Below are 55,733 nucleotides of genomic sequence, written 5' to 3'. Positions count from 1 at the left end.
GAGATCGTCCGTGACGCCGAGGATGCGAAATTCCAGGACGCCATGAACCGCATCACCGGACGGCAGCTGCGCAGCGTGGACGTGCTCTACAGTTCCGAGGATCAGGCAGAGGGCGCCCGCGCCTTCGCCGAAAAGCGGGACCCGGTCTGGAAAGGCCGCTAGGCCGCGCGGCAGGTGACGAGGAGCCCGAGATCAGCGGCGTGATCATGCGCGGCGTCCTCGGCATAGATGCGTATGCTATGCGTCGCGAGCCCGGTGATCCGCGGCCCCAGAGCCGCAAGCGCCGCCGCGAAGCCCGCCGCCTCGTAATGCACCGCGTTGACTGCGATGGCGAGGACACCGCCGGGCCGGGTGATGCGCACAAGCTCCGCGAGCGGCCCGGGCCCGAGATGGCCCAGCGTGAACGTCCCCGCGCTCACTACGCCGCCATAGGTGCCGTCCGCGCAGGCGAGCGGCTGTGTGATATCAGCCTCAAACAGCTCGGCGTAGCAGCCCTTGGCCTCGGCCTCCGCCAGCATGGGCGCGGAAATGTCGGTGGCATGGAGCGGGCCCACGCCGCGCCGCGCCAAGGCCGCGCCCACGAGCCCTGTGCCCGCGCCCACGTCGAGAACCGGGTCCGCGCCGCCCGCCGCGACGAAGCCAGCTGCCACCACCTCGTGGAGTACGTAGCCACGCTCGGCCACGAAGCCCGCATCATAGGTCCCCGCCCAGTCGCCGTAGAGCGCCTTCACGTCCTCCGGCCCGTGGAGCCCATAGGCCGCGTCGAGCCCCGGTGGCCCCGGTGTGTTGCCCATGACAGTCCTCCCGTGGCGAGCAGCCTAGCGGGCCTTTGACAATTCCCCAACCGCGGCGCAGGAGGGCGCATGGCTCCTACGCTCCTCTCCCTCGGTCACGGCTATTCCGCGCAGGCGCTGGCCGTCCGGCTCTTGCCGCAGGGCTGGCGCATCATCGGCACGACGCGGGATGCCGACAAGGCCGCGCGAATGGAGGCCGACGGCATCGAGGCGCTCCTCGATCCTAATGATTTGAGCGCGGAGATCGCCGAAGCCACACATATCCTCGCCTCAGCCGCGCCTGGCGAGGCGGGCGATCCGTTCCTCCGCCGTCACGATCTCTCGCGGTCCGCGGCCTCCTGGGTCGGCTACCTCAGCACCACGGGCGTCTACGGGGATCACGGCGGAGATTGGGTCGATGAGGAGACCGCGCTCGCCCCCACGACGCGGCGCGGCCAGTACCGCGTAGACGCAGAAGCCGCCTGGGCGGCGACGGGCCTCCCCCTACATATCTTTCGCCTCGCGGGCATCTACGGGCCGAGCCGCGGCCCCTTTGCGAAGGTCCGCGCGGGCACGGCGCGGCGCATCGTGAAGCCGGGGCAGGTCTTCTCCCGCATCCACGTGGCCGATATCGCGCAGGTGCTGGAGGCCTCCATCGCGCGGCCCCGCCCGGGCGCGATCTACAATGTCTGCGACGACGATCCGGCCCCGCCGGAGGATGTCATCGCCCATGCTGCGGAGCTTCTGGGCCTGCCTGTCCCGCCAGCCGAGGATTTCGCCACCGCGGAGATGACGCCCATGGCACGGAGCTTCTACGGCGAAAGCAAGCGGGTGCGAAACCGGCTTCTGCACGAGGAGCTCGGCGTCACGCTCCTCTATCCGAGCTATCGGGACGGGCTCGCAGCCCTCCGCGCCACCGATTAGGCTGGGCGATCCCCGTAGGCACGGGTGATAAGCCAGCTCAGCCCGAAAAAGGCCGCCAGCGCGCCCAGCGCAACGCCTGTATTTGTGGCATAGAAGGTCAGCCGCTCCGACGGCAGGAGGTTGTTGAGAAACGGGTAGGGCAGCCCCGTCGTCACCGATCCTGCCGGGAAATCGTTTGCCGGCCCCACCACGAGCTCGGCCCAGGCGAAATAGAAGCAGGCGATGACCACGAGGATGAGCGCGGAGGCGGCATAGCGCCGAAACGGGCGGTTGATCACCAGCGCGTCGATCCACAGCAAGAGCGGCCCCAACCCGTGGAGATAGTATTCCCGCCACCACACGCCGAGCTCGCCATTGCGCGTCACGGCCGTCGGATCGGAAAAGAAGAGCCGCCAGTAGAGAAAGACCACCATCAGATTGATCACCGCCGTCGCGGCGATGAGCGCATCAAAGCGAAGTTCCGTCCGCCCCTCGGTATAGGCCAGCACCCGGCTCGCGCAGAAAAAGCTCAGGAGCAGCGCCCAGATCGTCAGGAAGCGAAACGGCCCGCCGGGCTCCGAATAGGGCGAAGTGGTAAGCATGTAGACCGCGTAGAACCCGGCCAGCAGAAAGACGACCCAGCGGTAAAAGAGGACAGGGCGGGCAAAGGGGTTCATAGGGGCTCTCTCATGTGCCGAGCGCATCTAGCGCAGCCTTGCGCAGCAGGCCAGTGCACGTCTAGCCCGCCGCGAGAGGACGCAGCGTTTCCGCGAGGCCCGAGGCGTCGAGCCGAGCCTCGGCATACATCTCCTCGGGCGTGCCATGGGCTTGGAAGACATCGGGCAGCGTCAGCATGCGGAAGATGAGGCCCCGGTCAAAGACCCCTTCCCCAGAGAGAAAGGCGGCCACCGCGGCGCCAAACCCGCCCGGCGCGCCATCCTCCAGCGTCACGAGGACAGGATGGGCGCAGGCGAGCTCCTTGATCAGGGCGGTGTCGAGCGGCTTGGCAAAGCGCGCATCGGCGAGGGTGACGGAGATCCCGTCCGCCGCGAGCGCTTCGCACGCGGCCTCCGCCGCCTGCAAGCGCGCGCCAAAGCTCAGGATCGCGATGTCCCGGCCCTTGCGCAGAACGCGGCCCTTGCCGATCTCGAGCGGCTGCGGCGCGGCCTCTGGGGCCGCCCCACCCAGCGCGCCGCGCGGATAGCGGAAGGCAATGGGCCCCGCATCGTGGCCCGCCGCTGTCACGACCATCCGCGCGAGCTCTGCCTCGTCGGCGGCGGCCATGACCACGATGCCCGGAAGCGCGGCCAGGAAGCCGATATCGTAGGCCCCGGCATGGGAGGGCCCGTCGGCCCCCACGAGCCCGGCGCGATCGATGGCGAAGCGCACGGGCAGGCCCTGGAGCGCCACGTCATGGACGACTTGGTCGTAGCCGCGCTGGAGAAAGGTGGAATAGAGCGCGCAAAAGGGCTTCATCCCCCCGGCAGCCAGCCCCGCGGCGAAGGTCACGGCGTGCTGTTCAGCGATGCCCACGTCATGCATGCGCTCCGGAAATCGCGCGCCAAAGGCACTGAGCCCCGTGCCCGAGGGCATGGCGGCGGTGACGGCATGGATCGCCCGGTCTTGCTCTGCGGCGGCGATCAGCGTCTCAGCGAAGACATCCGTCGCACTCCGACCACCGCTGCCATCGCGCCGACCCGTGGCGGCGTCGAATTTCGAAACGCCGTGCCACTTGTCCTCGGAGGCCTCGGCAGGGGGGAAGCCGTGCCCCTTTCGCGTCCGCACGTGAAGGAGCAACGGCCCCTCCGCGCCTTTCGCCGCGCGCAGGGCCGTGAGCAGCGCGGGCATGTCATGTCCGTCCAGAGGCCCCCGGTAGGCAAAGCCCAGCGCCTCGAAGAACGATGCTGGCGAGCGGTCCTGCAGGAGCTCGGCCAGCGCGCCGGTGGGCGTGTCGATGCTGCGTCCGTTGTCGTTGAGGATCACGAGAAGCCTATGCCCCGCAGTGCCCGCATGGTTCAACGCCTCCATGGCCATGCCCGCGCTGAGCGATCCGTCCCCGATGACGGCCACCGCCTCCTGCCCCGCCAGCACGAACCCCAGGGCGGCACTCACTGACGTGCCCGCATGGGCCGCGCCGAAGGGATCGAAGGGGCTTTCGTCCCGCCGGGTGAAGCCGCTTAGCCCACCTCTCTGGCGCAGCGTGCGGATGCGGTCGCGGCGCCCGGTTAGGATCTTGTGCGGGTAGGCCTGGTGCGAGACATCCCAGACGAGCTTCACGGCGGGCGTCTCGAAGACGGCATGGAGCGCGACCGTGAGCTCCACAACACCGAGCCCCGCGCCCAGATGCCCGCCCGTCTCGCTCACAGCGCTGATGAGCTCGGCGCGCAGGTCCCCCGCCAGCAACGCCAGCGCGTCATCCGAGAGCGCGCGCAGGTCCTCCGGGGCGGCGATCTTGTCGAGAAGGGGCGTTTCCGGCGGCATCAGGTCGAGCGCGCGACGACGAAGCGCGCCGCGTCCTTGAGGGAAGCCGCCTCTGCGCCGTAAGGCGCCAGCGCATCGCAGGCCGCGTCCACCAGCTCGGCCGCGCGCGCTTTGGCAGCGTCAAGGCCCAGCAATGAGACGAACGTGGCCTTGCCGCGGCCTGCATCCTTGCCCACCGCCTTGCCCATGGCGGCGGCATCGCCCTCCACGTCGAGGATGTCATCGGCGATCTGGAAGGCGAGGCCGAGGTGCTTGGCAAAGAGCCCCAACGCGTCCGGGTCCGCGCCGGCGAGCCGCGGCCCCGCCATGGCGGCCCAGCCGATCAGCGCGCCAGTCTTGAGGTCCTGCAGCTCGGTGATGTCCTCGAGCGAGAGCGGCGTCGCGGCGGCCTCCGCGGCCATGTCCCGCGCTTGGCCGAGCACCATGCCCCGCGCCCCCGCGGCATGGGCCAACGGCCCGACAAGGACGCCGCACTCATTGTCCGCCAGAAGCTCGAAGGCCAACGTTAGGAGCCCGTCTCCCACGAGGACGCCCGTGGCCTCGTTCCAGACCTTGTGCACGGTGGGCCGCCCACGGCGCAGGTCGTCATCGTCCATGGCGGGCAGATCATCGTGAACGAGGGAATAGGCATGAACCGCCTCGATGGCCGCGGCTCCGTGGCGCGCGCGGTCGGCCGCGACACCATGCAGGCGCGCCGATTCGAGCACGAGATACCCCCTGAGCCCCTTGCCGCCCTCGAGGGCATAGCGCATCCCCTCGACCACCGGCAGCGTGCCCCACCCAGCCAGCGCCTCTGTCAGCGTCGCGTGCGAGAGCGCCGCCGCGGCGCGCAAATCATCTTGGAACACTAAAGTCCCTCGACCGGCTTCAGCCCCTTGGGCTGCCCGTCACCGTCGAGCTGGATCGCCGCGACCTTTTCCTCGGCGGCCTTCAGCTTGGCCTCACAATGGGCCTTGAGGGCCGCGCCGCGCTCGTAGAGCGCGATGGATTGCTCGAGGGCCACGTCGCCGCGCTCGAGCTGGCCCACGACGGATTCGAGCTCCGCCATGGCGTCCTCGAAACTCATCTCGCTCACGTTTTCAGCCATCGCCTCTCTCCTTCAGGACACCCACATGAGCCGCGGCCGATGCCGCCAGCGCTTCGAGGTCATAGCCGCCTTCGAGGCAGGACACCACCTTGCCGCCGCAGTGCTCGGCGGCCAGATCGCAGAGCCGCCCGGTCACCCAAGCGAAATCCTCCTCTGTGAGCAGCATCCCCGCCAACGGGTCCCGTGCATGGGCGTCAAAGCCCGCGGAGACAAGGAGAAGCTCGGGCCGGTGCGCCGCCACGGCAGGCAGGACATGGGCCTCCATCACGTCGCGAAACGTGTCCGACCCCGCGCCATCGGCGAGCGGGATGTTGAGCACGTTGTCATCCGCGCCCGTTTCCTCTGGGTACCCCGACCCGGGATAGAGCGGCATCTGATGGGTGGAGGCGAAGAAGATGCGCGGGTTTTCCTCCACGAGGTCCTGCGTGCCGTTCCCGTGATGGACGTCGAAATCAACGATCGCCACGCGGGAGAGCCCGTGATGATCGAGCGCGTGCTTGGCAGCGATCGCCACGTTGCCGAAGAAGCAGAAGCCCATGGCGATCTCTCGCTCCGCATGGTGCCCCGGTGGTCGCGTGGCGACGAAGGCATTCGCCACCTCGCCCGCCATCACCATGTCCACCGCCTTCACTGCTCCGCCTGCCCCGCGGAGTGCCGCCGCGAGCGTGCCGGCCGACATGTGCGTATCGGCATCGAGCGACACCCAGCCCTCCGCCGGTGCGGCCCGCCGGATAGCGGCCAAGTGGGAGGTCGGATGCACCCGGAGAAGATCGTCCTCCGCCGCGTAGGGCGCGGAAACCCGCGTGAGGTCCATCCCTTGGAGCGCGCCGAGCACCGCATCGAGCCGCGCCACCTGCTCGGGGTGGCCGGGCGGCGTCACGTGCCCCAGGCACTCTTCATGGGTAATCAAAGCCGTGGCCACATCGCTCTCCCCTACATGCCCGGGGGACGGTCCCCGGCGAAAGCGACCAAATCAACCTCGCGCGCAAAAGCCCAGCCCAGGATGACCCCCGGAGACACAGGCCTGCCCATCATCTTTCCCTTCATACGCCCGCCGGAGGCAAACAATCATATCAACCTGAGGGGATTTCCCACGGAGAGCTTCATGCTCGGCTAGCGCCCCCGAGCGTAGCAAGGCCACCGATGGTGCAAGCGTCAGCGCAGCGGGGGTGAGCGGCCAAACGCCATCGGTCCGAGTGGGGCCGCGAACGGTGGGCCCGCTCTCGGAAAACGCGGCCTAGTCCGGCTGGAGCATGTACCCCGCCCCGCGCACCGTCTGCAGGTAGCGGGGTTGCTTGGGGTCGGCCTCTACCTTCCGGCGCAGCCGAGTGATCTGGACATCCACCGCCCGTTCCTGACTGTTGCCGGTGGACGACTGGCTGGCACGGCCGAGCTCTTCCACGAGTTCCCCGCGCGAAATCGCCTCGCCCGGGCGCGCGGAAAAGATGCGCATGAGTTGCACCTCGGTTGAAGTGAGCCGGATCCGCGCATCGCCCTGCCACATCTCCGACTTCTCAACGTCGTAGCGCAGCGTCCCGAGATGCAGGACCTTCGGCACCGTGGGCCCGCCCTCCTCCTTGGGCATCCGGCGCAGGATCGCGTTGATCCGCAGCAGGAGCTCCTGGGGCTCGAAGGGCTTCGTGAGGTAGTCATCCGCCCCGGCCTCGAGGCCCTTGATCTTGTCCCCGCTCTCGGATTTCGCGGTGAGCAGCAAGATGGGCGTCTCGCGCTCCTCGCGCAACACGGCGCAGAGCGTCATGCCGTCTTCCCCCGGCATCATCACGTCGAGCACGATGAGATCAAAATCGAGCCCCGAAAGGACACGCCGGGCGTGCGCGGCATCCCGCGCCGCGCTCACGAGGAAGCCGTGCCGCATGAGGTATTTCTGCAGGAGCTTCCGGATGCGCTCGTCGTCATCAACGATCAGGAGATGCGGATCGAGCTCCATCAGTCGCCCGCCTCGTCCGAGAGCCGGCGGAAATGGTGCAGCAGATCGGCATCCATCATCTCCTCCAGCACCGCCTGGAAGCCCGCGACAGCCTCCGGCCCCGCGCTGGCGAAAGCCTGCCGGACCCGCGCCGACTGTACCTCGTTTAGCGCCTGCTGGAGCGCCGCGCCCGCGGGCGTCAGCCAGAGATGCCGCTCGCGCTTGTCCTTCTCGCCCACCCGGCTTTCGACGAGACCCTCATCGATGAGCGCCCGGAGCACGCGGTTGAGCGATTGCTTGGTCACGCCGAGGATGGCGAGCAAATTGTTAACGGTGGTCCCGGGGCTGCGGTCGATGAAATGCAGCGCGCGGTGATGGGCCCGGCCATAGCCGCGCTCATGCAGGATGCGATCGGGGTCCTTGGTGAAACCGCGATACGCAAAGAACATCGCCTCGATCCCGCGGCGCAGTTCGCGAGGATGGGTGTCTTCGGTCATGTCGGGTGTCAGGCCCGCTTGGTCGTCCACGGGTTTGCCTTTCGCCTCATTTCGCCGCAATAATACGTCAGCCTTGTTGACATTCCAAGGCGCGATTGATAGCTCCGACTCGTAATTTTGCGCAAGAATATGTCCGAAACGGGACTATTTGCGAAAGAAATGCAAAAATTGGAGGCTTCGATGGTGGGCGCCTACGACGATCGCGACGGCAAGATCTGGATGAACGGCAAGATGGTGGAGTCGCGCGATGCCAATGTCCACGTGCTCACCCATGCCATGCACTACGCCTCCTCGGTCTTCGAGGGGGAGCGCGCCTATGGCGGAAAGATCTTCGAGAGCCGCCGCCATTCCGAGCGGCTGCATTTCTCCGCCGGCGAGCTCGATTTCCAGATCCCCTACACAGTGGACGAGATCGAGGCGGCCAAGGCGCAGGTGCTCGAGGTCAACGGCCTCTCGGATGCTTATGTTCGCGCCATCGCCTGGCGCGGCGCGGGCGAGGACATGGGTGTCGCCTCCGCGCGCAATCCCGTCTACCTCGCCATCGCGGCCTGGGAATGGGGCAGCTACTACGGCGACGCCAAGATGAAGGGCGCAAAGCTCGACATCGCCAAGTGGAAGCGCCCGAGCCCCGAGACGATCCCGGTCCATGCCAAAGCGGCGGGTCTCTACATGATCTGCACGACATCCAAACACGCCGCCGAGGCGAAGGGCTGCTCGGATGCACTCTTCATGGATTACCGCGGCTACGTGGCCGAGTGCACAGGCGCCAACATATTCTTCGTGAAGGACGGCGAGGTCCACACTCCGGACCCGGACTGCTTCCTCAACGGCATCACCCGCCAGCGCGTCATCGGCATGCTCCGCGACAAGCAGATCAAGGTCCACGAGCGCTACATCATGCCCGAGGAGCTCGAAAGCTTCGAGCAATGCTGGGTCACCGGCACCGCCGCGGAAGTCACTCCCGTGGCCAAGATCGGGGACTACAACTTCGAAGTGGGCGCCCTGACCCGCGACGTGGCCGAAAGCTACGAGACGCTTGTGCGGGCATAGGCCCTAGCTCACTGCAGCCCCTTCGCGCGGACCTTCCTCCGCGCAGTCTCGTCCCGCCCGAGCTGCCGCTCGCGCCACACGATGATCGCGCCCGCTGCGATGACGATGACCGCGCCGAGCAGCATCTGCGCGGTGGGGATTTCCGCGAACCAGAGCCAGCCTACGAGGATCGACCAGACCATCGACGTGTAAGTGAAGGGTGCCAGCGCGCCAGCGTCGGCGAAGCGGTAGCTTGCGGTCAGAAAGATCTGCCCCACGCCGCCGATGAGCCCAGCCGCCACGAGGTAGGCCGCCTGCGCGCCCGTGGGCCAGACCCATCCGAAGGGCAGCGTGAGGAGCCCGAGGATCGCGGCGGTGAGCGAGAAGTAGAACACGATGGCCGATGTGCTCTCCCGCCCGGCCATGCCTTTCACGAAGACCTGTGCGAGGGCCGCCAGCGCCGCGGACCCCAGCGTGAGGAGCGCGCCCAGCGTCGCGGCGTCGCCGAGACCGCCGCCGAGCCGCGGCCAGATGATGATCATCACCCCCACGAGCCCGAGAAGCACCGCCCCCAACCGGAAGAACCGGAACCGCTCACCCAGCATCAGGGCGGCCAGCACCACGAGGATGATCGGCGTGGCAAAGCGGATCGCCGTAACCTCCGGCAGCGGCAGGTAAAGGAGCCCGGCAAAGCCAAGCCCCATGGCGGTGGTCCCCACGACCCCGCGCAGCGCGTGGCTCTGCCAGCGGACCGTGCGGAGGCCGTCGCCCAGATGCCCGCTGTGCCAAAGCCAGACGAAGATCACAGGCATCGCGAAAACAGAGCGGAAAAAGACGGCCTGTCCAGCGGGGACCTCCGCGGCCTTGATGAAGCCCGACATGACCGTGAAGACGAGCATCGCAGCAGAGATGAGCGCTGCACCCCGGGCAGGGCCTGTCAGGACCACCCTCACCCGGGACACCCCGCCGGGACGTTGAAGCGGGGCGCCCCGCCCGGCCTCACAAGAACGCCCGCTCGATGAACCAGTAGAACCCGATGGCCCCGATGATGAGCGAGCCCACGATGGCATTGGCGCGGTACATCTCTGGCAGGTCGCGCACCATGGCCTCCTCCGGGTCATCGAGGCGCCCGATCCGGGCCGCCCAGAGCCCCAGCATGATCACGAGGAACGCGCCGAGGATCACCGCCAGCTGCCCGATCTCCACGCCCACATTGAACGCAATGAGCGAAACCACGAATTGACCCTGTGACAGCCCGAAATCACTCAGGACGCTGGCAAACCCAAGCCCGTGCAGCAGCCCGAAGGCGAAGACCACCGCCGGCCTGAGCCAGCCCATGCGCGGCTGCAGGATGTTCTCCACGGCCACCCAGGTGATCGAAAGCGCGATGAAGGCCTCGACAAGCCACATCCAGTCATCGGGGATCGTGATGATCCCCAACGTCGCCAGCGCCAGCGTCACCGTGTGCGCCACAGTGAAGGCCGTCACCTGCCAAAGGATTGGCGACCATTTCAGCGCGAAAAAGAAGAGCCCGAGCACGAATAGGATGTGATCGATGCCGAGCGGGATGATGTGCTCGAAGCCCGCGACGAGAAAGCGCCAGAAAGCCTCGCCCGCCGTCTCCTCCACCACGCCTGTGGCCGGGAGTGGCGCGGACATGCCCCCGGAATCCACGAGCTCTGCAAAGGTCTGCCCGTCGCGGGATTGCCGCACCACGAGGACCCCGTTCTCCGCGGGCCAGCCGAGGGAGACAGCCTCCCCCTCCATGGGCGCCGATAGCGAAAGCACTGTCTCGCGCGCCACCGCGTCGGAGGCCGGTGCCACGACGGTCACCCCGTCGAGGCTGAGCGCCCCTGCGCCCTCGAGCGCCAGCGACAGCATGCCTGGCCCGGCCGCCTCGATCTCCGCCGCGAGTTCTGCGTCGGACAGCGCGCGCAGCGCGTCGTAGGCGGCCGCCTCGGGCGCGTCATTGGTATCGGTGTAGGTGCCAAGATCGACGCCAGCGAGAAGCGCTTCGGCATTGACCGCGATCTCCATCTCCATGCGCTCCGGCGATACGCTCACATTGGCGATGGCGGGCGCGGTCTCGTGCGCGCGGAGCCCCGCGCCCCACACCAAGGTGATGAGCACGAGCATTGACATCGCGACAAGCCGCGCGGCACGTGGGGCCATCTTTGTAGGAGTGATCATGCGTCTTCTCTCTTCCGCCCTGGCCGCGGGCCTTGCTGCCGCCATCCTTGCAACGGCGGCCTCGGCCCACGAATTCTGGCTCTCGCCCCGCGCCTATGAAGTGAGCGTGGGCCGAGCCCTCGAAGCGGATATCAGGACGGGAGAAAGCTTCAAGGGAAATGCCTCCCCCTATTTCACGCGCAATGTCGAACGCTTCGAAGTGCTCATGGGAGAGCGCCGCATCGACCCCGAGGCGACGCTGGGAGACCGCCCTGTGCTCGATCGCAGCGTGCCCGGCGAGGGGCTCGCTGTCGTCATCTACGAGACCCGTGACAGCCGCCTGACCTACCAGGAATGGCAGAAATTCGTGAACTTCGTCGAGCACAAGGCATTCGACGGCGCGCTCGCTCGGCACGATGCGCGCGGCCTCCCGCGGGAGGGCTTCGTGGAGACCTACCGTCGCTACGCCAAGTCGCTCATCGCCGTGGGCGGGGGCGCGGGCAGCGACCGTCCCGTGGGCCTCGACACCGAGATCGTGGCGCTCGCCAACCCCTATACCGACGCGGTGGACACCATGCCGGTGCAGGTGTTGCTCTACGGCCAGCCGCGCGCCAATGCCCAGGTGGAGACGTATAGCCGTGCGCCGTCAGGCGAGGTCAGTGTCGATATCCGCCGCACCAATGCCAACGGGCGCGCCGCGATCCCGATCCGCCCGGGCCATGAATACATGGTCGATGCCGTGGTGCTCGAGGAGCGGACGGGCGAGGTCGCCTGGCATTCCATGTGGGCCAACCTGACCTTTGCCGTCCCCGCGCGCTGATGCGGTGGGATAGGCCTCAGGCGGCGCGGCTGAGCATCGCGGCCTCGTAGGATCGCAGCACCGGCCGCGCGGCCACCGTCGCGTCCGGCCCGAGCCGCGCCAGTACCGGCGCGAGATCGGCACGCGCGGTCTCGGTCAGCTGCGAAAGCCCGAAGGCGGATGGCAGAAAGCTCTCTGCCGCGAGGCCCGCGCAATCGAGCACCCCGTGACGCGGCAGCAGCAGGTGGTGATAGCGCATGCGCTGCCCCGGCGCGAGGCGGATGCCGGGGCGCCCGACGAGCTGCCGCGCGGCCACGAGCACATCAGCCCGGCCGAAGAAAAGCTCCGCCTCGGGCCCGCTCACCATCACGCGATGCTGCTGGGAAAGACGCACGGGCGCGGTATTACCCAGCGCCCCCGTCGCGATCTCTACCGGCGCGAAGGGCCCGATGCCGAAGACAGCGCGTGCGCCGGTCCAGCAGATGGGCTGCGGGCCGTCATCGAGCGTCTCCACGAGATCTCCGGGTCGGAGGGTCTCCACCGGGCGATAGCCGCCGGGCGTCAGGATCGGGCTGCCCGCACCGAAGCAGATGGGCGTCACGTAATCTTCGGAGGCAAAGCTCGGCCCTTCCGTCCCGCGCGACAGCTGGAGCGGGACGTTGGGCGGCGGAAAGCCTCCGGGGCCGCCCACCACTGCGATCCCTTCGATGGAGCCGTAGGAGTTATTATAAGGGCTGTTGGCCTCGCGGATGTTGAAGGCAATGAGCGTCCAGGTCTCGCCCAAGTACTCCGCCTCGAAGGCGAATTCCGCTTCCACGCGCGACCCGTCGGGGAAGGTGACATTGCCGAGCGCCTGCGCGCCGTCGAGGCGCTGGGAGCTGTCATTATCGGCGAAGTTCGGATCGTCATCGGTGACCTCGATGGGGATCCAGTTCGGCGTGTTGATGGTCAGGGTCTGGCCGTCCATGTGACTCCCATCGCCCTGGGTCTGGCCGTCGAGCCCATTGGGCAGCGACACCGTGAGATCCCCTTCGTCGAGGACATATATCGTATAATCCGGCATGCTCGGCCCCTGTTATCCAGACCGATGTAGAGGCCGATTGGGACGAATGTTAGGCATCTGACGTAGGGGAAGCTAGGCGCGAGACGGCCCAGCGCGCGGCGTCGGCAACGACGGGCGCGGGATCATCCACCAGCGCCTCGGCCGCGACCCGCAGGCGCGGCGACCCACTGTTACCGATGGCATAGAGCACGTTACGCACGAACCGGTCCCGCCCGATCCGTTTGATGGGCGAGCCGGAAAATCGCGCCCGGAAGCCCGCATCATCGAGCGCGGCGAGTTCCGCGAGGTCGGGAAAGAGCATCCCTTCCCGTGCGGCATAACGGATCTCGCGAGCCTCGGCGGCGAACTTGTTCCACGGGCACACCGCCAGGCAATCGTCGCAGCCATAGATGCGGTTGCCCATCTTGGCGCGGAGCTCCTCGGGCACGGGGCCCTTATGCTCGATCGTGAGATAGGAGATGCAGCGCCGCGCATCGAGCGCGTAAGGCGCTGGGAAGGCGTCCGTCGGGCAGGCCTCGAGGCAGCGCGTGCAGCGCCCGCAATGGTCAATTTCAGCTGAATCAGGGTCGAACTGCACCGTCGTGAAGATCGACCCAAGAAAAAACCAGCTGCCGAGCTCGCGACCCACGAGGTTGGTATGCTTGCCCTGCCAGCCGAGCCCCGCGGCCTCCGCCAGCGGCTTCTCGGCCACGGGCGCGGTGTCCACGAAGACCTTCACCTCTGCGCCCGAGGCCGCCACCAGCCAGCGCGCCAGCCGCTTGAGCCGCTTCTTGACCGTGTCATGGTAGTCTTTTCCGCGTGCATAGACACTGATATTGCCTGTTTCCGGCCGCGCCAGCCCCGCGAGCGCGTCTTCATCGGGCGTATAGGCCTCGGCGAGCATGATCACGGAGCGGCATTCCGGCCAGAGCACCCGTGGATCCCCGCGCCAGGCCGCGCGGTCCTCCATCCAGCCCATGGTTCCGTGATGCCCGGCCTCGAGCCAGGCGCCGAGCCGCGCGGGCACGTGGGTTATGGCGCCCGGGTGCGTCACCCGGCAGGCGCTGAAGCCTGCCTCCCGCGCCTCGGCGTCGAGCCTCGTGCGCAGCGTCGCAGTATCAGAAATCAAGGTCCGCATAGTGCCGTGGCGGCGGGAAACCCGGCACCACATCCGCGAGGATCGAGCGGAAGGCCGGGCGCGATTTGATCTTGGCGTACCAATCCTTCACCCCTTCCGACCGGTTCCAATCGACATCACTGATATAGTCCAGCGCGCTCAGATGGGCAGCCGCGGCGAAATCTGCGAGCGTCATCACGTCGCCCGCCAGCCAGCGCCGCTGGTCGAGGAGCCAGGCCATGTAATCGAGGTGATACTTGATCGCCTTCGAGCCTGCCTTGACGTTGGAGCTGTCGGGGTAGCCTTGCCCGGTGATCTTCTTGTTCACCCGCTCGTAGAGCAGATTCGACGTCACCTCCCGGTGGAACTTGTCATCGAACCACGCCACGAGACGCCGCACCTCGAAGCGCGCATCCTTCGATTGCGGCAGGAGTGGCGGCGCGGGATAGGCCTCCTCGATGTATTCGCAGATCGCCGTGCTCTCGCTCATGACCCGCCCCTCGTGGCGCAGCACCGGCACCTTGCCCGCGGGGTTGCGCCGCATGAAATCGCCACTCTGCTCCCAGTAGCGCTCTTCGACGAGGGTGACCTCGATCTTCTTCTCGGCCAACGAGAGCCGCACCTTGCGGCAAAACGGAGAAAGGGGCGCGTGATAAAGCGTGGTCATCGAAAACTACTCTCGGGAAGACACCGCCCGTCCATGCCCCAGCCGCTCATCCGCATCAAGCCCGCCCGTCAGCTCTCGAAACAGGCCGCGCGCCCATCGGCAGCGATCGTGTCGGCCCCGGCGAGGATTTGCCGAGCCCGCCGATCCACGAAGTCGGAGGGCCGCACCGGCGAGCGCCCTTTGGGGTCGGGCAGGATCGCCGCGAGGCGCGCCGCCTGCGCCCGGCTGAGCTCCTGAGGGCCCACGCCGAAATAGTGCCGCGCTGCTGCGTCCACGCCAAAGACACCTTCATCGAATTCCGCGATGTTGAGGTAGACCTCGAGGATTCGTTCCTTCGTCCATGTCAGCTCCACCAGCGGCGTAATCAACGCCTCCAGCGCCTTCCGCGCATAGGAGCGCCCGTGCCAGAGAAAGACGTTCTTCACCACCTGCTGCGAGATCGTGGAGCCCCCGCGCAGCGCGCCCTCATCGAGCGCCTGCCGGATCGCGGTGGTGTCGAGCCCCCAGTGCAGGCAGAAATTCGCGTCTTCCGCGGCCACGGCGGACTGCCCCATAATGGGCGCCACCTCGGCCAGCGGGACCCAAGTGTAATCCACCCCGCCGAGCCGCCGGGCCTCCGAGATCATGTAGGGCGTCTTGGGCGGGTTGATCACGCGTCCGGAGGCGATCACGAGGAGGATGACCGCGAAGAGGATCAGCCCGTAACGGAGAAGCCTGCGCCGGAGTTGCCGGAAAAACGGCTCCCGCGCCCGTACCTTCGCCCGTTTTCCCTTGCGCGCTGCCATGGCTTCCCATGGCACGGCCCCGCCGCGCACTCAATCGCCAGTTGCCACTGGTCGCCCGATCGCACCGGCACCATCGCAGAGAGCCCACAGCGCCAAGCCCCGCGAAGCGCGCATGTCACATCAAAGAGGTGCGGCCCGGAAGGTCGCTCCGGGCCATCGCCCTCGCAGGCCGCAAGCGATCACAGCAAGAGCGCGTCGCAATTGAATGCTGGCTCCCACGCGAGAAAGCCCGCCTCCCCCGGGAAGTGGAACGACACCGGCGCATCGTCGTCTTGGAAGGTCCGCTCCGGGGTCCGCGTCACGGATTGACCGCCGAGGAAGAGCCGCCAATCGAGATGGACGTATTCGTTGCCCCGGCTTTCGTAGACGAGGCTCCCGTCCTCCCGCGTGGCGCGCGCGAAGGTCTCGGTGCGCAGGAGCGGTACGTCGTCGATGATGACGGTCTCCCCGGTGAGGCTGTCGGTCCCGCGGTAGCGGATGACCTCCCCCACATCCGAGCCCGTGGTAAAGTCGAAGTCGTCACGCCCGGTGCGGGTGAGTTCGGTGAAGCTAGCCGGGTCTCTCGCTCCGTCCCGCAGACGGTCGAGAATGCCCGCGCGCAGGTCACGGCTTTCGATCCACTGGGTCTCGGCGTCGATCGTGCTGACGAAGTACGGCCCCTCGTCATCGAGGTCCACGCGATGCTGGTATCCCTCAGGATCGCCCGTGCAGGTGTAGTAGTGCGAGACGGTGCAGAGCTTGTACTGCACTGTCACGAAGGCCTTGCAGCCTTCGGGGAGAGGGAAGCGCTCCGCCGCCTCCTCGGCTGCAAGGGCAGGGGCCGACGCGGCGAGGATCATCAGCGCCTGCACCGGCGCAGTGGGCATCGTCATGTGGTCGGTCTCTCTCCGGTATCTTTGTCGTCTCTTTTGCCCTGCGCCCCAAGGGCGCGGGGCGGGCCCGCAATTGGCCTTCCACCCGCCGCATCATGTGCCCGCGCGTCTGCCCCCTATCTGTACGAGATGAGTACGCTCTGTGCCCGTGCTTTTTGCTTCCCGTGGCGGCATGTCGCCAGTAGGTAACGGGGCGACCGCCGGAGCCCTTCATGCCACTCTTCCACCTCGTTCTCGTGTCCCTGATCCAAGGGGTGACGGAGTTCTTGCCGATCTCCTCCTCGGGCCATCTCGTGCTGCTGCCGCTCCTGACCGGGCTGGAAGATCAGGGTCTGCTGATCGACGTGGCTGCCCATGTGGGCACCCTCTTCGCTGTCGTGATCTTCTTCTGGTCGGAGGTGCGCGCGGCGGCGCTCGGCGCCCTGCGACTGGCGCGCGGCAAGGTCGACAGCCAGGGCGCCTGGCTCGCGCTCTGCCTGCTCATCGCCACCGTTCCCGTCGTCATCGCGGGCCTCGTTTTCAAGGCGACGGGGATCGCAGACGCGCTCCGCTCCGTGGAAGTGATCGCCTGGGCCACGCTCGCCTTCGGCATCGCGCTCTACATCGCCGATCGCGGCGCGAAACAGGTAAAAACCCAGCGAAATCTCAGCCTCAGAGATGCAGGCGCGCTGGGCCTTTGGCAGGCGCTGTCGCTCATTCCGGGCACGTCGCGATCCGGGATCACGATCACCGGCGCCCTGGCGCTAGGCTACACTCGCGAAGACGGGACGCGCATCGCCATGCTCATGTCGATCCCCACGATCCTGGGCTCGGGCGTCCTCGCGGCCACCGACGGCTTTGCTGGCCGCGTGCCCTGGGGCGAGGTGGCGATCGTGGTCAGCCTCAGTTTCCTCGCAGCCCTCGTCGCCCTTTCCCTCATGATGCGCCTCCTGCGTTCGGTGAGCTTCCTGCCCTACGTGATCTACCGCATGATCCTCGGCACCGTGCTCCTCGCCCTTGTCTACGGCGGCGTGATCACCTGAGGTAGGTGGGCAGGATCTCCGCCATGGGCGTGGGGGTGATGCCCAGGTCGTCAAACCCGGGGTAAGCCCCCGACACGACGTTATCATTGGCGAGGTTCTTTACCTGGTCACGGGTGATCTGCGGCGCGATGCGCCCGCCGGAGAGCGCGCTCAGCGTCTCGAAGCCGAGCCCCATCATCTTCCCCAGAGGAACCGGAAGCGGCAGCACGAGGCGGGTGCGTCCCAGCACCTCGAGCATCCGCGTCATGAGCTCCTGGAACGTCTCCACATCGGGCCCGCCCACTTCATAGGTGCCGCCCTTGCCTCCGAGCCCCGCCACCACGGCTCGGGCCACGTCGCCCACGAAGACAGGCTGGAACCGCGTTCCCGCGCCCACGACGGGGACGAAGGGCGAGATCTTCGACATATCCGCGAAGCGATTGAAGAAGCTATCGCCCGGCCCGAAGACAATGGACGGACGCAGGATCATGGCGCCGGGCATCTGCTCGAGCACGCCTGCCTCGCCCGCGGCCTTCGTGCGCGCATAGGCCGAAGCCGAGGCGGCATCCGCCCCGATGGCCGAGACCTGCACCATGTGCTCCACGTCGCCCGCGGCAGCGCAGCGCGCCACCCGCGCGGCGCCCTCGGCCTGCAGCGCCTCGAAAGAGGCGCCACCGCCCTCGGCGAGAATACCCACGCAATTCACCACCGCCGCCGCCCCCACGAGCGCCGCGGCCACGTCGGCGTCCTTCCGGATATCGCAGGCCACGGCCTCGGCCTCCATGTCGGCGGCGTTTTCGGGATGTCTCACCGCCACCCGCACGGCCCAGCCAGCCCCCACAGCAGCACGCGCGATCGCGCGCCCCACGAAGCCCGAGCCACCGATGATTGTCACGAGTTTGGCCATGATCGTCTCCTTTGCGCGGCAGGACGTAGCCCCAATGCGCCCGCGCGCCACAGGAGCCCGCGAAACCCACGTTGACAGCTCCGCGGCTTCTCCGTAGATGCCTGTCGACCAACCCGTGCCCAGATGGCGGAATTGGTAGACGCGCCAGCTTCAGGTGCTGGTGTCCGTATGGACGTGGAGGTTCGAGTCCTCTTCTGGGCACCATTTCCCTTCTCAGATTCACCGATTAAGCGAGAGGGCGCCCGGCATCTTTGTGCCTCGTACCTCCCCCGGAGGGCCGCCGGAGGCAGACGCGCGAGGCGCCGCAAGACCCTGGCCACCGGCAGCGCGCGGAACGAAGGTCAGTACGTCGCGCGTCCGCCCGAGAGGTCGAAGACAGCCCCGGTCGCAAAGCTGTTCTCCGCATTGCAGAGAAACGCCACCATGGCCGCTGCCTCCTCCACGCCCAGAAAGCGCTCCCGCGGGATCTTGGAGAGCATGTACGCGATATGGGCCTCGCTCATCTGGTCAAAGATCCGCGTCTTTGCCGCGGCGGGGGTCACGCAGTTCACCGCGATGTCGTGCTTGGCGCATTCCTTGCCCGCTGATTTCGTGAGCGCGATCACCCCGGCCTTCGACGCGGAGTAGGCGGAAGCCATCGGGTTGCCCTCCTTGCCGGCGACCGAGGCGATGAGCACGACGCGGCCATAATCGCGCTGCTTCATGCCCGGCAGCACGCATTGGAGCAGGTTGAAGGAGCCCGTGAGGTTCACCTCCATGATCTCGGCCCAGGCTTCGGGCGGATAATCCTCCACCGCCGCGTTGGGCCCGGCGATCCCGGCTGAATTCACCACCTGGGTCACCGGTCCGAGCGCGGCCTCCGTCGCCACCAGCGCAGCGTGCAGCGTGGCGGGGTCGGTCACATCGGCCTCCGAAAGATGCGCATCCGGTAGGTCGACAGCGGCGAGCGCCGCGGCGTCGTGATCCCAGAGCGCCACGCGGGAACCCCGTGCCTGCAGAGCCCGCGCGCAGGCGAGGCCGATCCCCTGGGCTCCGCCGGTCACGACGGCGACGTCTTGGTCTCGTGTCATGACCGCACCCTAGAGCGGCCCAGCCTGAAAGAGCCAGACTTTCAATCCGCCATGGGCGATGGGCGGGCCCTCAGGCGCGAAGTCGAGGCCAGTGGCCTGCGCAAGCCTCGCCTCGCTTGTCAGGATCGCCACCCGCCATCCCGCGAAGTCCCGCAGGCGCGCGCCCAGCGTGGCGTAGAGGCCATGGAGCGCCTGCACCTCCCCGATGCGGATGCCATAGGGCGGGTTGCAAATGACGAGCCCGGGCGCATCCGTGGGCGGGCTGAGCGCGCCCACCGGTTGCTCGGCGAAAGTGCAGCTCAGTCCAGCGCGCTTTGCATTGGCCCGCGCGTTGCGCACCGCGCCCGCATCCCGGTCATAGCCGAAGCAGCGGGGCTCTACCGCCTCGCCCACGCGCGGGAGCAACCGGTAGGCGGCGGCGTTGAAGGAGGGTAGACGCTCGAAGGCAAACCCGCGATCCCGACCCGGCGCGCGGCCAGAGGCCAAATCAGCCGCCTCGAGCGGCAGCGTGCCCGAGCCGCAGAACGGGTCCACGACCGGCTCCCCCGGCGCATGGCCCGCGCGACGCAGGATGAGCGCGGCCATGGTTTCGCGCAGCGGCGCCTTTCCAACGGCCGCCTTGTGGCCGCGCTTGTGCAGGCTCTCGCCAGATGAATCGACACTAACATGGCATAAATCTCGCTCGATCCGGATCTTCAGGGTCACCGGGGCCTTCGCGATGACCGGGATCTGCGCCACCCGCAGCGCGCGCTCGAGCTTGGCCGCCGCCGCGCCCGCATGGGCGATCTTCGACTTCCGGCAGGTGACGTCGAGCCGCACGGGCTCGCGCGCCGCGAGGTGCGCGTGCCAAGGGAAGCGCGCGCCCTGATGTTCGAGATCCGCCAGCGTCCGCGCCGGGAAGCTGCCGAGCCGGACAAGGACCCGCGTGGCCCCGCGGAGCCAGAGATTGGCGCGCCAGACATCCTCCAAGCCGCCCTTCAGCGACACCCCGCCATGGACCCGGGACGCCGGCCCAAAGCCAAGCGCGAGGGCCTCGTCGAGCAGCGCGTCCTCGAGGCCCGGCACGCAGACGAGAAAGATATCGAGGGGGTCCGCCATGAAGCCCGCATACCCCGGCGCCCCGGCCAGGGGAATGTCACAAAACGGATATGATCCTGCGATAGGTGGTCGGCGATACTGGAGAAAAGACCGATGACACCCCTCGATCCACTGCGCTTCGTCTTGGGCTGCGTCTGGGGGCGCCGTCCGCGCCGGCGCGCCGCGCCCCGCTGGCTAGAGACCTAGTCGCGCCACCTCGATCTTTGGGCATCTATCCTGCACGACCGTGATTCCGCGCGCCCGCGCCCGGGCCGCCGCCTCTTCGTGAACGACGCCGAGCTGAAGCCAGATCACCTCGAGCCCCACGAGGCCCAGTGCCTCATCTACGACCCCGGGCACGGCATCTGAGCGGCGAAAGACGTCGACCATCTCCACGGGACCGGCCTCCGCCAGGGTGGCCACGGCCGGTACGCCAAAAAGGGATTGGCCCACCAAAGCGGGATTGACGGGCACGACTCGAGCGCCGCGGCGGGCAAGGAACGTGCCCACGCCATGGGAGGCCCGTGCCGGATTGTCCGACGCCCCCACCAGCGCGATGCGCGTCACACCCGTCAGGATGCGGGCAATCTCGGCGTCGGGAGGGTTCGGCGTCATGGCCGGAGCCTACCGGCCCCGCGCCTTGACAGGAAGGGCGGTGGCGTAGATGCAGCGCCGACCCTAGATGAGGCGAACCATGACGATCACCCTCCACAAGCGCGACCTGCCCGACGGGCTCGACCTCGGGCCCATGGTGGCCATCGATTGCGAGACGATGGGGCTCAACCCGCACCGTGACAGGCTCTGCGTTGTGCAGCTGTCGTCGGGGGATGGTACCGCGCACCTCGTGCAGGTGGAAAAGGGTCAGACAGACGCGCCCAACCTCGCCGCGCTTTTGCGAGATCCCACGGTGCTCAAGCTCTTTCACTTCGGGCGCTTCGACATCGCCGCGATGTACAACGCCTTCGGCGCGCTGGCCGCGCCAGTCTACTGCACCAAGATCGCCAGCCGCCTCGTGCGGACCTACACGGACCGCCACGGCCTCAAGAACCTCACGTCCGAGCTCATCGATGTCGACGTCTCGAAACAGCAGCAGATGAGCGATTGGGGCGCGACGGAGCTCACCGACGCGCAGCAGGCCTATGCGGCCTCCGATGTCCTCTACCTCCACCAACTCCGCGAGAAGCTCAACGAGCGGCTGGAGCGCGAGGGGCGGATGCAGGTGGCAGAGGCCTGTTTCGACTTCCTGCCCATGCGTGCGAAGCTCGATCTCATGGGCTGGCCAGACACCGATATCTTCGCCCATTCCTGAGGCCCCGATGACCCGAGAAGAGTTCCTCGAAACCGCCCGTCGCGTGATCCGGATCGAAGGCGCTGCGCTAGGCGCTCTGGCCAACGGGATCGATGAGAGCTTCGGCGCGGCGGTGGAAACGCTGCTGGGCGCCAGGGGCCGCGTCATCGTCTGCGGCATGGGCAAATCGGGCCACATCGCGCGCAAGATCGCGGCGACCTTCGCCTCCACCGGCACGCCCGCGCAGTTCGTGCATCCTGCGGAGGCCTCCCACGGCGACCTCGGCATGATGGCGCAGGGCGACGTGGCGCTTGTGCTGTCCAATAGCGGGGAGACGCCGGAGCTCGTGGATGTCGTCGCCTATACCCGCCGCTTTTCGATCCCGCTCATCGGGGTGGCGTCGAATCCGGCCTCCTCGCTGCTCAGGCAGGCGGATGTGGCTCTAGTGCTGCCCAAAGTGGAGGAAGCCTGCGGGACGGGCCATGTGCCGACCTCGACGACGACCATGACGCTCGCGCTGGGCGACGCGCTCGCCGTCGCGCTCATGGAGCACCGGCAATTCACGCCCGCCAACTTCCGCGAGTTCCACCCCGGCGGCAAACTCGGCGCACGTCTCGCCCGCGTGGGCGACCTCATGCATACAGGGGAGGCCCTGCCCTTGATCGCGGCGGATACGCCCATGGGCGAGGCGCTTCTCACGATCTCGCAGAAGGGCTTCGGCGTCGTGGGCGTAGCCGCCGAGGACGGCGCGCTGGAGGGCATCGTCACCGACGGTGATCTGCGCAGGCATCTCGACGGCCTCCTCGAAAAAACCGCCGGCGAAGTCATGACGCACGCACCGCGAAGCATCCGGGCCGATGCGCTCGCCGAAGAGGCACTCGCACAGATGAACGAGCGCAAGATCACCTGCCTCTTCGTGACCGAAGCAGAGCGCCCGGTGGGCCTCATCCATATCCATGACTGCCTCAGGATCGGGCTCGGCTGATGGCGCGGCGGAACGATGGCTATACCCGTATGGTCAGTGCGCTCCGCGTCCTCCTGCCCCTCGGCGCGCTCGGGCTTCTGTCCACGCTGTTCTTCTTCTCCGGAGAGGTCGATCCCACGCAATCGATCCCCTATGCCGAGCTCGACGTGGAGCGCCTCGCCGAAGAGCAGCGGGTCAGTTCGCCCTATTTCGCGGGCGTCACGGAAGACGGCACGGCGATCACGCTCACCGGGACCTCCGTCATACCGGACCTGACCGGCCGCGACCGCTTCACGCTGGAGACGATGGACGCGCGGCTAGAGACGGCCGACCATGTCGTGCTCACGGCGCGGGCGCTGACGGCCGAAATCGACAACGAGATCGGGCGCGCCCGCCTTGAGGGTGACACCGTGCTCGAGACCTCCGACGGGATGCGCGTGGAAACCGCGGGCCTCGACGTGGACCTTGGCACGGCGGATCTCACCACCCACGGGCCGGTGGAAGCTGACGCGCCCTTCGGCCGGGTGACGGCGGACCGGATGGAGATGACGCGCCCATCCGCCGACGCGCCGCACCGGATCGTTTTCCAAGGCGCGGTGCGGCTGCTATATCAGGCCGAGAATTGAGAGGTGGTGCCATGCGGGCTTGGGTGACGATTGCTGTGATTTGCGTGGCCTCGGGCGCTTTCGCGCAAGGCTTGCAGGTCGCCTTCGCGGGCTTTGACCAGGATGCCGACGAGGCCATCGAGATCGCCGCCGACAGCATGTCGATCGATCAGGAAGACGGCAGGGCCCTCCTCACCGGCGCCGTGACCATCGGCCAGGGCGACCTCCGCCTCTCGGCGCCGCAAGTGACGGTCACCTACACGGAGGCGGGCGGAATCGACACCATTCTCGCCGAAGGAGGTGTCATCGTCGTCACCCCTGAGGAGGAGGTGGAAGCCACGACCGCGCTCTACACGCTGAGCGCGGACGAGATGCTGCTCACCGGCGACGTTCTCCTGAGCCAGGGCCGCAGCGCCGTCTCCGCCGAGCGTATGCGGGTGGACCTTTCCAGCGGCACAGCGCTTCTGGAGGGCCGTGTCCGCACCGTCTTGCAGCCCAATGATGCCGATGAATAAGCCCGAGCTCAGCATCACCGAGGGCCAGTCAGGCCTTGTTGTCCGCAACCTACGCAAGAGCTATCGCAAGAAGCTCGTCATTCGCGATGTGAGCCTTTCCCTCGCGCGGGGCGAAGTTGTGGCGCTGCTCGGGCCCAACGGCTCCGGCAAGACGACCTGCTTTTACGCCATCGCAGGCCTGGTGGACGCGGAAGCCGGGCAGGTCTCCGTCGATGGGCGTGATGTCAGCGCGCTGCCCATGTACCGCCGCGCGGCCCAGGGGATCGGCTACCTGCCGCAGGAAATGTCGATCTTTCGCGGGCTCAACGTGGAAGACAATATCATGGCGATCCTCGAGATCGCAGAACCCAAGCGCAAGACGCGGGACCGCCGTCTGGAAGAGCTTCTCGCCGAATTCTCCATCGAGCATCTTCGCCGCGCGCCGGCCCTCGCGCTTTCGGGCGGTGAACGGCGCCGGGTGGAGATCGCCCGCTGCCTCGCGGCCAATCCCAAGTACCTTCTCCTCGACGAGCCGTTCGCGGGCGTCGATCCCATCGCGGTGGGCGAGATCCGCGGCCTCGTGAACGCGCTCAAGAGTCGGGGCCTCGGCGTCCTCATCACCGACCACAACGTCCAGGAAACGCTCGGCATCGTGGACCGCGCCTACATTCTGCACGACGGCAAGGTGCTCATGTCCGGCACCACCAAGGAGATCGTGGAAGACGAAAATGTCCGCCGCGTCTATCTCGGCCAGAACTTCCGTTTCTGAGCCATTAACACTCTTTGGATTGACAGACCGCCCCCCTGATCCCCACATTAAAGGTATGCAAGGCACCCTAGGACGCCCCACCACATCGCAGCCCACCCGGACTGCGCGTGGCATTGGGCCCGGGACCACGCTCACTCCCCTACGCTAGCTTCCCCCGGCGGTATGTCCCGCCCTGTGGAGACGTGCGACGATGAAAGAGAGGCCCCATGCGCTACCAGATCACCGGCAAACAGATCGATATCGGTTCGGCACTTCAAACCCATGTGGAGAGCGAGCTCAGCGCGACACTGGGCAAGTATGCGGGTCGACCGACGGACGCCACGGTGGTCTTTTCGAAGTCAGCCCATGAACACGCCTGCGAGGCAGTGGTCCATCTTTCCACTGGTCTGACGGTGCAAGCGCGCGGTCAGGCCGTTGATATCTATGCCTCTTTCGAGGCGGCACTTGAGAAAATGGACAAGCAGCTCCGGCGCTACAAACGGCGCCTCAAGGACCATCACAAAGAGCGTGCAACCCCCGTTGAACTCTCTGGCGGAGCCTCGTATATCCTCGCCAGCTCAACCGACGAGGGAGAGGGAGCGGAGCCCGAAAGCCTGCAGCCCATCATCGTCGCGGAGACAGAAACGCAAATACCGGCCCTCTCCGTAGGCGAGGCCGTCATGCAAATGGAACTCGCGGGCTCGCCCGTATTGGTATTCAAGAATGAGACCGCGGGGCGGACAAACGTCGTCTACCGCCGCGACGATGGCAATATCGGCTGGATCGACCCCACGCAGACGGGCTGATATCGCCGAAAGCCGGAGCAGAAGAGCCGCAAGGACATGGATTTGTTGAGCATCCTCAAGCCCGAGGCCGTGAAGGTGTTGGGGCAAGTGACGTCGAAGAAGCGCTTGTTCCACGACGCCGTGGACCTCGCGATCGATGCCTATGGCGTGTCGCTCCCGTCAGCCGTGGAAGCGCTCATGGAGCGCGAGAACCTGGGCCCGACGGGCGTGGGCCACGGCGTCGCGCTCCCCCATGCCCGTGTGAGCGGGATCGACAGCGTGCTCGGCGTCTTCATCCGCCTCGACAAGCCCCTGAGCTTCGAGGCGGTGGACAAGCAACCGGTGGACCTCGTCTTTTGCCTCTTTGCGCCCGAGGAAGCAGGTGCAGAGCATCTGAAGGCCCTCGCACTGGTGGCGCGCACGCTGCGCAATGAGAGCGTCTGTGAAAAGCTGCGCTCCAATCGCAACGCGGCGGCGCTCCACGGCATTCTTGCGCAGGCCCCGGCCATCGCCGCCGCCTAGCACCGGCCACCCGCTGGCCCAGCGCCTTACGGCTGCCAGTCTGCGAAGCCGAAGGTCAGGTAATCCCGCTGATAGACATCCCGCGCGCGCGCCTCGAGGCGGTCGTCGTAGATCTCTGCGAGGGGGATCGTGTGGGTCCCGGCCGTAGCCGGCAGCTCCGGCGGCTCCTCACCCACAAGCTCGCACAGCATCGCGAGCTCCGTGCCGAGGTTGGGCTCCCGCAGGATCATGTCTGGCGCAAGGAACTCGGAAAAGCCCTGGATCGTCTGCGCCTGCGTGGCCCAGCTTGCATCCACCCGCACGGCTGTCTGGCCATCGAGGTTCATCTTCACGAAGCCCAGGTACGCCTCGAACGCCGCACGCTGTGCCTCCGCCGTCCAGTCCTCGTCCGGGCCCTCGGCCAGGATGGGCACCTTGTAGACCCGCATGAGCGTCTCTCTGATCGCAGGGAAGCTGCCCTTGCCGGTCCCGAGGATGTGGTCCTCGAAGGCCTGGTAGGCGCGCGCCAGCGGGTGGCGCACGACCGTGAAGCTGCGATGCCCGGCATGCCCGCGCTTCCATTGCCTGAGCTTCTTTTGGCTGAAATCCTCCACGAGCCCGCCCGCGCCAAACCGCGCAAGCCACGCCTTTATCGCGGGCGCCGGCCCCGAACGGATCGGCATGAAAAGAAGAGGGGCATCCGCCGCCGCCGCCCAACCCGGAATCGCCGGGCCACGGCGCGGCTCGAAATAGGGCGTGCGTGAGAGGTCGAAGCGGTCAAGCCGGGCCAGCGCCGCTTCCATCTCCGAGAAGTTCTCCACCTTGTCGGCGAGCGGCGCAGGGTTTTGCTTCTTGAGCTTCTTAGAAAGGCCGTCGAGCGCCGTGTCAGAGCCGAGATAGGCCGCGAGCCCGTTCATCACATCGATGTCCTGCAAGTCCTCGTAGGCGAGGTAGAAGGCTGTTTGCCCCGTCTTTTGCAGCGCGCCCATGACCTTGAGCTGAAAGGCCTGCAAGGCGTCGAGATGCGTTTCGAACTCGGCCGCATCGAACTGCGCCTTGGCGGCACGCTTGTTGGTGGCGTTGGTGAGCTTCCACTGTCCCGTGGCTTGGGCGATCTTCCAGCTGACGTAGCTATCCACCGGGTTTCGGGTGAGGATGATCTTGGCGCATTGGCGATCTTCGAGAACCGCGTCGAGCACGCCGGGATGGTGGTCATGGAAGTAGCGAAAGCCCTGCACCCCGGGCTCCGCCTTGATCGCGGCAAGGAGCGCGCGCGGGTCCGCGTCGCGCGCGGCCTGGTCAAAGCCCAATAGCTCTTCCGTGCCCGGATAAGCGAGAAAAACCGGATTGAAGACCTCTCCGAGACAGGCGAGATCGGGATAGAGATTGAGATTGGCTTCCAGCAGGTTCGAGCCCGTGCGCATCTCGGCAAAGAGCACGAAGGTATCAAACTGCGCCATGGCTCACTTCTTGACGAGATAGGGCCGCCGCGCGCGCTGCCGCGGACGCTCGGGCATGTCGTTGATCGGGTAATCGCCCATCAGGTATGGATGCATCCCCTCGTTCTTCAGCGTCTGGAGGAATTTCCCGAAGCCCTTGAGATTGTGCATCCGGGGCGCTTCCGTAAGGCGCCGCGCCCCTTCGCCGGCGAGGTCATCGATGATGTTCTGGAGGTGCTCCATGGGACTTTCGATGAATTCGGTCATGGTCAGCACCTTGACCTTGGCGGCGGCCCATTCGCTCTTGAGCGCGTAGAGGTGGTCCGCCTCGATCTTCTGCCGCCAGGCCGCATCGCGCCGGATATCGATGAAATCCGCGTTGGAACGGAAATGCTGCAACGCCCAGGAGCCAGTGATGACGTAGATCCGGGCGTTGGGGTCTTTTGCGAGGTCCCAATGGATGAATTGGCTGTCCCACGGGCCGAACTGGAAGCACTGGTGCTCGCCCCGCGTGTTCCAGATCAGGTTGGTGAGGAAGGAACGCGGGTTGTAATCCCGTGCCTCGGCGCTGTCATAGAGCGCACCGGCAAAGCTCTTTTCACGGCCGGAGAATTGCACCCAGTTCTCGGCGAAGAGGTGCCCGTGCACCCGCGCGCCTGTATTCTTGGAAAGCCACTCCTCCCAATCCTCGAAGATATCGGTGAACCCCTCGAAGACGGTGTAGGGCGCCGCCGTCGTGCAATTGTCCCACTGCTTCCGCGGGAAGCGTGACTGCATGTAGAGCCCTGGCCGACCGCGGACGCGCAGGTCGATGGCGCGGGAAAAGACACGGTCGATCTTGCCACGATCCGGCTCCGCCTTCTTCATCGCGTGAGCTGCATCGGTCAGGAAACTGTCGTAGAGCAGGTTGGCCCGCGGCCAGATCTTGCGCGCCACAAAGCAATCCGAGCGCCGCAGAAGCTGCAGGTGATCGTCGTAGAAGATGTGCGGTTTACCCTGATGGTCGAACTTTGACAGCGTCAGGGAGCGGCTCTGCACATCGGACGAATACAGGCGGCACAGAGTCTGAAAATAGCTCTCATCCGGGATCCAAACGGTGGAGAAATAGGCATCGTGGTAGGCGCGGTCCGGAGAGCTCAGGATCGCGCTCAGCGTACGCCGCGTCAGGCACCACCATTGCGAGCCCATGTGAGGCACGATCCCCGGCGGCACCTTGCGCTTGATGCCGAGCTTGCGCTGGAGCTCCACCGCGCGGTCGAAAAGCTTGCGCTGCTTTTTCCACGAGAATGGGAAATGCAGCGTGAATCGTTCCTCGTCGAGGCCGCCCACCGTCCAGGGAACATCCGCCGTCGTGGCGCTCTCGATGAAATCCGTGCGCGGACGCTCGTCGAGATAGGCGATGAGTTCGTCCACCGGGCGCAGCGGCAGGCACGCGCCCGAGGCGAGAAAGACATGGCGCACGTCCGGAAACCCGGCGAGGAGCTGCTCCGCCGCGGCCTGCGTGCCTGCCACGATGCCCCAGGTGCCCCATTCGCAGCGGTGGCGGGAGGAAAACTGCACGAGTGGCTCGTCGGCCAGCGCCTTCACGAAGGCAGCATTGACGGCATTCTTCACGTTGCGGTCCACGTGGATCACAACCGGGCACCCCGCCGCCGCCCAGTGCCGGGCCACCTGCTCGGCGCGATTGAGCGCGTTGTGCACGAGCATGACGATGCCCAGCGAGGCGGTCATGCCCAGTTGCCCTTGGACATGAGGCCGAGGATCTCGAGCTGGCGCCAGTTGATGTATTTCTCCGACCATTTACACCAGAGGTCCGGATCCTGCGCGATCCCCTCGGCATAGGCCTTGTATTCCGACGAGCGGGCATAGTGCTGGCCGCGCTTCAGCTCCTCGCTTGCCTTCTCGGCGAAGGTATCGAGAAACTTCGTGTGGAGGAGCGCGCCCGAGGCCTTTTCGCCCCCCGTCGGGTCAAACACGCGGTTGAGCTTGCGCGGCAGCAGCATGTGGGTCGAGCTGACATAGACATAGGAGCGCCGCCACTTCACCAGCGGGATCTTGTTGAGCGCCGGCGCACGCCGCGGGTCCATGGGGAAGAATTTCCGCGCCCGGGGGCCGCCCTGAATCCAGAGATTGCGATAGGTGTGGTTCTCGGAGATCGAGTAATTCCCGCTGTCAAACCAGCTCGCGATCTCGAGCGGATTCTGACCCTCGCGGTAGGGCAGCGCGTCCATACGTCCCTTGGGATACATGTCGAGGAGCATGGCGCCCATGGACTGGTGTCCGGAGGCATCGAGCCAGTCCGTCAGCGCGGGGAGGGGCCGCGTATCGCAAAACGGGTAGACGAGGAATTCATCGGGATCCACCGTCAGGCACCAATGCCCGTGGGCGTATTGGCGCATCAGGTAATTGAGCCAGTCCACCCCGTAGCGCGCGCGCTTGTAACTCGCCTCAGTGTGCCACAGCGAGACATCCCTCTGGGCGGCGAGATAGGGCGCGGAGCCGTCCGAGCTGTCATTGTCGACGAAGATGAAATGATCGACGCCCAGATCGCGGTAGTACTTCAGGAAGTAGGGCAGGCGGACCTTCTCGTTCCGCTGCGTACAGAAGAGCAGGATATCGTCCGGCTTGATCTCGGATGTGCGGTTGACGACGGAGCGCAGCTCGCGGCGCTTGCGCAGCCCTCGCACGATGTAACGCTTGCGGCGTAAACGCATGCGGTATGTCTGCAAAACGCCCAAAGGTTACCCCGTTGCCTCCTGCGCGACCGTAGGCCGTTTTGCCCAAGGATTGGTTAACCCTCGCCCGCTGCCCATGCCGCTGGTGCCCTGTTCTCGCAAGGCTTTCTCAAGGTGTAGGTGCTCCGGCTGCACCAGACAAGGAATTGTCCCCCAGTTGGACACGACCCTGCGTCACGAAAGACTCACCTCGGGCCGTTTGGCCACTCCCCCCGGCGCATGAGGCCGAGCGCCTCGAGCTGCGCCGGGCCGTCATAGCGGGTCGAGGGCGCCCCGATGAGGGTCGGGCTTTGCGTGAGGCGGTCGTAATAAGCCCCGTAGCGATCGGGATGGGTGAAATGCTCGGCGCGGAGCTTTTCCTCGGCGGATTTGGTGACGACCTCGGGCAGAAGCTTTGAATGGAGAAGAACGCCCGTGGGCCGTGCATGGCGCGCGTCAAAAGCATCGTTGAGCCGCCGGGGCAGAGCGAGATGTGTCGAGCTCGCATAGGCCAACCCGCGCCGCCATTTCACGAGCGGCACCTTGTGGAGGTGGGGCGCATGATCGGGCGCATCCGCGAAGAAGACCCGCTTGCGCGGCCCACCCCGGATCGAGATGTTCCTGAATTTCGGCTGGTATTCCCACGTATAGCCGTGCGCGTCGAAATGCGTGAGCGTCTCCCAGACCGGGCGCCCGGGCGCGTAGGGAGCCGCGCCCAAGGGGCCATCGGGATAGAGATCGAGCATCAGCGCACCAAAGCTCTCGATGCCGCGCGCGTCGAGCCACTCACAGAGCTCAGGCAAGGGGCGAGAGGCCGCTTCGGGGTATGTTAGACACTCATCCGCATCCAGCGTGAGCGCCCAACGGCCCGGCGCGTAGAGATGCTGGAGACGGTTGAGCCAGTCCACGCCGAAGCGCGCCGCCTTGTAGCTCGCAGCCGTCCGCCACAGGCTGACATCCGGGGCCTGGGCGAGGTAGTCCGTCGTCCCGTCATCGGAGCAATTGTCGACGATGAGGAAGTGTTCCACGCCCAGCGCCCGATGGTGCTCGAGCCAGAACGGCAGTCGCGCGATCTCGTTGCGCATGGTGGAAAAGCACAGGATGCGGTGGCCCGGCGCGTCGTGAAGCCTGAAATTCACCGGCGTCAGCTCATGCCGCTTCCGCCACGCGCGGGCGAGATACTTCCGCCGGCGCCAGCGCAGCTTGTAGGCCAGCCAGAGCTCCGCGGCGGCGCCAGCCATGAGCGCTACTGCGCGGCTTTGCGGGCCGCGCTCAGCTCGTCGAGATAGGAAGAGAACTCGTCACGCAGGTCTTCCCGGGCGAGGCCGAAGGCCACCGTCGCCTGCAGGAACCCGGCCTTTGAGCCACAATCGAAGCGCTGCCCCCGGAAGCGGAGACCGTAGACGCTCTCGCCCTCCTCGAGCTCCTTCGCGATGGCGTCGGTGAGCTGGATCTCTCCACCCGCGCCGCTCTTCATGCGGTTGAGATGGGTCATGACCGACGGCTTGAGGATATACCGGCCGATCACGGCGAGGTTCGACGGCGCAGCGGAGGCTTCCGGCTTTTCCACGAGGCCCTTCGCCGAAACGAGATGACCCATGTCCTCGGCCACGTCGAGCACGCCGTAAGAGGACACTTTCTCCTGAGGCACCTCCATGGCCGCCACGATATTGCCGCCCGTCTCGTTGTAGGCCTCTACCATCTGCTTCAGGCAGCTTTCCTTGCCGGCGATCACATCGTCGGGGAGGATCACGGCGAAGGGCTCGTTATGGACGAGCCGCCGTGCGCACCAGACCGCATGCCCGAGGCCCAACGCGCGATGCTGGCGGATATAGGCGATGGCCCCCGATTCCATGTTGGTCGACTTCAGCGTTTCGAGAAGCGCGGTCTTGCCCTTCTTCTTGAGCGTCCCCTCGAGCTCCGGCGCGTGGTCGAAATAATCCTCCAGCGCGGATTTCCCGCGCGAGGTCACGAAGATGAATTCCTTGATGCCGGCGGCCCGCGCCTCGTCGATGGCGTACTGGATCAACGGGCGATCCACGAGGGTCATGATCTCTTTCGGAACAGACTTCGTCGCCGGGAGAAACCGCGTGCCTTGCCCCGCCACGGGGAAGATCGCCTTCGTCACCTTTTTGGCCATGGGACCCTCTTTTCACTCGTCATACCGTAACGGCGCGCACCGAAAAGCCCGATTTCGAGCCGATGGCGAGAGCCTGCCTGAAACTCGGACCGGATGCGATGTAATTGCGACATGCCGCCGACCCTCAGCGCAGCCCCGCATCCGCGAGGATGCGTTCGATCCGGGCCACGTCCTCGGGATTGTTGAGTTCCCAGAACTCCCGCCCGCGCGCCTCGACCTCGACGCAAAGCACCTCCCGCCCCTGCTCGAGAAAGCGCAGCTGCTCGAGGCCTTCGAGCGTCTCGAGGGGGCCAATGGGCCAGCCGGGATAGTCCGCGAGGGCCCCGGGCCGGTAGGCATAGACCCCAACGTGGTGAAAGACAGGGGTCGCTTCGTCCTCGGCATATCGGCGCGCTGTGAAAGGGATCACTTCCTTGGAGAAGTAGAGCCCGCGACGCCCCGCGCCGAAGACGGCGGTGGTCCCGCCCACGCGCCCGGCCTTCCGATCCTCGAGGAAGCCGTTGAGCGCCCGCCCGTCGCAGCGCAGCACGGGCGTCGCGATATCGGCCTCTGGCGTGGCCTTGAGCCCGGCGACGAGCTCCTCCACGAACCAGGCGGGCGTGAGCGGCGCGTCGCCTTGCAGATTGACCACGATGTCATAGCCGCCGCCCAGCGCGGCATGGGCCTCTGCCACGCGCTCTGTCCCGTTGGCGGCGGCAGGCGAGGTCATGACAACGTCCGCGCCGAGCGCCTGCCCGGCGGCTTCGATGCGCCTGTCGTCGGTGGCGATCACCACCCGGTCGATGCCCGCCACGCCCTGCGCAGCCTCCCAGGAGCGCGCAAGAAGGCTCCGCGCCTCGCCCGTCGCACCGCGGAGCGCGACAAGCGGCTTCCCGGGATAACGCGTCGAGGCATAGCGCGCGGGAATGACGATGAGGGTCTTCATGGCTTTACGAGGTCCACGCCCGGCGCATGAGCGATGAAATAGGGGTTCTCGTAGCCAGCCTTTCCGTAGGTAAGCGGCGTCAGGTCATCGAACCGCACGACCGCGCCGCCCGCCCCCGCGAGGACGGCATGGGCCGCCGCGGTATCCCATTCCATGGTGCGCCCCAACCGGGGGTAGAGGTCCGCCTCTCCGCTGGCGATGAGGCAGAACTTGAGCGACGATCCCGCCGCCTTGCTGTCGGCCACGCTGTAGCGCGCGATGTACTCTTCGAGCTCGAACGAGCGATGCGATTTCGACGCCACGACGAGGAGCGCGGCGTTGTCCGGCGCCTTCACCGAAAGAGGCCGTGTCGCGCCGGGCCGGGCGAGATCGAAAGGCCCCTCCTCCTCCACCGTGTGCCCCACGGCATCGGTGTAAAAGAGGCGGCCCTTGGCGGGCGCGTAGACGACGCCGCGCGTGGGCCGGCCGCCTTCGACCAGCGCGATATTGACTGTGAAATCACCCCTGCGATGGATGAATTCCTTCGTCCCGTCGAGCGGGTCGACGATGAGAAAGGTCTCCGCCTGCACGGCATGGGAGGCCGATTGCTCCTCCGTGACGAGCGTCACCTCCGGAAAGGCAGCGCGCAGGCCTGCCGAGATCAGCGCATCGGCTGCCTCGTCGGCCTCGGTCACGGGGCTCGCATCCGATTTTACCTTCACGTCGAAATCATCGGCCTCGTAGATCTCCATGATCTTCTCGCCTGCCTCCAGCGCCAAGCGCCGCATGACCTCTTCCAGTTTTGCATAGTCCACGGCGCGGCCTTTCGAATTCTTGATCGGATTCCTGCCCCGCCTTATCATCGCGGGATAACCGGTGGGCAAGGTCTGCCGGAGTAACGAGGGTGACGACACCCCGATCCCGGCCCTGCCGGGCCGACATAAGGCGTACCGAGGCAGAGGTCCCATGTTTGAACAGTCACGCATCCGCACGCGGCGCTCGGCGGCCGCGAACATACTGGAGCTGATCTACCACTCCATCGTGCGCAATATCCGGCGCGGCCACGCCAATGCGCTCATGGGCCTGCTGGTCAACATGCTTCAGGCGGTCATGCTCGTGGCGGCCTTCTACCTCATGTTCACGATCCTCGGGCTGCGGAGCATGGCGATCCGCGGGGATTTTCTCGTCTATCTCATGTCGGGGATCTTCCTCTTCATGACCCACATCAAGACGGTCAACGCGGTCTTCGGATCCGAGGGCCCGGCGAGCCCGATGATGCAGCACGCGCCGATGAACACGCTCATCGCCCTTGCGGGATCCGCGCTGGCCACGCTCTACACCCAGACGCTGACGGCGATCATCGTGCTCCTCGGCTACCACGTCATCCTCGAGCCGGTGGACATCGACCGCCCGATCCAGACCTTTGGGATGTTTCTCATCGCGTGGTTCGCCGGAGCGGCGGTAGGGATCGTCCTGCTCGCGCTCAAGCCGTGGTCGCCCTCCGTCGTGGGTATCATCGCGCAGGTCTACACCCGGGCCAACATGGTGGCATCGGGGAAGATGTTCGTGGCCAATCAGCTTCCGCCCGTGATGCTTGCGATGTTCGACTGGAATCCGCTCTTTCACGCCATCGATCAGGCGCGCGGCTTTGCCTTCATCAACTACGCGCCGCGGAATACCTCCATCGAGTATCCGATCTACGTCGCGCTTGTGCTGATCGTGATCGGGTTCATGCTGGAATTTTACACGCGCCGTCATGCCTCCGCGAGCTGGGGTGCACGGGCGTAGCGACCCTCGCGCAACTATAGCTATTTGAGAGACGCGTGCGGGCGCTGCGCACGGCACCCACACGTTGCAGGCACCGTGCAATCCTGAGGCGGCAGGGCTCAGCCCTTCATCTTCTCCCAGAAGTTCTTCACCGACTTCACGAAGCTCGAGCTCTCCGGGTTGTTGTCGGCGCTGAGTTCTTCGAACTCTTTCAGGAGCTCTTTCTGGCGGCTCGTCAGGTTCACCGGGGTCTCCACGGCGAGCTCTATGAACATGTCACCGGTGCCCGCGCCGCGCAGCGCAGGCATGCCCTTGGCGCGGAGCCGCATCTGGCGGCCGGACTGGCTGCCCGCCGGGATCTTCACGCGGCTGCGGCCGCCATCGATCGTCGGCACCTCGATATCCCCGCCCATGGCCGCCGAGGTCATGCTCACCGGCACGCGGCAATAGAGATCGGAGCCTTCACGCTGGAAGATCGGATGATCGGCCACCTCGATGAAGATGTAGAGATCGCCCGAGGGACCGCCGCGCATGCCTGCCTCGCCCTCGCCGGAAAGGCGGATGCGGGTGCCTGTCTCGACGCCGGCTGGAATGTTGACGGAAAGCGCGCGGTCCTTTTCGACGCGACCCGCACCGCCGCAGACGCGGCAGGGATTCTGGATGATCTGGCCCATGCCATTGCAGGTGGGGCAGGTACGCTCCACCGTGAAAAAGCCCTGCTGCGCGCGCACCTTCCCCATGCCCGAGCAAGTCGGGCAGGTGACGGGCTCGCTGCCGCCCTCTGCGCCCGACCCTTCGCAGGAAGAGCAGGCCACGGAAGTGGGGACGTTGATTGTCTTCGACAAGCCCTCGAAGGCGTCCTCGAGATCGATGCGCAGATTGTACCGCAGGTCCGAGCCGCGCGCGGCGCGCCGGCCACGGCCGCCCCGCTGCTGACCGCCCATGAAATCGCCGAAGAGATCGTCGAACACATCGGAAAAGGCCGAGGCGAAATCGCCCTGCCCGCCGGCCCCGCCCGCGCGCCCGCCACCCATGCCGCCCTCGAAGGCCGCGTGGCCGAAGCGGTCATAGGCCGCCTTCTTGTCCGCGTCCTTCAGGACGTCATAGGCCTCGTTCACTTCCTTGAACTGGGCCTCGGCATTGGGATTGTCGGAGTTGCGGTCGGGGTGCAGCTCTTTCGCCTTCCGGCGATAGGCCTTCTTGATCTCGTCAGAGGCAGCGCCTTTCGAGACCCCAAGCGTTTCGTAGTAATCGCGTTTGCTCATTCACGGGCTCCTCTAAAGGAACGTGGGGCGACCTAATCAGCCGCCCCATTGGTTCCTGACGTCTCGCGCCTTAACGCTTGTCGTCGCCCAGATCTTCGAAGTCGGCATCGACGATGTCCTCGTCCACGCCGCGGTCGCCATCGGCGGGCTCTTCGCCGTCACCGGCTTCAGCGCCCTCCTGGGAGGCCTTGTAGATCGCCTCGCCCAGCTTCATGGCGGCTTCTGTCACGTTCTGGATGCCGCCCTTGATCTTGCCGGCATCCTCGCCCTCGAGATCCTCCTTGAGCGCGGAGATCGCAAGCTCGATGGCCTCGATCGTGGACGGGTCCACCTTGTCGGAATGCTCTTCCATCGACTTTTCGGTCGAGTGGATGAGGCTCTCCGCCTGGTTCTTGGCTTCCACTAGCTCGCGGCGGCTCTTGTCCGCCTCGGCGTTTTCCTCGGCGTCCTTGACCATCTTCTCGATGTCGTCGTCGCTGAGGCCACCGGAGGCCTGGATGGTGATCTTCTGCTCCTTGCCGGTGCCCTTGTCCGCGGCGCCCACGGACACGATGCCGTTGGCGTCGATGTCGAAGGTTACCTCGATCTGCGGCACGCCACGTGGCGCGGGCGGGATATCCTCGAGGTTGAAGGCGCCGAGCATCTTGTTGTCGGATGCCATCTCACGCTCCCCCTGGAAAACCCGGATCGTCACGGCGTTCTGGTTGTCTTCCGCGGTGGAGAAGATCTGGCTCTTCTTCGTCGGGATCGTCGTGTTGCGGTCGATGAGGCGGGTGAACACGCCACCGAGCGTCTCGATGCCGAGCGAGAGCGGCGTCACGTCGAGGAGGACGACGTCCTTCACGTCACCTTGCAGCACGCCCGCCTGAATGGCCGCGCCCATGGCGACGACCTCGTCGGGGTTCACGCCCTTGTTCGGCTCTTTGCCGAAGAACTTCGTCACCTCTTCGATCACCTTGGGCATGCGCGTCATGCCGCCGACGAGCACGACCTCGTCGATCTCGCCGGTGGAGACGCCCGCATCCTTCAGCGCCGCCTTGCAGGGCGCGAGGGACTGCTTGATCAGGTCGCCCACGAGGCTCTCGAGCTTCGCGCGGGTGAGCTTGACCACCATGTGAAGCGGCGTGCCGGTCTTGCCGTCCATGGAGATAAACGGCTGGTTGATCTCGGTCTGCGACGAGGAGGAAAGCTCGATCTTCGCCTTCTCCGCCGCTTCCTTCAGGCGCTGGAGTGCCATCTTGTCTGCGGTGAGATCCACGCCGTGCTCTTTCTTGAACTCGTCGGCGAGGTAATTGACGATCCGCATGTCGAAGTCTTCACCGCCGAGGAACGTGTCGCCATTGGTGGATTTCACTTCGAAAAGGCCGTCGTCGATCTCGAGGATCGTCACGTCGAACGTGCCGCCGCCCAGGTCGTAGACCGCGATCGTCTGAGTGTCTTTCTTGTCGAGGCCATAGGCCAGCGCGGCTGCCGTCGGCTCGTTGATGATGCGGAGCACTTCGAGGCCCGCGATCTTGCCCGCGTCCTTCGTGGCCTGCCGCTGGGCGTCATTGAAATAGGCGGGGACGGTGATGACCGCCTGCTCGACCTTCTCGCCGAGATAGGACTCGGCTGTCTCTTTCATCTTCTGCAGGATGAAGGCGGAGATCTGCGAGGGAGAGTACTTCTCGTCCTTGGCCTCGACCCACGCGTCGCCGTTGCCGCCATTGATGACGTTGAACGGCATGTTCTTCTTGTCCTTGGCGAGATCCGCGTCGTCGAACCGGCGGCCGATGAGACGCTTGACGCCAAAAATGGTGTTCGTCGGGTTAGTGACGGCCTGGCGCTTGGCCGGCTGGCCCGTGAGGCGCTCGTCATCCGTAAAAGCGACGATGGAGGGCGTGGTGCGTGCGCCTTCCGAGTTTTCGATCACGCGGGGCTGGGAGCCGTCCATGATAGCCACGCAGCTGTTGGTCGTCCCGAGGTCGATACCGATGACTTTTGCCATGCTATTTCATCCCTTCCTGGCGATGCTTGATAGGGGCCCGCCTTGCGCGGCACCCGGTGTTCAAAAGGTTCAGAAGCGGCCAGTGGCCGCTCCGTTGTTGGGCTATATAGGAAGGTCACTGGAGCCCTGCAAGGAACCGTGAAGAGGCCGTGAGGAGAGAATGCAGCCACTGAGGGTAAAAGGTTTCGACGTCCACAAGGGCTGGCTCGACGCCCCGGCGCAGGCCGCGCTGGTGGAGGCGCTGCGCGGCGTGCTCCGCAAGGCGCCGCTGGTGCAACCGGTGACGCCGTCGGGCCGGCCGATGTCAGTGCGGATGTCGGCGGCCGGGCGCGTGGGCTGGATCACCGACCGACGCGGCTACAGGTACGCGCAAACACACCCCTCCGGCAGCGCCTGGCCTCCGATCCCCGACCCTGTCCTCGGCATCTGGAAGGGCGTCACCGGCCATGACCGCGTGCCCGATTGCTGTCTCATCAACTGGTACGGGGAGGGCGCGAAGATGGGTATGCACCAGGACCGCGACGAGGGCGATTTCGATTGGCCGGTGGTGTCGGTCTCCCTCGGCGACAGCGCGCTCTTCCGGATGGGCAACGTGGAGCGCGGCGGCAAGACGGAGAGCGTCTGGCTTGAGAGCGGCGATGTGGTCGTGATGGGCGGAGAGGCGCGGCTGGCCTTTCACGGGATCGACCGCGTGCGGCACGGCTCGTCCTCGCTCCTCCGCGATGGCGGGCGCATCAATCTGACGCTGCGCGTTGTGTCGGTCTGAGCGCCACGAATTTTTGCAAAAATTCGTGGGCCTGCCGGGGTTAACGGGCTCTTAAGGGGAATCGTCGCGTATGCGTCCATGCAATTTGGTGAAAAACCCATGGAGCTCTTCGGGGGCGACGAGGTGCCCGCTCAGGCGGGCCAAAAGCAGCCCTCGTATATCAGGGACCATCGCGCGCGGCTGCGCGCACGCTTCATGGCGGGCGGGTCTGACGCGCTGCCGGACTACGAGTTGCTCGAGCTTCTCCTCTTCCGCGCCATCCCGCGCCAGGACGTGAAGCCGCTGGCCCGCACGCTCCTCGACACCTTCGGCGATTTCAACCGCGTCGTCTCCGCTGACCCCGACCGCCTCGCCGCCGTCAAGGGCGCGGGCCAGGCCGTCATCACCGAGCTCAAGATCGTGGAGGCCGCCGCGCACAGGCTCGCCCGCGCGCGCGTCATGCAGCGGCCCGTGCTCTCAGGCTGGGCCGAGCTGCTGGATTACTGCCACACCGCCATGGCGCACCGTGCGACGGAGCAATTTCGCGTCCTCTACCTCGACAGAAAGAACGTCCTCATCGCGGACGAGGCGCAGGCGCGGGGCACCGTCGATCATGTGCCTGTCTACCCGCGCGAAGTGGTGAAGCGCGCCCTCGCGCTAGAGGCGTCCGCGCTCATCCTCGTGCACAATCACCCCTCGGGGGATCCGACGCCCTCGGAGGCTGACATTACGATGACCCACAAGGTGGCTCAGGCGGCAGAGGCACTGGGCATTACCCTCCACGACCACCTGATCATCGGGCAGAGCCGGGAGCTCAGCTTTCGATCGGAGGGGTATTTCTAGCGCGGCGCGCGACACGCGCCGGCGGATCAGAGGCGGGAGACCTTCAGGTCCGGCAGGACGTTGCGCAGCACGAGGAAGTCCCCGATCGCATCGCAATCCGGCACGGCCAGCATCAGGTCTACGATGCGGACGCCCTCGGTGCCGCCCATGCGGCCAAGGGTCTGCGCGGCCACGTCCGTGGCGCAGTTGGTGGCCGTGATTTCAGTTTCCACGCTCAGAGCCACGCCGCCGACCGTCTCGGTCGCGCTGCGCGGATAGGTATAGACCTGCGCGAAACGCGGCTCGGCAGTACGCGCGTCGCCCATCGTCAGGAGAAATCCACCCGCGCCCTGTGCCGCAAGCGCGGCAGAGCCGGGCGATTCTAGCCAGACATGGCCCACCTCGCCGTAGGTCGCGCCGGCTTCCAGCGCGTGAAGTTCGAAATCGGCTGCGCCATGCCACTGCACAACGACGCGGTCAAAGCCCGCGAGATCAGACACTGTCGCCGAGCCCACGGGGCCGGTGCCGTCCGCGAACTCCGCGATGAAGACCGCTTCTTCCGAGAGTGCCGGAGCGATCACGGTGGCCTTGCCCGCATCATCGGTACGCGCGGTAAACATCATGCCCTCGTGATGCACGGTGAAATCGGCGTTGGCCGCGCAGGGGGCGGAAAGCGAGAGCGCCACGAGCGCGGCATCCCGTGCGGCGGCTGTCATGGTCTGGGTGCAATCGGCCTCTGCCGGGGTCGCCGGGATCTCGAGCGAGACATCGGCGGAGGGCATGTCCATGGGCACCATGTCGAGCGACGGCGCCATCCCGTCAGCGGACGCGAAGGCCGCGCCCACGACCGGCGCGGCGCCGTTTTCCTTGATCTCGGCTGCCACGTCGATGAGCGCGCTGTCGCTCGCATCGAGCTTCGGCTCGGTAGGCATCTCGGGGATCTGGAGCGCTGCGGCGCTTACCGGGGCAGGGGCCATCGTGGCGGGCTGCATTTGCGTCAGGGCCGCGTCGGCCTCGCGCTGCTGCATGAAAAAGCCGACACCCATCGCGACAGCGAAGGTGCCACCGGCCATGGCCAGCTTGCGCGCCGTGTCGCCAAACTTGATCGATCCTGAAACACCCATTGCCGAACCCCCTTCGCGGTTAGCGTGGCGTTAAATTCGGTAACGATTCGGGCGCCGAAAGGACGGGCGAAGGGCGAAGGCGCGGAGTCTTTGCGCCGGGCTGCTGGCAGGAATCCGCCGAAATTGAGGCAGCGTCCCTCCAGCGCGGAGGCTCAGAAGCTGCCGTGGCAGTGCTTGAATTTCTTGCCGGACCCGCAGGGGCATTGATCGTTGCGCCCAGGATTGCCCCAAGTGCTCGGATCGCTCTCCACGAAGCCCGCCAACGGGCGGCCCGGCCCCACATCCTTGATGTTGGCCGCCGTTTCGCCTGTGGGCGCGGGGGCATCGAGCGTCGCGGCACCGGCGGCTGCGCCCGCTGCGGCCCCGGCCATGGCGGGCTCCCGCATTTGCTTTTGCTGCGCGTCCATGAGCGCCTTCTGGCGGGCCTGGAACTGCGCGACGAGCGCCTTCTGCTCTTCCTCGGTCATCGGCCGGGCATGGGCGAGCTGGCGCGTCACGTCCTCGCGGAGAGAATCGAGCAGCGATTCAAAGAGCTGGAACGCCTCTGACTTGTACTCGTTGAGCGGGTCCCGCTGGGCATAGCCCCGGAAGCCCACGACTGAGCGCAGATGCTCGAGCGTCAGCAGGTGCTCGCGCCATTTGCGGTCGATGGTCTGGAGCAGGAGCTGCTTTTCCACGTTGCGCATGGTGTCGGCGCCGAAATCGACGGCCTTCTTGGCCATCGCCTCGTCGGAGGCCTTTTCGAGCCGCTCGAGCATGACGTCGTCGTCGACGCCGTCCTCCTCGGCCCAGTCGATCACGGGCAGGTCGAGGCCGAGTTTCTCGATCACCTCGGCATAAAGCTTTTCCGTCTCCCACTGATCGGCATAGGAGCCTTTGGGCATGTGGAAGGAGACCATGTCTTCGATCACCTGGTGCCGCATGTCTGCCGTGATCTCGGAGAGGTCGTCGGCCTCCATGATCTCGAGGCGCTGGCCAAAGATGACCTTGCGCTGGTCGTTCATGACGTCATCGAATTTCAGAAGCTGCTTGCGGATGTCGAAATTGCGCCCTTCGACCTTCGCCTGGGCACGCTCGAGGCTCTTGTTCACCCAGGGGTGCACGATGGCTTCGCCGTCTTTCATGCCGAGGCCGTTCAAGACCTTCTCCAGCCGCTCGGAGCCGAAGATGCGCATTAGATCGTCATCGAGCGACAGGTAGAACGAACTGCGCCCCGGATCGCCCTGGCGGCCCGACCGGCCGCGCAACTGGTTGTCGATGCGGCGGCTCTCATGGCGCTCCGTAGCCAGAACGAACAGCCCGCCCGCGGCTTTCACCTGCTCCTCGGCCGCCTTCGTCTCTTCCTCGATGCGCGCGCGGATCGCGTCCACGTCGCCCTCGGGATCGGCGGCGATGGCCTCCATCACCTTGAATTCCACATTGCCGCCGAGTTTGATGTCGGTCCCGCGGCCGGCCATGTTGGTGGCGATGGTCACGGCACCGGGCTTGCCGGCATCGGCGATGATCTGTGCTTCCTGCTCGTGCTGGCGCGCGTTGAGGACGTTATGCGCGATCCCTTCCGCGTCGAGCATTTTTGAAAGCGTCTCGGATTTCTCGATAGAGGTCGTGCCCACGAGGACAGGCTGGCCGCGCTCGTTGGCCTCCTTGATCGCCTGCGCGATGGCGGCGAATTTCTCGGCCTGCGTGCGGTAGACCTGATCGTTCTCGTCAGCGCGGGCCACGGGGCGGTTCGTCGGCACCTCCACGACACCGAGGCCGTAGATCTGGCCGAATTCCTCTTCCTCGGTCTTGGCGGTGCCGGTCATGCCAGCGAGCTTGCCGTAGAGACGGAAGTAATTCTGGAAGGTGACGGAGGCGAGCGTCACGTTCTCGGGCTTGATGGAGACGCCTTCCTTGGCCTCGATGGCCTGATGCAGCCCGTCAGACAAGCGGCGGCCGGTCATCATGCGGCCAGTGAACTCGTCGATGAGCACAACGTCGTCACCGCGCACGATGTAGTCCTTGTCCTTCGTGAAGAGCTTGTGCGCGCGCAGGCCCTGGTTCACGTGGTGAACAATCGTGGTGCTTTCGGGATCGTAGAGCGATTGGTCCTCGGGCAAGATCCCGCGGGCGGAGAGCGTCTCTTCCAGCCACTCGTTGCCCTCGTCGGTGAAGGTGACCTGCCGGGTCTTTTCATCGAGGGTAAAGTGATCCTCGGCAATCTCGGGAATAACCCGGTCGATGGTGGTGTAGAGCTCGGAGCGGTCCTCGGCAGGGCCGGAGATCACGAGCGGGGTGCGCGCTTCGTCGATCAGGATCGAGTCCACCTCGTCCACGATGGCGAAGTTGTGCCCGCGCTGGCGCATGTTCTTGGTCTCGGTCTCCATGTTGTCGCGGAGATAGTCGAAGCCAAGCTCGTTGTTCGTGGCGTAGGTGATATCGGCGGCGTAGGCCTCGGCCTTTTCGCCATTCTCCTGGCTCGGGTAAACCGCGCCCGTCGTCATGCCCAGCGCGGCAAAGACCTTGCCCATCCATTCGGCATCGCGGCGCACGAGGTAATCGTTAACCGTGACGATGTGGACGCCCTTGCCCGACAGCGCATTCAGGTAGGCCGGGAAGGTCGCGACGAGCGTCTTGCCCTCACCGGTTTTCATCTCTGCAATGTTGCCCTGGTGCAGGAAGATGCCGCCCATGAGCTGGACGTCGAAGGCCCGCAGACCCAGCGCGCGGCGCGCGGCCTCGCGGCAATTGGCGAAGGCCTCGGGCAGTAGGCTGTCGAGGCTCTCGCCCTCTTTGGCGCGGGCCGAAAGCGCGGCGGTGCGCTCCTTCAGGCCCTCGTCGCTCAGCGCTTCGAATTCAGGCTCCAGCGCGTTGATCTTGTCCACGAGCGGGCGGACGCGCTTGACCTTGCGGTCATCCGCGGTGCCAAAAACCTTCTTCGAAATCGCACCTAAACCAAGCATGCACGCCTCTTTCGCCGTCTTCTTATTTGTGAGGGAGGTCCGCTTGCGCGCCCGGGGAATACCCGATTATTTGGCGTCAACGCCCAGGGCCGCGCAGAGCCCCCTCGGGACCACCTGCGATGTAAGGGTCGCACCAGAGCAAGTCAACGCCGCCCCCCGTTCACTACAGGCTTCTCACGGGGGTGTGGGCCGCGAAGAATCCATAGGAAAATGCATCACATGAAATCGCTTCTCTCCTCCGCCGCCTTCGTGCTTCTGGCGCTGCCGGCCCTCGCGCAAGAGGCCGGTCCGGACACCGTCGTGGCCACCGTCAACGGGCAGGACATCACCGTCACCCACGTGATCGATATCCGCCGCCAGCTGCCGCCGGAATACCAGGCGATCCCGGCCGCGCAGCTCTTCGAGGGGATCGTGGAGCAGCTCATCCAGCAGCGCGTGCTGGCCGCGCAGGTGACAGAGGAGCCCGCCTGGCTCGACGAGGCGGTGGAGAACACCCGCAGCGCGATCCTCGCGAGCCGGGTCCTGAGCACGCTCGGTCAGGTCGAGGTGACGGATGCCGATGTCGAGGCCGCCTACGAGGCCCAGTTCGGCGGCTTCGAGGGCGCAGTCGAATACAATGCCTCCCACATCCTCGTGGAGACCGAGGAGGAGGCCCAGGCCCTCATTGCCGAGCTCGGCTCCGGCGCCGCTTTCGCACAGCTCGCCATGGAATTCTCCACCGGGCCCTCGGGGCCCCGCGGGGGCGAGCTCGGCTGGTTTGGCGCGGGCATGATGGTCGCCCCCTTCCAGACCGCCGTGGAAGCGCTCGAGGTCGGCGGGGTCTCGGATCCGGTCGAGACACAGTTCGGCTGGCACGTCATCACCCTCAATGAGACCCGCACCGAGCCCGCGCCGGCCCTCGAGAGCGTGCGGGAGGACATCGTGGGGCAGCTCCAGAGCGACGCCCTCGCCGCAGAGCTCGACGCCCTCATCGCCGCGGCCGAGGTGAGCCGGGTCGAGGGGCTCGATCCGAACCTCCTCAATACCGTCGACGTGTTCGGGCAGTGAGCCTCGCCGTCTCGCCGCTCGCGCCCGCGGGCGGATTTCCTGAGATCGCGCCGGTCAGGGGCGTGCGCCTCGCCACGGCGGCGGCGGGCGTGCGCTACACCGGGCGCGACGACGTGATGCTCGGGGTGATGGACGCGGGCACGGCCGTGGCCGGGGTCTTCACCCGCTCCGCGACCCGCGCGGCCCCCGTCCTCGATTGCCAGGCCAAGATCGGCGGAGACTTGGTGGGCCCCGCCGCCTTTCTCGTCAACGCAGGCAACGCCAATGCCTTCACGGGAAAGGCCGGGGAGGGCAGCGTCACCGCGCTCTGCACGGCGGTGGCGGAGGCGACGGGCTGCGCGCCCGAGCGCGTCTTTACCGCCTCCACCGGCGTGATCGGCGAGCGGCTTCCCCACGCGCGCATCGCGGCCCGCATGGAGGCCCTCGCCGAGGGCCTCGGCACCGCGACCTTTGAGGCGGCGGCCCGCGCCATCGGCACAACGGACACCTTCGCCAAGGGCGCGACGGCCACGGCGGAAATTGGCGGCAAGAGGGTGACGGTTGCGGGCATCGCCAAGGGCTCGGGCATGATCGCGCCCGACATGGCGACGATGCTCGTCTACATCTTCACCGATGCCGCCCACGAGCCCGCCGCGCTGCAAGTGCTGCTGGCCGACCTCAACGACCAAACCTTCAACTGCATCACGGTCGACAGTGACACGTCGACCTCTGACACGCTTCTCCTCGCCGCCACGGGCGCGAGCGGCGTCGATGCAACGGGGCAAGAGGCGTTTCGCCACGCGCTTGCCGACGTGATGTTCGATCTCGCGATGCAGGTCGTGCGCGACGGCGAGGGGGCCACGAAACTCATTCAGGTCGAAGTCACTGGCGCGCGCACCCATGCGGACGCGAGAAAGGTCGCCTCCGCCATCGCCAACTCGCCCCTCGTGAAGACGGCCGTCGCCGGCGAAGACCCGAATTGGGGCCGCATCATCATGGCCATCGGCAAATCCGGCGCCGAAGTCGACCGCGACTTGATCCGCATCCATTTCGGGGACATCGAGGTGGCCCGCGAGGGCTGGGTCTCTCCCGACTACACGGAAGAGCAAGGCGCGGCCTACATGAAGAACGAGGAAATCCTGATCGGGGTCGATCTCGGCCTCGGGGCGGAAGCGGCATCCATGTGGACCTGCGATCTCACCCACGGCTACATCTCGATCAACGCGGACTATCGCTCGTGAAGATCATCCTCGTCTCGGCTGTGGCTCTCATCGACGTCGATGGCCGAGTTCTCCTGGCCCAGCGTCCGGAGGGCAAGAGCATGGCGGGTCTCTGGGAGTTCCCGGGCGGCAAGGTCGAACCAGGGGAAAGTCCCGAGGCCGCGCTCATCCGCGAACTCGACGAGGAACTCGGCATCGGCACCTGGGAGAGCTGCCTCGCGCCGCTCACCTTCGCTTCCCACGCCTACGAGGATTTCCACCTCCTAATGCCGCTCTTCGCCTGCCGGAAATGGGAGGGCACACCGCGATCCAAGGAGGGTCAGGCGCTCAAATGGGTGCGTGGCACGGAGCTTCGGAGCTATCCGATGCCCCCGGCCGATGTGCCCCTCGTGGCCATGCTGCGCGACTATCTCTGACCTTCGCGGTGGGCGCGCCTTCACAATTGTCTCAGATTTAGGGGAAATCGAAAGATTGCTGCCTATACTTTCCTCAAGATGAGAACACGCGCTGCCACGCGGGGGCTCATCAGGCTGCTTTTGGGGGAAGACATCATGATTAGGACGATCACAGTGGGCACCTGCGTTTCAATTCAGGGGACGTTCGTGCGCACGCTTGGAAACGGCCAGATCGAGGTGCGGGTGGATGGGCAGACCTATGTCGGTCGCCCCGTCGCGCGGACCTGAGACACGTCAAGACACCTGAATGCAAAACGGCGCCGTGGATCCCACGGCGCCGTTTCCTTTTGAGCTTTCGGAATGGTCAGTCGAGCGAGCGCTCGACCTCCTCGCGCTCGAAGATCTCGATGACGTCTTCCGCGCGGATGTCGTCGTAGTTCTCGAACGCCATGCCGCATTCCTGGCCGGACTGGACCTCGGCGACCTCATCCTTGAAGCGCTTGAGCGTCTTGAGCGTGCCTTCGTGGATAACGACGTTGTCGCGCAGTAGACGCACGCCCGCGGAACGGCGCGCGACGCCCTCGGTGACGAGGCAGCCCGCCACCTTGCCGACACCGGTGACCTTGAAGACTTCCTTGATCTCCGCGTAGCCGATGAACTTTTCGCGGATTTCGGCGGAGAGGAGGCCGGAGGCCGCCGCTTTCACATCGTCCACGAGGTCGTAGATCACCGAGTAGTAACGGATCTCGACACCCTTCTGGTTGGCTGTGTTGCGCGCGGAGGCATTTGCACGGACGTTGAAGCCCATAACCGGCGCGCCGGAGGCCTCGGCGAGGCCGATATCCGTCTCCGTGATGGCACCCACGCCGGAATGGAGCACGCGCACGCGCACCTCGTCGTTGCCAATCTTCTCCATCGCCTGAACGATGGCTTCGGCGGAGCCCTGCACGTCGGCCTTCACGAGGATGGGAAGCTCTTCCACATTCTCGTCTTCCTTGGCCTTCTGCATGAGCTGCTCGAGCGTCGTCGCGGCACCGGCGGCGGCGCGCTTGTCCTTGGCCGCCTGGCTCCGGTAATCGGCGATCTCGCGCGCCTCTGCCTCGGTCTTCACGACGTTGAGCACGTCACCGGCCTCGGGCGTCCCGTTGAGGCCCAGGACCTCCACCGGCACGGACGGGCCCGCTTCCTTCACGCGTTCGCCCTGGTCATTCACCAGCGCGCGCACCTTGCCCCACTGCTCGCCCACGACGAAGATATCGCCCTGCTTGAGCGTGCCGTTCTGCACGAGAACGGTGGCGACCGGGCCGCGGCCCACGTCGAGCTGCGCCTCGATGACGGCACCAGATGCAGCGCGCTCCGGGTTTGCCTTGAGCTCGAGGATCTCGGCTTGAAGCGCGATGGCCTCCAGAAGCGCGTCGAGACCCTGGCCCGATTGCGCGGAGACTTCCACGTCCTGCACCTCGCCCGACATTTGCTCCACGATCACCTCGTGCTGGAGGAGATCAGTGCGGACCTTCGTCGGGTCGGCGGCGGGCAGGTCGATCTTGTTGATCGCCACGATCATGGGGACTTGCGCGGCCTTCGCGTGATTGATGGCCTCGATCGTCTGCGGCATAACCGCGTCATCGGCGGCCACAACGAGCACCACGATATCGGTCACCTGCGCACCGCGGGCACGCATGGAGGTAAAGGCCGCGTGGCCCGGCGTATCGAGGAAGGTGAGCTTCTTGCCCGCCTGATCCACCTGGTAGGCGCCGATATGCTGCGTGATGCCGCCGGCCTCGCCTGCCACGACCCGTGCGTTACGGATCGCGTCGAGGAGTGATGTCTTGCCGTGGTCCACGTGGCCCATGATCGTGATGACCGGGGCGCGATCCTTGAGATCGGCTTCCTTGTCCTCGACCTGGTCGATGGCCTGCTCCACGTCGGCGTCGGAGACGCGCACGATCTTGTGCCCGAATTCCTCGACGATGAGCTCGGCGGTGTCCTGGTCGATGGTCTGGTTCTGCGTGACCATCATGCCCATCTGCATGAGCGATTTCACGACGTCGGGCACGCGCTCGGCCATGCGGTTGGCGAGCTCGGACACCAGAATGGCCTCTGGCACCTGCACGTCGCGCACGACCTTTTCGCGCTCGACCGTGCCGCCCATGGCCTTCTGCCGGGCGCGCTCCTGCTTGCGCTTCATCGCGGCCATGGAGCGTTGCCGCCCGCCTTCGCCACCGCGGAGCGCCTGGTTCAGCGTGAGCTTGCCGCCCCGGCGGCCGCCATCGTCGCGGCCCTTCTGCGGACGTTGCTCTTCCTGGCGACGGGGCGCGTCGCGCTCCTGCGTCTTGCGACCGGCGGATTTGCGGTCGTCGGCGGCGGGCGCCGGCGCGGGCTCGGCCGCGCGGCGGGCAGCCTCGGCGGCCTCGTTTTTCTTGCGCTCGTCTTCCTGAGCCTTGGCCTTGAGCGCTTCCTCGCGCTCTTTTTCCTCGCGCTCCTTGGCCTCAGCCTCGTCACGGCGGCGTTGCCGCTCCGCGGCGCGCTCTTCTTCCTCGGCCTTGCGCTTGGCAGCATCCTCGGCCTCGCGGGCCTTGGCGGCCTGAAGCGCCTTCATGCGGCGGTCCATCTCCGCATCCGAGATGCCCGAGGGGCGGCGCGAGGGATCCCCCGCCGGTGCGGCGCCGGTCGTCGGCTTCGGCGTGCCGGGCTTGGGGACGACCACGCGCTTGCGTTTCGTCTCCACCACCACGCTTTTCGTGCGGCCATGGCTGAAGCTTTGCTTCACGTTGCCGGGGCGGCCACCACGACCCCCACCCACACCGAGCGTCTTCTTGCCGTCATTATCGCTCATAAAGCGTTATTCCTTTCCAGCGCCGGATGCGCCGTTGCCTGAAGTATCGCGCAGGCCCTTCAGTTTCGCGGCTTCCTCTACAACACGTGCTGTGAGTCCACCAGCCAAGACTGCGCCATGTATCACACGGGTTCGCCCGAAGGCCATCCCCAGCTCATCCGCGCTCAAAATGCCGAACCAGCGCGCGCCCTCTGGAGTCCATAACTTGCCCTTGCCGCGTTCGGATCCATCCGCCGCCTGGAAGAGCGCCTTGACGTCCTGCGTGGCAAGCGCCGAGCGGACCTTCTCGAAGCCCGCGAGCGCAAGGCCCGCCTTGCGCGCCATGGCGAGGAGATCGACGACCCGGCGCGCCTGCTGCCGTTCAACCTCCGCCACCAGCCCCTCGGGGACGGCGACCTGCGCCTTCGCCCCCTTGGAGAAGATGCGCTTCTTGACCGCTTCTTCGAGCGTCGCGCGGTCCGCGCTCACATAGTACCCGCGCCCCGGGAGCTTGCCCAGCACATCGGGCACGACCTGGCGCTCGGGCCCGGTGACAAAACGGATGAGCCCCGCCTTGCCGCCCGTGTCTCCCGTGACAAGGCACCGGCGCTCCGGTGCCTCGCGGGTCTTTGCTGCGCCGCCTCTCGTCATGCGTGCCCTATGCGTCCGCCTCCTCGGCGGTGTCCTCGGCCTCGGATTGCTGGCTCACCATCTCTTCGGGATCGACCCAGCCGAGCAGCACGCGGGCGGTCATGACCATGTCCTGCGCTTCCTCCAGCGAGACGTCGAACTTCTCGAGAATGCCGTCATCCTTCACGCGCTCGCCGTCCACCGTGGTCCAACCGCCGGCCAGCTCCCAGTCGGCGCAGGTGGCGAAATCCTCGAGCGTCTTCACGCCGTCTTCCGCCAGCGCCTCGATCATCTGGGGGCTGAGCCCCTCGAAATCAATGAGCTGCTGCTCGACGCCAAGCGCCACCGCCCGTTCGAGCGCTTTCTTGTTCTGCTCGTCGATGTAGTCGCGGGCCCGGGCCTGAAGCTCCTGCGCGGTGCCTTCGTCCACACCGTCGATGACGAGAAGCTCGTCGAGCTCGACATAGGCCACCTCCTCAAGGTTTGTGAAGCCCTCGGAGACGAGGAGCTGCGCGAAGAACTCGTCGAGGTCGAGCGTGTCCATGAAGAGCTTCGTGCGCTCCTCGAACTCGGCCTGGCGGCGGCGGCTCTCCTCCTCCTCGGTCATGATGTCGATGTCGAGGCCTGTGAGCTGCGACGCGAGCCGCACGTTCTGACCGCGACGCCCGATGGCGAGGCTGAGCTGCTCTTCGGGCACGACGACCTCGATCCGCTCGGCCTCGTCGTCGAGAACGACCTTGGAGACCTCGGCGGGCTGGAGCGCGTTCACAAGGAAGGTAGGTTGGTCCTCGTTCCACGGGATGATGTCGATCTTCTCGCCCTGAAGCTCGTTGACGACCGCCTGAACGCGGGAGCCCCGCATGCCGACGCAAGCCCCCACGGGGTCGATGCCCGAATCGTAGGAGATCACGGCGATCTTGGCGCGCGAGCCGGGATCCCGGGCGCAGGCCTTGATCTCGATGATGCCGTCGTAGATCTCCGGCACCTCCATCTTGAAGAGCTCCATCATGAATTCCGGCGCGGTGCGCGAGAGGAAGATCTGCGGCCCGCGCTGCTCGCGGCGCACATCCTTGATGTAGCAGCGGATGCGATCGTTCGGACGGTAGGCCTCGCGGCCGATCTTCTCGTTGCGGCGGAGCGTCGCCTCGCCACGGCCCACATCCACGATGACGTTGCCGTATTCCTCGCGCTTGACGATGCCGTTGATAATCGTGCCCGCGCGGTCCTTGAATTCCTCGTACTGGCGATCGCGCTCGGCCTCGCGGACCTTCTGCAGGATCACCTGCTTGGCCGATTGCGCGGCGATGCGGCCCATCTCCACCGGCGGCACCTCGTCGATGAGCTCGTCGGTGATCTGCGGCTCGGGGCTCTGATCCACCCCCTCCATGAGGCCCTCTTCCAGCGGCAGCGGCTTGCGCAGGAAGATGCGGCGGACCTTGATCGTCTCGCTCTCTTCGGTCTCCGGATCGAAGAGCGTCTTGGTCCCGGAGATCACGAAGTACTCGTCGCCCTGCGCCTTCATCACGTCCTGCGCCTGGTCGGGCGTCATGTCGGACTGGAAGCTCTCGATATCGTCCTGTGGCGTGACCGTGCGGACACGGGTGAAGGTCGCGCGGCCGGTCTTGCGGTCGATCTTCACGCGGATATCCATCTCCGCGCCGTAGCGGGACTTCGCGGCGCGCGCGAGGCTCTCCTCCATCGCCTCGACCACGAGACCGGGGTCGATCATCTTCTCGCGTGCTACGGCCTCTGCCGTCTGCAGGAGCTCAAGCTGGTTTGCCGAAGTAATGGCCATCAGGAATCCTCCGTCCCGTCCACGATGCTTTCCACCGCATCGAATTGCTTTTCATCCACCTGACCCGCATCTTTGCGCCCTTTGAGGACGTCGCGGATCAATTCATCCGTCAGGACCAGCTTGGCATCGGCAAGCCAGTCAAATTTGAGCCCGATCGTGACGGCCTCGCCGGCCTCCTCGATCTCGATGAGAACCTCGTCCTCTTCCGTGCCCGCGAGCACGCCCTTGAAGCGGCGGCGCCCGTCGATGAGCTCTTCCGTCTCGATCTTGGCGACGTAGCCGTCCCAGAGATCGAAATCCTTGAGCCGCGTGAGCGGGCGGTCGATACCCGGCGAGGACACTTCGAGCGTGTAGGCATCGAGGATCGGATCCTCGACATCGAGCACGGCGCTCACCGCCGTGGAAATGTCGCCGCAATCATCCACCTCGATCGTGCCGTCGGGCTTCTGCGCCATGATCTGGAGGATCGGGGCCTTGCCGCCCTGCAAGCGCACGCGCACGAGCTCGAACCCCATCCCCTCGATGGTGGGCTCGATGATCTCTCGGATGCGCCGATCCATGGCTGCCTTGGCGATCATGTCCGCCATGCCTTGCCTCCAAAAACGAAAAAACGGGCCAGCGGGCCCGTTCGTGTCTGCCGGTGGAGCCTCGGGGGTGGAAGCCGAAGCGCCGCTGTCGAGATGCACATACGCCCGCCCTCCGCATTGTGCAAGGTCGCTTTTCACGGGCCCCGCGGCAGGGCAAGCTCCGCACCATGGCGAAAGCTTCCCACCCCGCGCGCTACCGCGCCCACGGTCTCCTCCGGCGGCTCGCGCGCATGACAGGGCTCGAGCTCCCGCAGTTCCTCGCAGCAGCCGGGCTGCCGCCGAGCCTCGCGGCCCATCCGCGCCCCTCGCTCACCGCGGCCCAGGTGGTCGCTGCCTGGGAGACGGCGGAGGCTTTGCTTCATGGGGGGCTGAGCCCCGATACGCTCCGGCTCGACCTGCGCACCCGCTTCAGCCCGGCGGCTTTCGCCCTTGCAGCTGCGCCCGATGTGGGCGCGGGCCTGCGCCGCTGGGCGGAGCTTGCGCGTTTCGCGCAGCCCGCGGCAGCGACGCTCGAGGGCACGGCGACGCTCCGCTTCTCCGGCGCGCCCGTGCTTCAGGCCGTGGCGCTGGTGCAGCTCCTCGACGCGCTGCGCATGGCCACCGCCCGCTGCCTCACGCCGCACCACCTCGCGCTTCCCGCTGCCCTGCCGCGCCGGGACGAGATCTGCGCCCATGCCGGGGTCGAGGCCAGCACCGAGGGAGAGGTGCGTCTCTCCTTCGCCGAGGCCGATCTCGGCCATGCCCATGTGGCGCCCGTGCAGGAAAGCTGGGAGGACCTCGACCTTTCGCCGCCGGTCTACGCGGCCGGCATCGCGCAGGAGGTGGGGCTGGCGCTGCCCGGCCTTCTCGCCGCCGGGCGGCCCGGGGCGGAGGCCGCAGCTGCGCGGCTCGGGCTCTCGAAGCGCACGCTGCAGCGCCGCCTGATGGAGGCAGGTCAGCCCTACCAAGCCGTTCTCTCCGCGACCCGCCAGAGGCTCGCGCAGCTCTATCTCGCCCAGCCCGGCCTCAGGATGGAGGAGGTCGCCCTCCTTCTTGGCTTCACGGATCCCAACAGCTTTTACCGCGCCTACCAGGGCTGGACAGGGACGACGCCCCGCGCATTTCGTGCTGCGTTCGCAAAATAATTGATGCGTCTGGGGAACCTTCCCGTGTGTCATAAGTTAAATTTGCAGAAATCGCGCAGGTGGCACGGTTCATGCAATTTCGAGAGCCCACCGTCCTGTGCCCGCACACCGTTGGTACTGGTCGATGAACCTCTCCGCACCCGAACTCGAAGACCAGATGCGCAAGCTCAACACGCTGAATGGTCATCTGACCTACCGCATCACGAAGCTCTCCAAGCTCCTCGAAGCCGAGGCCGCCATCCGGCTCCGTGACACCGGCACCAATCTCACCACCTACCGGATCATGCTTCTCGTCTCGATCTTCGAGGAGATCACCGTGAGCGACCTCGCCCGCCTCATGGTGATCGACCGCGCGCAGGTGAGCCGCCTCTCCACGGAGATGACCCGGCAGGGCCTGCTCACCTCGAAGCCCGACCGCACGAACAAGCTCAAGAAGCTCCTGATGCTCACCCCCGATGGGGAACAGCACTACGCCGAGCTGCGCGACAGGTTCGAAGATCGCGCCACCATCATTACCGAGCACGCCACCGAAGAGGAGCTCAACGTCCTCTGGAAGCTGGTGGACCGTGTGAGCCAGCATCTCTCCGACCGGATTGAACGCGCCACTTGAGCGCAGACGCAAAACGCCCCGCACGAAGCGGGGCGCTGCGATGATGTCGGGTGCGCCAGGAACGCACCCTTTGTTTTTTCAGGCTTACGCCATCCACCAGCGCTCGGCGATCCGGCTCGAGTCCATCTGCCAGAGGTTGCCGATGGTGCCGGAATTGGCGAGTTTGGAGGAATGCGCGTCCACGTAGTTGGCGTACATGGGCACGACCGTGCCGCCCTCTTCGGACATGATCTGTTGCATCTCCGTATAGATCGCCTCGCGACGGGAGCTGTCGAGCTCCGCGCGGCCGTCGAGCAGAAGCTCCTGGAAGCGGGCATTCTCCCACTGTGTGTCGTTCCACGGCACGCCGCTCTCGTAGGCGGTGGAGAACATCCAGTCCTCCGTCGCGCGGCCCGACCAGTAGCAGGCGCACCACGGCTTCTTGAGCCAGACGTTGGACCAGTAACCGTCCGCGGGCTCCTGCACGACCTCGATATTGATGCCCGCCTGGGCCGCGGAGGCCTGATAGAGCTGCGCGGCATCCACCGCGCCCGAGAAGGCCGCGTCAGAGGCCGAAAGCTGCACGGACACGTCCGAAAGCCCGGCATCGGCGAGGATCTGGCGTGCGCGGTCGGGATCGAACGGGTTCTGCGGAAGGTCGGCGGCGTAGTACTGGTTGGCCGGGCCGATCGGGTGGTCGTTGCCCACCGCACCGTGGCCGAGCAGGATCTTGTCCACCATTTCCTGGCGGTCGATCGCGAACTTCAGCGCCTGCCGCACCGCCATCTCGTCGAAGGGCGAGACATTGGTGAGCATAGGGAAGGTGTAGTGCTGGTTACCCGTCACCTCGAAGATCGAGATATTGGGGTTGGCGCGCATGAGCGGCTCGGTCTTGAAGTCCACGCGGTTCACGGCGTCGACCTGGCCGGTCATCAGCGCGTTCATCCGGGCGGAGCTGTCATTGATGGCCACGAACTCGATGGAGTCGAACCATCCCGCGGAGCCGTCCTTGTAGTGACCGTCCACGCGCGACACGACCGTGCGCACGCCAGGCTCGAAGGTGTCAACCTTGTAGAGACCCGTGCCGATGCCCTGGGCGATCGCTTCCTGCTCCTGACCGGCAGGATACATCAGCAGATGATAATCCGACATCAGGAAGGGGAAGTCCGCGTTGCCGGAGGCGAGCGTGAACTCCACCGTCAGGTCGTCGACCTTCTTCATCTCCGCGATGGCGGCGACGAGCGGGCGGGCGGCGGATTTCGCATCCTCGGCCACGTGCAGGTTGAGCGAGGCGATCACGTCATCGGCGCCAAAGGGCTTGCCATTGTGGAACGTGACGCCAGAGCGCAGCTTGAACGTCCAGGTGACTGCGTCCGCCGTGGCTTCCCAGCTTTCGGCGAGCTCGCCAACGAGGGTGCCGTCAGCGGCGACTTCCGTCAGGCAGTCGAACACGCAGCCATGGGCCGTGATGATCATGTAGCTGTCGGAATGCGTACGCCCGTCCCAGCTGTCGGAGGTGTTGGCGCCCGCGAGGCCGAAGCGGGCCGTCCCGCCGCGCTTGGGCCCGTGTCCATCGGCGCGCGCGCCGGTTGCGGCCAGCACACCGGCTGCAGCGCCGGTTTGCAGAAGGCCGCGACGTGAAAATCTGGTCATATTATTCTCCCTGTTGACCGTACCGCCCCATCTCTCCCGGGCGATTCTCATGACATCTTATCAACTGCCGCATCGCCGATGTTATCAACTCCGCGTTCGTTGAGCAGATTGGTGAGCCAGTCCGGATCCATCTCTGGGACCGAACTGAGCAGAAGATCGGTGTAGGGGTGGTGCGGGGGCGTGAACATGTCGTCTTTGGGCCCCTGCTCGACGACCTCACCGTCCTTCATGACGACAACCTCGTCTGCGATGGAGCGCACCGTGGCGAGATCGTGGGTGATGAACATGTAGCTGAGCTTGAGCTCATCCTGCAACTTGGCCAGCAACTTGAGGATCCCCTCGGCCACGAGCTGATCGAGCGCGGAGGTCACCTCGTCGCAGATGATGAAGCGTGGCTCGGCGGCCAGCGCGCGGGCGATGCCGATGCGCTGTTTCTGCCCGCCCGATAGCTCGGAGGGCAGG

57 protein-coding genes and 1 tRNA gene (1 of these 58 running past the window's edge) are annotated in these 55,733 nt (G+C 66.2%); 22 read left to right on the top strand and 36 right to left on the bottom strand.

The window, feature by feature from the left end:
• Positions 1-162, top strand: partial view of a carnitinyl-CoA dehydratase gene (locus AAFM92_14240; GenBank protein MEL7301538.1) — the final stretch only. 624 nt of this gene lie to the left of the window's left edge; the window shows 162 of its 786 coding nt (coding positions 625-786); its start codon lies beyond the left edge, outside the window; its stop codon occupies positions 160-162.
• Here AAFM92_14240 and AAFM92_14235 read toward each other — a convergent pair.
• Entirely contained in the window at positions 159-794 is a 636-nt protein-coding gene (locus AAFM92_14235) for a class I SAM-dependent methyltransferase (protein MEL7301537.1), read from the bottom strand. The genes AAFM92_14240 and AAFM92_14235 overlap by 4 nt on opposite strands.
• 69 nt (positions 795-863) lie before the next feature.
• On the opposite strand from AAFM92_14235, the gene AAFM92_14230 reads away from it, so the two are divergent.
• Positions 864-1,697: an SDR family oxidoreductase gene (locus tag AAFM92_14230; protein MEL7301536.1), complete on the top strand. Its 834-nt coding sequence runs from the start codon at positions 864-866 to the stop codon at positions 1,695-1,697.
• Here the strand turns inward: AAFM92_14230 and AAFM92_14225 are convergent.
• The 7 genes from AAFM92_14225 to AAFM92_14195 form a co-directional block, all read right to left on the bottom strand.
• On the bottom strand, positions 1,694-2,353 hold the full coding sequence (locus AAFM92_14225; GenBank protein ID MEL7301535.1) for a hypothetical protein: 660 nt from the start codon (positions 2,351-2,353) through the stop codon (positions 1,694-1,696). The genes AAFM92_14230 and AAFM92_14225 overlap by 4 nt on opposite strands.
• Before the next feature lie 61 nt (positions 2,354-2,414).
• Positions 2,415-4,157, bottom strand: a complete 1,743-nt coding sequence (locus tag AAFM92_14220) for a 1-deoxy-D-xylulose-5-phosphate synthase (GenBank protein MEL7301534.1) — start codon at positions 4,155-4,157, stop codon at positions 2,415-2,417.
• Positions 4,157-4,957: a polyprenyl synthetase family protein gene (locus tag AAFM92_14215; GenBank protein ID MEL7301533.1), complete on the bottom strand. Its 801-nt coding sequence runs from the start codon at positions 4,955-4,957 to the stop codon at positions 4,157-4,159. Before AAFM92_14215 ends, AAFM92_14220 begins: the two co-directional genes overlap by 1 nt.
• A gap of 47 nt (positions 4,958-5,004) precedes the next feature.
• A complete protein-coding gene (locus tag AAFM92_14210; GenBank protein ID MEL7301532.1) occupies positions 5,005-5,244 on the bottom strand; it encodes an exodeoxyribonuclease VII small subunit in 240 nt (79 codons plus the stop codon).
• Positions 5,237-6,166, bottom strand: a complete 930-nt coding sequence (locus AAFM92_14205) for a histone deacetylase family protein (protein MEL7301531.1) — start codon at positions 6,164-6,166, stop codon at positions 5,237-5,239. The genes AAFM92_14210 and AAFM92_14205 overlap by 8 nt, the downstream gene beginning before the upstream one ends.
• A gap of 315 nt (positions 6,167-6,481) precedes the next feature.
• The gene (locus AAFM92_14200) at positions 6,482-7,195 is read right to left on the bottom strand and encodes a response regulator (protein ID MEL7301530.1); all 714 of its coding nucleotides are present in this window, start codon (positions 7,193-7,195) and stop codon (positions 6,482-6,484) included.
• Positions 7,192-7,668: a MarR family transcriptional regulator gene (locus AAFM92_14195; GenBank protein MEL7301529.1), complete on the bottom strand. Its 477-nt coding sequence runs from the start codon at positions 7,666-7,668 to the stop codon at positions 7,192-7,194. Before AAFM92_14195 ends, AAFM92_14200 begins: the two co-directional genes overlap by 4 nt.
• Before the next feature lie 180 nt (positions 7,669-7,848).
• On the opposite strand from AAFM92_14195, the gene AAFM92_14190 reads away from it, so the two are divergent.
• Positions 7,849-8,718, top strand: a complete 870-nt coding sequence (locus AAFM92_14190) for a branched-chain amino acid aminotransferase (GenBank protein ID MEL7301528.1) — start codon at positions 7,849-7,851, stop codon at positions 8,716-8,718.
• 8 nt (positions 8,719-8,726) lie between these two features.
• Here the strand turns inward: AAFM92_14190 and AAFM92_14185 are convergent, their stop codons facing one another.
• Positions 8,727-9,644, bottom strand: a complete 918-nt coding sequence (locus tag AAFM92_14185; protein ID MEL7301527.1) for a DMT family transporter — start codon at positions 9,642-9,644, stop codon at positions 8,727-8,729.
• Positions 9,645-9,696: 52 nt separating this feature from the next.
• On the bottom strand, positions 9,697-10,887 hold the full coding sequence (locus AAFM92_14180) for a HupE/UreJ family protein (GenBank protein ID MEL7301526.1): 1,191 nt from the start codon (positions 10,885-10,887) through the stop codon (positions 9,697-9,699).
• Here AAFM92_14180 and AAFM92_14175 point away from each other — a divergent pair.
• A complete protein-coding gene (locus AAFM92_14175; protein ID MEL7301525.1) occupies positions 10,886-11,686 on the top strand; it encodes a DUF4198 domain-containing protein in 801 nt (266 codons plus the stop codon). The two genes, AAFM92_14180 and AAFM92_14175, sit on opposite strands and share 2 nt — an antisense overlap.
• Before the next feature lie 16 nt (positions 11,687-11,702).
• On the opposite strand, the gene AAFM92_14170 is transcribed toward AAFM92_14175, so the two are convergent.
• From AAFM92_14170 to AAFM92_14150, 5 genes are all read right to left on the bottom strand, one after another.
• Positions 11,703-12,728: a Hint domain-containing protein gene (locus tag AAFM92_14170; GenBank protein ID MEL7301524.1), complete on the bottom strand. Its 1,026-nt coding sequence runs from the start codon at positions 12,726-12,728 to the stop codon at positions 11,703-11,705.
• Between the two features lie 49 nt (positions 12,729-12,777).
• A complete protein-coding gene (gene queG / locus AAFM92_14165) occupies positions 12,778-13,833 on the bottom strand; it encodes a tRNA epoxyqueuosine(34) reductase QueG (protein MEL7301523.1) in 1,056 nt (351 codons plus the stop codon).
• On the bottom strand, positions 13,826-14,491 hold the full coding sequence (locus tag AAFM92_14160) for a glutathione S-transferase family protein (GenBank protein MEL7301522.1): 666 nt from the start codon (positions 14,489-14,491) through the stop codon (positions 13,826-13,828). Before AAFM92_14160 ends, queG begins: the two co-directional genes overlap by 8 nt.
• A gap of 68 nt (positions 14,492-14,559) precedes the next feature.
• Positions 14,560-15,276, bottom strand: coding sequence for a monofunctional biosynthetic peptidoglycan transglycosylase (gene mtgA / locus AAFM92_14155; GenBank protein ID MEL7301521.1), 717 nt, complete (start codon positions 15,274-15,276; stop codon positions 14,560-14,562).
• Positions 15,277-15,455: 179 nt separating this feature from the next.
• Positions 15,456-16,148: a hypothetical protein gene (locus AAFM92_14150; GenBank protein MEL7301520.1), complete on the bottom strand. Its 693-nt coding sequence runs from the start codon at positions 16,146-16,148 to the stop codon at positions 15,456-15,458.
• Between the two features lie 212 nt (positions 16,149-16,360).
• On the opposite strand from AAFM92_14150, the gene AAFM92_14145 reads away from it, so the two are divergent.
• Complete coding sequence (locus AAFM92_14145; GenBank protein ID MEL7301519.1) at positions 16,361-17,170, top strand: undecaprenyl-diphosphate phosphatase; 810 nt, start codon at positions 16,361-16,363, stop codon at positions 17,168-17,170.
• Here AAFM92_14145 and AAFM92_14140 read toward each other — a convergent pair.
• The gene (locus AAFM92_14140) at positions 17,163-18,056 is read right to left on the bottom strand and encodes an NAD(P)H-binding protein (protein ID MEL7301518.1); all 894 of its coding nucleotides are present in this window, start codon (positions 18,054-18,056) and stop codon (positions 17,163-17,165) included. The genes AAFM92_14145 and AAFM92_14140 overlap by 8 nt on opposite strands.
• A 117-nt stretch (positions 18,057-18,173) precedes the next feature.
• Between AAFM92_14140 and AAFM92_14135 the strand changes: the two genes are divergently transcribed.
• A tRNA-Leu gene (locus AAFM92_14135) sits at positions 18,174-18,260 on the top strand.
• Positions 18,261-18,397: 137 nt separating this feature from the next.
• Here AAFM92_14135 and AAFM92_14130 read toward each other — a convergent pair.
• From AAFM92_14130 to AAFM92_14120, 3 genes are all read right to left on the bottom strand, one after another.
• Positions 18,398-19,126, bottom strand: coding sequence for an SDR family NAD(P)-dependent oxidoreductase (locus tag AAFM92_14130; GenBank protein ID MEL7301517.1), 729 nt, complete (start codon positions 19,124-19,126; stop codon positions 18,398-18,400).
• A gap of 9 nt (positions 19,127-19,135) precedes the next feature.
• Positions 19,136-20,224 carry a class I SAM-dependent RNA methyltransferase gene (locus AAFM92_14125; GenBank protein ID MEL7301516.1) on the bottom strand — a complete coding sequence of 363 codons (1,089 nt, stop codon included), beginning with the start codon at positions 20,222-20,224 and terminating at the stop codon, positions 19,136-19,138.
• A 174-nt stretch (positions 20,225-20,398) separates the two neighbouring features.
• Entirely contained in the window at positions 20,399-20,818 is a 420-nt protein-coding gene (locus AAFM92_14120; GenBank protein MEL7301515.1) for a CoA-binding protein, read from the bottom strand.
• Positions 20,819-20,897: 79 nt separating this feature from the next.
• Here AAFM92_14120 and AAFM92_14115 point away from each other — a divergent pair, with 79 nt between their 5' ends.
• From AAFM92_14115 to AAFM92_14085, 7 genes are all read left to right on the top strand, one after another.
• The gene (locus AAFM92_14115) at positions 20,898-21,512 is read left to right on the top strand and encodes a ribonuclease H-like domain-containing protein (protein ID MEL7301514.1); all 615 of its coding nucleotides are present in this window, start codon (positions 20,898-20,900) and stop codon (positions 21,510-21,512) included.
• Positions 21,513-21,519: 7 nt separating this feature from the next.
• Complete coding sequence (locus AAFM92_14110) at positions 21,520-22,476, top strand: KpsF/GutQ family sugar-phosphate isomerase (GenBank protein MEL7301513.1); 957 nt, start codon at positions 21,520-21,522, stop codon at positions 22,474-22,476.
• Positions 22,476-23,081: an LPS export ABC transporter periplasmic protein LptC gene (gene lptC / locus AAFM92_14105; protein MEL7301512.1), complete on the top strand. Its 606-nt coding sequence runs from the start codon at positions 22,476-22,478 to the stop codon at positions 23,079-23,081. Before AAFM92_14110 ends, lptC begins: the two co-directional genes overlap by 1 nt.
• 11 nt (positions 23,082-23,092) lie before the next feature.
• Positions 23,093-23,575: an LptA/OstA family protein gene (locus tag AAFM92_14100; protein MEL7301511.1), complete on the top strand. Its 483-nt coding sequence runs from the start codon at positions 23,093-23,095 to the stop codon at positions 23,573-23,575.
• Positions 23,568-24,323, top strand: coding sequence for an LPS export ABC transporter ATP-binding protein (gene lptB, locus AAFM92_14095; GenBank protein MEL7301510.1), 756 nt, complete (start codon positions 23,568-23,570; stop codon positions 24,321-24,323). Before AAFM92_14100 ends, lptB begins: the two co-directional genes overlap by 8 nt.
• A gap of 206 nt (positions 24,324-24,529) precedes the next feature.
• Positions 24,530-25,108, top strand: coding sequence for a ribosome-associated translation inhibitor RaiA (raiA, locus tag AAFM92_14090; GenBank protein ID MEL7301509.1), 579 nt, complete (start codon positions 24,530-24,532; stop codon positions 25,106-25,108).
• A 36-nt stretch (positions 25,109-25,144) separates the two neighbouring features.
• Positions 25,145-25,609, top strand: coding sequence for a PTS sugar transporter subunit IIA (locus AAFM92_14085; GenBank protein MEL7301508.1), 465 nt, complete (start codon positions 25,145-25,147; stop codon positions 25,607-25,609).
• A 26-nt stretch (positions 25,610-25,635) separates the two neighbouring features.
• Here AAFM92_14085 and AAFM92_14080 read toward each other — a convergent pair whose 3' ends face one another.
• From AAFM92_14080 to cysQ, 7 genes are all read right to left on the bottom strand, one after another.
• Complete coding sequence (locus AAFM92_14080) at positions 25,636-27,048, bottom strand: nodulation protein NodH (GenBank protein ID MEL7301507.1); 1,413 nt, start codon at positions 27,046-27,048, stop codon at positions 25,636-25,638.
• A gap of 3 nt (positions 27,049-27,051) precedes the next feature.
• Positions 27,052-28,758, bottom strand: coding sequence for a beta-1,6-N-acetylglucosaminyltransferase (locus AAFM92_14075; GenBank protein ID MEL7301506.1), 1,707 nt, complete (start codon positions 28,756-28,758; stop codon positions 27,052-27,054).
• Complete coding sequence (locus AAFM92_14070; protein MEL7301505.1) at positions 28,755-29,741, bottom strand: glycosyltransferase family 2 protein; 987 nt, start codon at positions 29,739-29,741, stop codon at positions 28,755-28,757. The genes AAFM92_14075 and AAFM92_14070 overlap by 4 nt, the downstream gene beginning before the upstream one ends.
• A gap of 206 nt (positions 29,742-29,947) precedes the next feature.
• Complete coding sequence (locus AAFM92_14065; protein MEL7301504.1) at positions 29,948-30,982, bottom strand: glycosyltransferase family 2 protein; 1,035 nt, start codon at positions 30,980-30,982, stop codon at positions 29,948-29,950.
• A 5-nt stretch (positions 30,983-30,987) separates the two neighbouring features.
• On the bottom strand, positions 30,988-31,881 hold the full coding sequence (gene galU, locus AAFM92_14060) for a UTP--glucose-1-phosphate uridylyltransferase GalU (protein MEL7301503.1): 894 nt from the start codon (positions 31,879-31,881) through the stop codon (positions 30,988-30,990).
• A 124-nt stretch (positions 31,882-32,005) separates the two neighbouring features.
• Complete coding sequence (locus AAFM92_14055; protein ID MEL7301502.1) at positions 32,006-32,806, bottom strand: manno-octulosonate cytidylyltransferase; 801 nt, start codon at positions 32,804-32,806, stop codon at positions 32,006-32,008.
• Complete coding sequence (gene cysQ, locus AAFM92_14050) at positions 32,803-33,600, bottom strand: 3'(2'),5'-bisphosphate nucleotidase CysQ (protein ID MEL7301501.1); 798 nt, start codon at positions 33,598-33,600, stop codon at positions 32,803-32,805. Before cysQ ends, AAFM92_14055 begins: the two co-directional genes overlap by 4 nt.
• 151 nt (positions 33,601-33,751) lie before the next feature.
• On the opposite strand from cysQ, the gene AAFM92_14045 reads away from it, so the two are divergent.
• The gene (locus AAFM92_14045; GenBank protein ID MEL7301500.1) at positions 33,752-34,573 is read left to right on the top strand and encodes an ABC transporter permease; all 822 of its coding nucleotides are present in this window, start codon (positions 33,752-33,754) and stop codon (positions 34,571-34,573) included.
• Positions 34,574-34,671: 98 nt separating this feature from the next.
• Here the strand turns inward: AAFM92_14045 and dnaJ are convergent, their stop codons facing one another.
• Together dnaJ and dnaK are read right to left on the bottom strand one after the other, a co-directional pair.
• A complete protein-coding gene (gene dnaJ / locus AAFM92_14040; GenBank protein ID MEL7301499.1) occupies positions 34,672-35,817 on the bottom strand; it encodes a molecular chaperone DnaJ in 1,146 nt (381 codons plus the stop codon).
• Positions 35,818-35,887: 70 nt separating this feature from the next.
• Positions 35,888-37,804, bottom strand: coding sequence for a molecular chaperone DnaK (dnaK, locus tag AAFM92_14035; protein ID MEL7301498.1), 1,917 nt, complete (start codon positions 37,802-37,804; stop codon positions 35,888-35,890).
• A gap of 160 nt (positions 37,805-37,964) precedes the next feature.
• Here dnaK and AAFM92_14030 point away from each other — a divergent pair, with 160 nt between their 5' ends.
• Positions 37,965-38,570 carry an alpha-ketoglutarate-dependent dioxygenase AlkB gene (locus tag AAFM92_14030; protein ID MEL7301497.1) on the top strand — a complete coding sequence of 202 codons (606 nt, stop codon included), beginning with the start codon at positions 37,965-37,967 and terminating at the stop codon, positions 38,568-38,570.
• A gap of 99 nt (positions 38,571-38,669) precedes the next feature.
• Complete coding sequence (gene radC / locus AAFM92_14025) at positions 38,670-39,392, top strand: DNA repair protein RadC (GenBank protein MEL7301496.1); 723 nt, start codon at positions 38,670-38,672, stop codon at positions 39,390-39,392.
• Positions 39,393-39,418: 26 nt separating this feature from the next.
• Here radC and AAFM92_14020 read toward each other — a convergent pair whose 3' ends face one another.
• Together AAFM92_14020 and secA are read right to left on the bottom strand one after the other, a co-directional pair.
• Positions 39,419-40,495, bottom strand: coding sequence for a hypothetical protein (locus AAFM92_14020; GenBank protein MEL7301495.1), 1,077 nt, complete (start codon positions 40,493-40,495; stop codon positions 39,419-39,421).
• 152 nt (positions 40,496-40,647) lie between these two features.
• The gene (gene secA, locus AAFM92_14015) at positions 40,648-43,437 is read right to left on the bottom strand and encodes a preprotein translocase subunit SecA (GenBank protein MEL7301494.1); all 2,790 of its coding nucleotides are present in this window, start codon (positions 43,435-43,437) and stop codon (positions 40,648-40,650) included.
• A 219-nt stretch (positions 43,438-43,656) separates the two neighbouring features.
• On the opposite strand from secA, the gene AAFM92_14010 reads away from it, so the two are divergent.
• The 4 genes from AAFM92_14010 to AAFM92_13995 all read left to right on the top strand — a co-directional run bounded on the left by AAFM92_14010 (position 43,657) and on the right by AAFM92_13995 (position 46,366).
• The gene (locus AAFM92_14010) at positions 43,657-44,484 is read left to right on the top strand and encodes a peptidylprolyl isomerase (protein MEL7301493.1); all 828 of its coding nucleotides are present in this window, start codon (positions 43,657-43,659) and stop codon (positions 44,482-44,484) included.
• Positions 44,481-45,704, top strand: a complete 1,224-nt coding sequence (gene argJ / locus AAFM92_14005) for a bifunctional glutamate N-acetyltransferase/amino-acid acetyltransferase ArgJ (GenBank protein ID MEL7301492.1) — start codon at positions 44,481-44,483, stop codon at positions 45,702-45,704. The genes AAFM92_14010 and argJ overlap by 4 nt, the downstream gene beginning before the upstream one ends.
• Positions 45,701-46,099 carry a (deoxy)nucleoside triphosphate pyrophosphohydrolase gene (locus tag AAFM92_14000; protein MEL7301491.1) on the top strand — a complete coding sequence of 133 codons (399 nt, stop codon included), beginning with the start codon at positions 45,701-45,703 and terminating at the stop codon, positions 46,097-46,099. Before argJ ends, AAFM92_14000 begins: the two co-directional genes overlap by 4 nt.
• Before the next feature lie 135 nt (positions 46,100-46,234).
• Complete coding sequence (locus AAFM92_13995; protein ID MEL7301490.1) at positions 46,235-46,366, top strand: hypothetical protein; 132 nt, start codon at positions 46,235-46,237, stop codon at positions 46,364-46,366.
• A gap of 76 nt (positions 46,367-46,442) precedes the next feature.
• On the opposite strand, the gene infB is transcribed toward AAFM92_13995, so the two are convergent.
• The 4 genes from infB to rimP are packed head-to-tail and all read right to left on the bottom strand — an operon-like array spanning position 46,443 to position 51,905.
• Positions 46,443-48,914, bottom strand: coding sequence for a translation initiation factor IF-2 (gene infB, locus AAFM92_13990; GenBank protein ID MEL7301489.1), 2,472 nt, complete (start codon positions 48,912-48,914; stop codon positions 46,443-46,445).
• 6 nt (positions 48,915-48,920) lie between these two features.
• On the bottom strand, positions 48,921-49,544 hold the full coding sequence (locus tag AAFM92_13985; protein ID MEL7301488.1) for an RNA-binding protein: 624 nt from the start codon (positions 49,542-49,544) through the stop codon (positions 48,921-48,923).
• 7 nt (positions 49,545-49,551) lie between these two features.
• Positions 49,552-51,318 carry a transcription termination factor NusA gene (gene nusA, locus AAFM92_13980; protein MEL7301487.1) on the bottom strand — a complete coding sequence of 589 codons (1,767 nt, stop codon included), beginning with the start codon at positions 51,316-51,318 and terminating at the stop codon, positions 49,552-49,554.
• Positions 51,318-51,905, bottom strand: a complete 588-nt coding sequence (gene rimP, locus AAFM92_13975) for a ribosome maturation factor RimP (GenBank protein MEL7301486.1) — start codon at positions 51,903-51,905, stop codon at positions 51,318-51,320. The genes nusA and rimP overlap by 1 nt, the downstream gene beginning before the upstream one ends.
• A 167-nt stretch (positions 51,906-52,072) precedes the next feature.
• Between rimP and AAFM92_13970 the strand changes: the two genes are divergently transcribed.
• Complete coding sequence (locus AAFM92_13970; protein ID MEL7301485.1) at positions 52,073-53,029, top strand: helix-turn-helix transcriptional regulator; 957 nt, start codon at positions 52,073-52,075, stop codon at positions 53,027-53,029.
• Between the two features lie 124 nt (positions 53,030-53,153).
• Positions 53,154-53,639, top strand: coding sequence for a MarR family transcriptional regulator (locus AAFM92_13965; GenBank protein MEL7301484.1), 486 nt, complete (start codon positions 53,154-53,156; stop codon positions 53,637-53,639).
• Between the two features lie 84 nt (positions 53,640-53,723).
• Here the strand turns inward: AAFM92_13965 and AAFM92_13960 are convergent, their stop codons facing one another.
• Entirely contained in the window at positions 53,724-55,271 is a 1,548-nt protein-coding gene (locus AAFM92_13960) for an ABC transporter substrate-binding protein (GenBank protein ID MEL7301483.1), read from the bottom strand.
• 47 nt (positions 55,272-55,318) lie between these two features.
• On the bottom strand, positions 55,319-55,733 hold a 415-nt coding region (locus tag AAFM92_13955; GenBank protein ID MEL7301482.1), incomplete at its 5' end, for an ATP-binding cassette domain-containing protein.

This window comes from Pseudomonadota bacterium (assembly GCA_038533575.1).
Classification (GTDB): Bacteria; Pseudomonadota; Alphaproteobacteria; order Rhodobacterales; family Rhodobacteraceae; genus Shimia_B.
This window is presented reverse-complemented; position numbering and strand designations above follow the sequence as displayed.

Coding starts and splice junctions, on each gene's coding strand:
- mtgA (MEL7301521.1), bottom strand. CDS start 15,276: ATGGCAGCGCGCAAGGGAAAACGGGCGAAGGTACGGGCGCGGGAGCCG.
- AAFM92_14100 (MEL7301511.1), top strand. CDS start 23,093: ATGCGGGCTTGGGTGACGATTGCTGTGATTTGCGTGGCCTCGGGCGCT.
- dnaK (MEL7301498.1), bottom strand. CDS start 37,804: ATGGCAAAAGTCATCGGTATCGACCTCGGGACGACCAACAGCTGCGTG.
- AAFM92_14210 (MEL7301532.1), bottom strand. CDS start 5,244: ATGGCTGAAAACGTGAGCGAGATGAGTTTCGAGGACGCCATGGCGGAG.
- AAFM92_14115 (MEL7301514.1), top strand. CDS start 20,898: ATGACGATCACCCTCCACAAGCGCGACCTGCCCGACGGGCTCGACCTC.
- AAFM92_14130 (MEL7301517.1), bottom strand. CDS start 19,126: ATGACACGAGACCAAGACGTCGCCGTCGTGACCGGCGGAGCCCAGGGG.
- secA (MEL7301494.1), bottom strand. CDS start 43,437: ATGCTTGGTTTAGGTGCGATTTCGAAGAAGGTTTTTGGCACCGCGGAT.
- AAFM92_14145 (MEL7301519.1), top strand. CDS start 16,361: ATGCCACTCTTCCACCTCGTTCTCGTGTCCCTGATCCAAGGGGTGACG.
- AAFM92_14225 (MEL7301535.1), bottom strand. CDS start 2,353: ATGAACCCCTTTGCCCGCCCTGTCCTCTTTTACCGCTGGGTCGTCTTT.
- AAFM92_14235 (MEL7301537.1), bottom strand. CDS start 794: ATGGGCAACACACCGGGGCCACCGGGGCTCGACGCGGCCTATGGGCTC.
- AAFM92_14195 (MEL7301529.1), bottom strand. CDS start 7,668: ATGACCGAAGACACCCATCCTCGCGAACTGCGCCGCGGGATCGAGGCG.
- AAFM92_13995 (MEL7301490.1), top strand. CDS start 46,235: ATGATTAGGACGATCACAGTGGGCACCTGCGTTTCAATTCAGGGGACG.
- radC (MEL7301496.1), top strand. CDS start 38,670: ATGGAGCTCTTCGGGGGCGACGAGGTGCCCGCTCAGGCGGGCCAAAAG.
- AAFM92_14110 (MEL7301513.1), top strand. CDS start 21,520: ATGACCCGAGAAGAGTTCCTCGAAACCGCCCGTCGCGTGATCCGGATC.
- AAFM92_14120 (MEL7301515.1), bottom strand. CDS start 20,818: ATGACGCCGAACCCTCCCGACGCCGAGATTGCCCGCATCCTGACGGGT.
- nusA (MEL7301487.1), bottom strand. CDS start 51,318: ATGGCCATTACTTCGGCAAACCAGCTTGAGCTCCTGCAGACGGCAGAG.
- galU (MEL7301503.1), bottom strand. CDS start 31,881: ATGGCCAAAAAGGTGACGAAGGCGATCTTCCCCGTGGCGGGGCAAGGC.
- AAFM92_14055 (MEL7301502.1), bottom strand. CDS start 32,806: ATGAAGACCCTCATCGTCATTCCCGCGCGCTATGCCTCGACGCGTTAT.
- AAFM92_14180 (MEL7301526.1), bottom strand. CDS start 10,887: ATGATCACTCCTACAAAGATGGCCCCACGTGCCGCGCGGCTTGTCGCG.
- AAFM92_14030 (MEL7301497.1), top strand. CDS start 37,965: ATGCAGCCACTGAGGGTAAAAGGTTTCGACGTCCACAAGGGCTGGCTC.
- AAFM92_14220 (MEL7301534.1), bottom strand. CDS start 4,157: ATGCCGCCGGAAACGCCCCTTCTCGACAAGATCGCCGCCCCGGAGGAC.
- AAFM92_14010 (MEL7301493.1), top strand. CDS start 43,657: ATGAAATCGCTTCTCTCCTCCGCCGCCTTCGTGCTTCTGGCGCTGCCG.
- AAFM92_14070 (MEL7301505.1), bottom strand. CDS start 29,741: ATGCGTTTACGCCGCAAGCGTTACATCGTGCGAGGGCTGCGCAAGCGC.
- AAFM92_14140 (MEL7301518.1), bottom strand. CDS start 18,056: ATGGCCAAACTCGTGACAATCATCGGTGGCTCGGGCTTCGTGGGGCGC.
- AAFM92_14125 (MEL7301516.1), bottom strand. CDS start 20,224: ATGGCGGACCCCCTCGATATCTTTCTCGTCTGCGTGCCGGGCCTCGAG.
- AAFM92_14170 (MEL7301524.1), bottom strand. CDS start 12,728: ATGCCGGATTATACGATATATGTCCTCGACGAAGGGGATCTCACGGTG.
- AAFM92_14020 (MEL7301495.1), bottom strand. CDS start 40,495: ATGGGTGTTTCAGGATCGATCAAGTTTGGCGACACGGCGCGCAAGCTG.
- AAFM92_14065 (MEL7301504.1), bottom strand. CDS start 30,982: ATGGCTGGCGCCGCCGCGGAGCTCTGGCTGGCCTACAAGCTGCGCTGG.
- infB (MEL7301489.1), bottom strand. CDS start 48,914: ATGAGCGATAATGACGGCAAGAAGACGCTCGGTGTGGGTGGGGGTCGT.
- AAFM92_14160 (MEL7301522.1), bottom strand. CDS start 14,491: ATGACCACGCTTTATCACGCGCCCCTTTCTCCGTTTTGCCGCAAGGTG.
- lptB (MEL7301510.1), top strand. CDS start 23,568: ATGAATAAGCCCGAGCTCAGCATCACCGAGGGCCAGTCAGGCCTTGTT.
- dnaJ (MEL7301499.1), bottom strand. CDS start 35,817: ATGAGCAAACGCGATTACTACGAAACGCTTGGGGTCTCGAAAGGCGCT.
- AAFM92_14230 (MEL7301536.1), top strand. CDS start 864: ATGGCTCCTACGCTCCTCTCCCTCGGTCACGGCTATTCCGCGCAGGCG.
- AAFM92_14085 (MEL7301508.1), top strand. CDS start 25,145: ATGGATTTGTTGAGCATCCTCAAGCCCGAGGCCGTGAAGGTGTTGGGG.
- AAFM92_14175 (MEL7301525.1), top strand. CDS start 10,886: ATGCGTCTTCTCTCTTCCGCCCTGGCCGCGGGCCTTGCTGCCGCCATC.
- AAFM92_14045 (MEL7301500.1), top strand. CDS start 33,752: ATGTTTGAACAGTCACGCATCCGCACGCGGCGCTCGGCGGCCGCGAAC.
- AAFM92_13985 (MEL7301488.1), bottom strand. CDS start 49,544: ATGACGAGAGGCGGCGCAGCAAAGACCCGCGAGGCACCGGAGCGCCGG.
- raiA (MEL7301509.1), top strand. CDS start 24,530: ATGCGCTACCAGATCACCGGCAAACAGATCGATATCGGTTCGGCACTT.
- AAFM92_14190 (MEL7301528.1), top strand. CDS start 7,849: ATGGTGGGCGCCTACGACGATCGCGACGGCAAGATCTGGATGAACGGC.
- rimP (MEL7301486.1), bottom strand. CDS start 51,905: ATGGCGGACATGATCGCCAAGGCAGCCATGGATCGGCGCATCCGAGAG.
- AAFM92_14080 (MEL7301507.1), bottom strand. CDS start 27,048: ATGGCGCAGTTTGATACCTTCGTGCTCTTTGCCGAGATGCGCACGGGC.
- lptC (MEL7301512.1), top strand. CDS start 22,476: ATGGCGCGGCGGAACGATGGCTATACCCGTATGGTCAGTGCGCTCCGC.
- AAFM92_14075 (MEL7301506.1), bottom strand. CDS start 28,758: ATGACCGCCTCGCTGGGCATCGTCATGCTCGTGCACAACGCGCTCAAT.
- AAFM92_14150 (MEL7301520.1), bottom strand. CDS start 16,148: ATGACGATGCCCACTGCGCCGGTGCAGGCGCTGATGATCCTCGCCGCG.
- AAFM92_13960 (MEL7301483.1), bottom strand. CDS start 55,271: ATGACCAGATTTTCACGTCGCGGCCTTCTGCAAACCGGCGCTGCAGCC.
- AAFM92_13965 (MEL7301484.1), top strand. CDS start 53,154: ATGAACCTCTCCGCACCCGAACTCGAAGACCAGATGCGCAAGCTCAAC.
- AAFM92_13970 (MEL7301485.1), top strand. CDS start 52,073: ATGGCGAAAGCTTCCCACCCCGCGCGCTACCGCGCCCACGGTCTCCTC.